Source organism: Streptomyces sp. NPDC017676 (genome assembly GCF_044329325.1).
Taxonomy (GTDB): Bacteria; Actinomycetota; Actinomycetes; order Streptomycetales; family Streptomycetaceae; genus Streptomyces.
Genome location: NZ_JBIRJA010000004.1, coordinates 1 through 56149 on the forward strand (window position 1 = coordinate 1; position 56149 = coordinate 56149).

The following is a 56149-nucleotide window of genomic DNA, read 5'->3' on the forward strand; positions in this document are numbered from 1 at the left end:
CGTGAGCTGGGTCGAGATCGACAACCACGACGACCTCGCCCGCGGACGGGTGATCGCGTGCCAGTACTGACCCGGCTCATCCCCTCGCCGGTCGTCGTCGACATCCGTCCGGGTGCCCTCGACGACCTGGCCTGTGTCCTGGCCGATCAGCGGATCTCGCACTCCGGGCGGCTCGCCGTCGCCGTCAGCGGCGGCTCCGGGGCCCGGCTGCGCGAGCGCCTCGCGCCCTCGCTGCCCGGGGCGGTCTGGTACGAGGTGGGCGGCGGCACCCTGGACGACGCGATCAGGCTGGCCGGCGAGATGAAGGCCGACCACTACGACGCGGTCGTCGGCCTCGGCGGCGGCAAGATCATCGACTGCGCCAAGTTCGCCGCGGCACGCGTCGGCCTCCCCCTGGTCGCCGTACCGACGAACCTCGCGCACGACGGCCTGTGCTCGCCGGTCGCCACCCTCGACAACGACGCGGGCCGCGGCTCCTACGGCGTCCCGAACCCGATCGCGGCCGTGATCGACCTGGACGTCATCCGCGAGGCCCCGGCCCGCTTCGTGCGCGCCGGCATCGGTGACGCGATCTCCAACATCAACGCGGTCGCGGACTGGGAGCTGGCGAACCGGATCAAGGGCGAGCAGATCGACGGCCTGGCCGCCGCCATGGCCCGGCAGGCCGGTGAGGCGGTGCTCCGGCACCCCGGCGGCATCGGGGACAACGACTTCCTCCAGGTGCTCGCCGAGGCGCTGGTCCTCACCGGTGTCGCCATGTCGATCTCCGGTGACTCCCGGCCCGCCTCCGGCTCCTGCCACGAGATCAACCACGCCTTCGACCTGCTCTACCCCCAGCGCGCCGCGGCCCACGGCGAGCAGTGCGGCCTCGGCGCCGCCTTCGCGATGTACCTGCGCGGCGCCCACGAGGAGTCGGCGTACATGGCCGAGGTGCTGCGCCGGCACGGGCTCCCGGTGCTGCCGGAGGAGATCGGTTTCACGCTGGACGAGTTCGTCCGCGCGGTGGAGTTCGCCCCCGAGACCCGGCCCGGCCGCTACACGATCCTCGAACACCTCGACCTCAAGACGAACCAGATCAAGGACATCTACGCCGACTATGTCAAGGCCATCGGTAGCTGAACTCCGTCCGGTCGTCCACCCCGCGGGGGTGAAGGACCGGCGCAGCGGTGAGCACTGGGCGGGACGCCTCTACATGCGCGAGGTGTCCCTGCGCGTCGACCGCTACCTGGTGAACACCAGGGTCACGCCCAACCAGCTCACGTACCTGATGACCGTCTGCGGTGTGCTCGCGGCCCCGGCCCTGCTGGTGCCCGGCATCCCGGGCGCCGTGCTCGGCGTGGTCGCCACCCAGCTCTACCTGCTGCTGGACTGCGTCGACGGCGAGATCGCCCGCTGGCGGAAGCAGTACTCGCTCGGCGGGGTCTACCTGGACCGCGTCGGGGCCTACCTCACCGACGCGGCCGTCCTGGTCGGCCTCGGTCTGCGCGCCGCCGACCTGTGGGGCAGCGGCCGGATCGACTGGCTGTGGGCCTTCCTCGGCACCCTCGCCGCGCTCGGCGCCATCCTGATCAAGGCCGAGACCGACCTGGTCGGCGTGGCCCGGCACCAGACCGGCCGGCCCCCGGTGCAGGAGGCCGCCTCGGAGCCGCGCTCCTCCGGCATGGCGCTGGCCCGCCGGGCCGCCTCGGCGCTGAAGTTCCACCGGCTGATCCTCGGCATCGAGGCCTCGCTGCTCATCGTCGTCCTCGCGATCGTGGACCAGGCCCGCGGCGACCTGTTCTTCACCCGCCTCGGTACGGCCGTCCTCGCCGGCATCGCCCTGCTGCAGACGCTGCTGCACCTGGTGTCCATCCTCGCCTCCAGCAGGCTGAAGTGAGCGCGCCCATGAAGGTCGGTGCCGTCATCATCACCATGGGCAACCGGCCCGAGGAGCTGCGGGCCCTGCTCGACTCCGTCGCCAAGCAGGACGGCGACCCGGTCCAGGTGGTCGTCGTCGGCAACGGCTCACCCGTCCCGGACGTGCCCGAGGGCGTGCGGACGGTCGAGCTGCCCGAGAACCTGGGCATTCCCGGCGGGCGCAACGTCGGCATAGAGGCCTTCGGACCCGGCGGTCGCGATGTCGACATATTGCTCTTCCTCGACGACGACGGCCTGCTCGCCCGTCACGACACCGCCGAGCTGTGCCGCGAGGCCTTCGCCGCCGACCCGGAGCTGGGCATCATCAGCTTCCGCATCGCGGATCCCGACACCGGCGAGACCCAGCGCCGGCACGTGCCCCGGCTGCGCGCCTCCGACCCGATGCGCTCCTCCCGGGTCACCACCTTCCTCGGCGGCGCCAACGCCGTCCGCACCCGCGTCTTCGCGGACGTCGGCGGGCTCCCGGACGCGTTCTTCTACGCGCACGAGGAAACCGACCTGGCGTGGCGGGCCCTCGACGCGGGCTGGATGATCGACTACCGGTCCGACATGGTGCTGTACCACCCCACGACCGCGCCCTCGCGGCACGCGGTCTACCACCGCATGGTCGCCCGCAACCGCGTCTGGCTCGCCCGCCGCAACCTCCCCGCCCTCCTGGTCCCGGTCTACCTGGGCGTCTGGCTGCTGCTCACGCTGCTCCGCCGCCCCTCGCGGCCGGCCCTGAAAGCATGGTTCGGCGGCTTCCGGGAAGGCTGGACGACGCCCTGCGGTCCCCGCCGCCCGATGCGCTGGCGTACGGTGTGGCGACTCACCCGACTGGGCCGTCCGCCGGTCATCTGACAAGCTCGTCCCTGGAGTGCCCGGGCGCACTGTGGACCGGCGCGCGGGACGACGAACTCGAACGCGAATCCGAAGACGAAAGTATCCACCTGTGAGTGAGACCACGCACGACGGCACGGTCGCCGTGACCGCGGCCGCGCCGCCCGACGAGGGGCTGACGGCGGCCCAGCTCGCCGCCAAGTACGGGCTTGCCGTGAGCGGTGCCCGGCCCTCGCTCGTGGAGTACGTCCGTCAGCTCTGGGGGCGCCGTCACTTCATCCTCGCCTTCTCCCAGGCGAAGCTGACCGCGCAGTACAGCCAGGCCAAGCTCGGCCAGCTCTGGCAGGTGGCCACGCCGCTGCTGAACGCGGCCGTGTACTTCTTCATCTTCGGCCTGATCCTGCACGCCAGCCGCGGCATGTCACAGGACGTGTACATCCCCTTCCTGGTCACCGGCGTGTTCGTGTTCACCTTCACGCAGAGTTCGGTGATGTCGGGCGTCCGCGCGATCTCCGGCAACCTCGGGCTGGTGCGCGCCCTGCACTTCCCGCGCGCCTCGCTGCCCGTCTCCTTCTCGCTCCAGCAGCTCCAGCAGCTGCTGTTCTCGATGATCGTGCTGTTCCTCGTGGCGATCGGCTTCGGCAGCTATCCGGACCTGTCCTGGCTGCTGATCGTGCCCGTCCTCGCCCTGCAGTTCCTCTTCAACACCGGGCTCGCGCTGATCATGGCCCGTGCGGGTGCCAAGACCCCGGACCTGGCCCAGCTCATGCCGTTCGTGATGCGGACGTGGATGTACGCCTCCGGCGTGATGTTCTCCATCCCGATCATGCTGGAGGACAAGCCGCACTGGATCGCGACGGTCCTGCAGTGGAACCCGGCCGCCGTCTACATGGACCTGATGCGCTTCGCCCTGATCGACGGCTACGGTTCCGAGAACCTGCCCGACCACGTGTGGGCGGTGGCCGGCGGCTGGGCCGTGCTCTTCGCCGTGGGCGGCTTCGTGTACTTCTGGAAGGCGGAGGAGCGGTACGGCCGTGGCTGAGCAGAACACCCAGGACCGCCGTCCGACGGTCATCGCGGACGACCTGCACATCGTCTACCGGGTCAACGGCGCCAAGACCGGCAAGGGCAGCGCCACGGCGGCCCTGAGCCGGATCCTCAGGCGCCGCTCCGACGACGCGGCGCGCGGGGTGCGCAAGGTGCACGCCGTGCGCGGCGTGTCCTTCGTCGCCTACCGCGGCGAGGCCATCGGCCTGATCGGCTCCAACGGCTCCGGCAAGTCGACGCTGCTGCGGGCCATCGCCGGCCTGCTGCCCGCGGAGAAGGGCAAGGTCTACACCGACGGCCAGCCGTCCCTGCTGGGTGTGAACGCGGCCCTGATGAACGACCTGACCGGCGAGCGGAACGTCATCCTCGGCGGGCTCGCCATGGGCATGTCCCGGGAGCAGATCAAGGAGCGCTACCAGGACATCGTGGACTTCTCGGGCATCAACGAGAAGGGTGACTTCATCACCCTGCCCATGCGCACCTACTCCTCCGGCATGGCGGCTCGCCTGCGCTTCTCCATCGCCGCCGCCAAGGACCACGACGTCCTGATGATCGACGAGGCGCTGGCCACCGGCGACCGCAAGTTCCAAAAGCGCTCGGAGGAGCGCATCCGGGAACTGCGCAAGGAGGCCGGCACGGTGTTTCTGGTCAGCCACAACAACAAGTCCATCCGTGACACCTGCAACCGGGTGCTGTGGCTGGAGCGCGGTGAGCTGCGCATGGACGGACCGACCGAAGAGGTCCTCAAGGAGTACGAGAAATTCACGGGCAAGTAACCCGTTTCGGTCAGGGCCCCGCCGGAATTCTCGCGGCGGGGCCCTTCCGTCTGCAAAGGAAACGTCAACTCCGTCCAGCGTTAGGAATCTTGAAGGCAATCGGTGTGTTGTTGTGATGTGCAGGACACCCTGCCGCGCCACGCCGCGTTGTACAACGTAAGCTGTACCGGCGTCGGAAACCGGCAAGTGGGGCGATAATGCGCGCCCGCCTGCGGTGGGCACGCCTGCGCGGAGCGGGGCGGCGTGTCCGAAATAGTGTGTATCGGATCGGCAGTGTAGAACGGGAGATGTGACGGCAATGGCTACGGAAACTCCCCTGCTCAGCGGAGCATGTGCCGTCCACGCCCCGGGCAGCGCACGATGACGGCCGCCGTCGAGGCGCCCGACCTGGAACGCGCCACCCTGGACAAGGCCGCCCGCGAGAACTTCCCGGTGGCCCCCTTCTTCCTCCCCCGTGCGTGGCGCGCCGACCTCATGGCCGTCTACGGGTTCGCCCGCCTGGTGGACGACATCGGCGACGGCGACCTCGCCCCCGGCGGGGCCGACGCCCGGCTGCTCGGCGTGTCGCCCGCCGACGCCGCCGACCGCCTGGTCCTCCTCGACGCCTTCGAGGCCGACCTGCGCCGCGTCTTCGACGGCACCCCGCGCCACCCGCTGCTGCGCCGCCTGCAGCCCACCGTCCGCCGTCACGCGCTCACCCCCGAGCCGTTCCTCGGGCTGATCGCCGCCAACCGCCAGGATCAGCTCGTCACCCGGTACGAGACCTACGACGACCTCCTCGCCTACTGCGAACTCTCCGCCAACCCGGTCGGCCGCCTCGTCCTCGCCGTCACCGGCACCTCCACCCCCGAGCGGATCCGGCTCTCCGACGCTATCTGCACGGCGCTGCAGATCGTCGAGCACCTCCAGGACGTCGCCGAGGACCTCGGCCGCGACCGGATCTATCTCCCCGCCGAGGACATGAAGCGCTTCCACGTCCAGGAAGCGGACCTCGCCGCGAAAACCACGGGCGCATCGGTGCGCGCCCTGGTTGCATACGAAGCACAACGCGCCCGCGATCTGCTGAATGAAGGCGCCCCCCTGGTGGGTAGCGTCCACGGCAGGCTCAAGCTGCTGCTCGCAGGGTTCGTGGCGGGGGGAAGGGCGGCGGTCCGCGCGATCGCCGCCGCCGAATACGACGTACTTCCCGGCCCGCCCCGACCCGGCAAGGTCCAGTTGCTGCGCGAGGCGGGCGTGATCCTGCGAGGAGAGGGGTGATCCGGACCGTGGATTCTCCGCCGCACGTGTCCGCACCGGTACTCGCCGCCTACAGCTACTGCGAGGCCGTCACCGGGCAGCAGGCCCGTAACTTCGCCTACGGCATCCGGCTGCTGCCGACGGCCAAGCGCCGCGCCATGTCGGCGCTGTACGCGTTCTCCCGGCGCGTGGACGACATCGGCGACGGCGAGCTGGCCGGCGAGGTCAAGCTGGTGCGGCTGGAGGAGACCCGGGCGCTGCTCGCCCGGATCCGCGAGGGCGGGGTCGAGGAGGACGACACCGACCCGGTGGCCGTCGCCCTCAGCCACGCCGCGCGCGCCTTCCCGATCCCGCTCGGCGGCCTGGACGAGCTGATCGACGGCGTCCAGATGGACGTACGCGGGGAGACCTACGAGACCTGGGACGACCTGAAGGTCTACTGCCGGTGCGTCGCCGGTGCCATCGGCCGTCTCTCGCTCGGCGTGTTCGGCACCGGACCGGGCGCGCGCGGCGCCGAGCGCGCGGCCGAGTACGCCGACACGCTGGGCCTCGCCCTCCAGCTCACCAACATCCTGCGCGACGTCCGCGAGGACGCGGCCGGCGGCCGTACCTATCTGCCCGCCGACGACCTCGCCAAGTTCGGCTGCTCGGCCGGGTTCAACGGGCCGACCCCGCCGGAGGGCTCCGACTTCGCGGGTCTCGTGCACTTCGAAGTGCGGCGCGCCCGGGCCCTGTTCGCCGAGGGCTACCGGCTGCTGCCCATGCTCGACCGTCGCAGCGGCGCCTGTGTGGCCGCGATGGCCGGCATCTACCGCCGGCTGCTGGACCGCATCGAGCGCGACCCGGAGGCCGTGCTGCGCGGCCGGGTCTCGCTGCCCGGACACGAGAAGGCCTACGTCGCCGTGCGCGGTCTCTCCGGACTCGACACCCGGCACGTGACCCGCCATGTCTCCCGGCGCTCCGTCCGGAGGCGCGCCTGATGCAGCGCACCGAACCAGAGCCGGCCGAACCGGACGGCATGCGACAGGCAACCCTCTCCCGCGGCGTGGCGTCCCTGACTGCGACGGCCGGGCGTGCACCGTTCAACCAGCACACTCGCGCCCCGCGGGGGCGCGGGGCTGTGTCTCAGATGCGGCTACCGCCGCGTGGGCACGACCAGCCACGACGAAGCCGCGGACGACGGGCGGCCCTCAACGGCCCGGCCTGCGGAGCGCTCGCACGGAAGGACGCACGATGAGTGACGGCGCACCCCCCGCACCGGCGCGGTCCGGCACTGCGCGCACGGCAGGCCGCAGCGCGGTCGTGGTCGGTGGCGGCCTCGCCGGGATCACCGCGGCGCTCGCCCTCGCCGACGCGGGCGTCCGGGTCACCCTGCTGGAAGGCAGGCCCCGGCTGGGCGGACTCGCCTTCTCCTTCCAGCGCGGCGAACTGACCGTCGACAACGGCCAGCACGTGTACCTGCGCTGCTGCACCGCCTACCGCTGGTTCCTCGACCGGATCGAGGGCGCGGCGCTGGCACCGCTGCAGGACCGCCTGGACGTGCCCGTCGTCGACGTCGCCAAGCCCGAGGGGCGGCGGCTGGGCAGGCTGCGGCGCGACCCGCTGCCCGTCCCCCTCCACCTGGGGCGCAGCCTGGCCGCCTATCCGCACCTCTCGCTCGCCGAGCGCGCGGCCGTCGGGCGGGCCGCGCTCGCGCTGAAGGGGCTCGACCTCGCCGATCCGACCCTGGACACCCAGGACTTCGGCAGCTGGCTGGCCGCGCACGGTCAGTCGGCGCGTGCCGTCGAGGCCCTGTGGGACCTGGTCGGGGTCGCCACCCTCAACGCGGTCGCGGGCGACGCCTCGCTGGGGCTCGCCGCGATGGTGTTCAAGACCGGTCTGCTGTCCGACCCGGGCGCGGCCGACATCGGCTGGGCCCACGTCCCGCTGGGCGAACTGCACGACCGGCTGGCCCGCAAGGCGCTCGACTCCGCGGGCGTGCGTACCGAGGTCCGTACACGCGTCACCTCCGTCTCCTTCAACGAGAACGGGACGTGGAGCGTTCAGGTTCCCGGCGAGAACCTCGAAACCGACGCGGTCGTCCTCGCCGTACCCCAGCGCGAGGCCCACGACCTGCTGCCGCCCGGCGCCCTCGACGCGCCCGAACGGCTGCTGGAGATCGGCACCGCGCCGATCCTGAACGTCCACGTGGTCTACGACCGCGAGGTGCTCGCCCGGCCCTTCTTCGCCGCCCTCGGCACGCCCGTGCAGTGGGTGTTCGACCGGACCCATGCCTCCGGACTGCGCACGGGACAGTACCTGGCGCTGTCCCAGTCGGCCGCGCAGGACGAGATCGACACCCCGGTCGCCGAACTCCGCGAGCGCTACCTGCCCGAGCTGCAACGGCTGATCCCGGGTACGCGCGCCGCCGAGGTGCTGGACTTCTTCGTGACCCGGGAGCGCACGGCGACGTTCGCCCCCACCCCCGGCGTCGGGCGGCTGCGGCCCGGCGCCCGCACCAAGGCCCCCGGCCTGTACCTGGCCGGAGCGTGGACCGCCACCGGGTGGCCCGCGACCATGGAGAGTGCGGTCCGCAGTGGAGTGAGCGCGGCCGACGCCGCGCTCAGCGCCCTGGGCCGGCCCCGCCCCCGCCACCTCTTCGAGTTCGAGGAGGCGGCCTGATGCCCGATCAGCAGGCGGCCGGTCCCCGCACCCCCGGTACCGCAACAAGAGGAGAGACTGTGCCCACTGTGCCCCCGGCCTCGACGCCCGCTCCACGGGCCGCGGTGGACGTGACCGCGCTGCTGGAGCGCGGCCGCAACCTGGCCACACCGGTGCTGCGCGCGGCCGTCGACCGCCTGGCGCCTCCCATGGACACCGTCGCCGCCTACCACTTCGGCTGGATCGACGCGGCCGGCAACCCCGCCGACGGCGACGGCGGCAAGGCCGTCCGCCCCGCGCTCGCCGTGCTCTCCGCCGAGGTCACCGGCTCCGCACCCGAGGCGGGCGTCCCGGGCGCGGTCGCCGTCGAACTCGTGCACAACTTCTCGCTGCTGCACGACGACCTCATGGACGGCGACGAGCAGCGCCGGCACCGGGACACCGTCTGGAAGGTGCACGGCCCCGCCCAGGCCATCCTGGTCGGCGACGCCCTGTTCGCCCTCGCCAACGAGGTCCTGCTGGAACTCGGCACGGTCGAGGCCGGCCGCGCCACCCGCCGGCTGACCACCGCCACCCGCGCCCTGATCGACGGTCAGGCCCAGGACATCTCCTACGAGCACCGCGACCGGGTCAGCGTCGAGGAGTGCCTGGAGATGGAGGGCAACAAGACCGGTGCCCTGCTCGCCTGCGCCTGCTCCATCGGCGCGGTCCTCGGCGGCGCGGACGACGCCACCGCCGACGCGCTCGAACGGTACGGCTACCACCTCGGCCTCGCCTTCCAGGCCGTGGACGACCTGCTCGGCATCTGGGGCGACCCGGAGGCCACCGGCAAGCAGACCTGGAGCGACCTGCGCCAGCGCAAGAAGTCCCTGCCCGTGGTGGCCGCGCTCGCGGCCGGCGGCCCCGCCTCCGAGCAGCTCGGCGAGATCCTCGCCGCCGACGCCAAGAGCAGCGACTTCGAGAACTTCTCCGAGGAGGAGTTCGCGGCCCGCGCCGCCCTCATCGAGGAGGCCGGCGGCCGCGAGTGGACGGCGGCGGAGGCACGCCGTCAGCACACCATCGCCATCGAGGCCCTCGACGCCGTCGACATGCCCGACCGGGTGCGGGACTCCTTCACGGCGCTCGCGGACTTCGTCGTCGTACGGAAGAGATGATCACCATTGGCCTGATGAGCCTCGCGTAGTCGCCGGCCGGTGTCTCCCCACGGATGAAGGACACCGGCCGACGGCGGACCCACAGCAGCACGACTCGCACGACTGCACGAAGGGGAAGCCATGACAGCGACGACCGACGGAAGCACCGGGGCGACCTTGCCGTCCCGGGCTGCCGCGGCCAGCGACACCACCCTCACCACCCCCGAGGCGGCCGGGGTACAAGAAGCCGCCACGCGCGCCGCACGACGCGCCACCGACTTCCTGCTCTCCCGGCAGGACTCCGAGGGCTGGTGGAAGGGCGACCTGGAGACCAACGTCACCATGGACGCCGAGGACCTGCTGCTCCGTCAGTTCCTGGGCATCCAGGACGAGCAGACCACGCAGGCCGCCGCGAAGTTCATCCGCGGCGAACAGCGTGAGGACGGCACCTGGGCCTCCTTCTACGGCGGCCCCGGCGAACTGTCCACCACCATCGAGGCGTACGTCGCCCTGCGTCTGGCCGGCGACGCGCCCGACGCCCCGCACATGGCGAAGGCGTCCGCCTGGATCCGCGAGCGCGGCGGCATCGCCGCCTCCCGCGTGTTCACCAGGATCTGGCTCGCCCTGTTCGGCTGGTGGAAGTGGGAGGACCTGCCCGAACTCCCCCCCGAGCTGATCTGGTTCCCCACCTGGATGCCGCTCAACATCTACGACTTCGGATGCTGGGCCCGGCAGACCATCGTCCCGCTCACCATCGTCTCGGCCAAGCGCCCGGTGCGCCCCGCGCCCTTCCCGCTGGACGAACTGCACACCGACCCGGCCCGGCCCAACCCGCCCAGGCCCCTGGCCCCGCTGGCCAGTTGGGACGGCGCCTTCCAGCGCATCGACAAGGCGCTGCACCAGTTCCGCAAGGTCGCCCCGCGCAGGCTGCGCAAGGCCGCGATGAACGCGGCGGCCCGCTGGATCATCGAGCGGCAGGAGAACGACGGCTGCTGGGGCGGCATCCAGCCGCCGGCCGTGTACTCGGTCATCGCCCTGCACCTGCTCGGCTACGACCTCCAGCACCCCGTGATGCGTGAGGGCCTCGCCTCCCTGGACCGTTTCGCCGTCTGGCGCGAGGACGGCGCCCGGATGATCGAGGCCTGCCAGTCCCCGGTCTGGGACACCTGCCTGGCCACCATCGCCCTCGTGGACGCCGGTCTGCCCGTCGACCACCCCCAACTGGTCAAGGCGGCCGACTGGATGCTCGGCGAGGAGATCGTCCGGCCCGGCGACTGGGCCGTGAAGCGTCCCGGACTGCCGCCGGGCGGCTGGGCGTTCGAGTTCCACAACGACAACTACCCGGACATCGACGACACCGCCGAGGTCGCTCTCGCGCTGCGCCGGGTCCGGCACCACGACCCCGAGCGCGTCGACAAGGCGATCGGCCGGGCCGTGCGCTGGAACCTCGGCATGCAGTCGAAGAACGGTGCCTGGGGCGCCTTCGACGTCGACAACACCAGCCCGTTCCCCAACCGGCTGCCGTTCTGCGACTTCGGCGAGGTCATCGACCCGCCGTCCGCGGACGTCACCGCGCACGTCGTGGAGATGCTCGCCGCCGAGGGACTCGCCCACGACCCGCGCACCCGCCGCGGCATCGACTGGCTGCTCGCCGAACAGGAACCGGACGGCTCGTGGTTCGGCCGCTGGGGCGTCAACTACATCTACGGCACCGGCTCGGTGGTGCCCGCGCTGACCGCGGCCGGACTGCCCGGCTCGCACCCGGCGATCCGGCGGGCCGTGACCTGGCTGGAGAGCGTCCAGAACGACGACGGCGGCTGGGGCGAGGACCTGCGCTCCTACAAGTACGCCAAGGAGTGGAGCGGCCGGGGCGCCTCCACCGCCTCGCAGACCGCGTGGGCGCTGATGGCACTGCTCGCGGCGGGGGAGAAGGACTCCGAGGCCGTCGAGCGCGGCATCCAGTGGCTGGCCCGGACCCAGCGCGAGGACGGCACCTGGGACGAGCCGTACTTCACCGGCACCGGCTTCCCCTGGGACTTCTCCATCAACTACCACCTGTACCGGCAGGTGTTCCCGCTCACCGCGCTCGGCCGCTACCTGCACGGCGACCCCTTCGAGCGCAAGCTCCTCGCCAAGGCCGGGACGGCCGCGTCACGGGCGACGGGGAGCTGACTTGAACGGCCAGCCCGCCCCGGCCCCGCTGCTGATCGCCTGCGCGCTCGGCATCGAGCACCTCGCCCTGCGCACCGGCGACAGGAGCGGGGCGGACGGGCCGTACACCGTCGTCCGCACGGGCATGGGCCCGAAGGCGGCGGAACGCTCCGTCGGCCGGCACCTCGCCGGTCCGGCGGCGGCCGGCACCGCCGTGCTGGCCACCGGTTTCTGCGCCGGGCTGGCCCCCGGCATGCACCCCGGCGACCTGGTCGTCGCCGAGGAGACCCGGGACCCGCGCGGGACCGTCCCGTGCGTGGGCACCGACCTGCTGGTCAAGGAACTCGTGCGCCTGCTGCCCGGACGCACGGTCCACACCGGCCCGCTCACCGGCTCCGACCACGTGGTGCGGGGGGCCGAGCGGTACGATCTGCTCGCCACCGGCGCGGTCGCGGTCGACATGGAGTCGGCGGCCACGCTGCGCACGGCCGTCCGCACGGGCGACCGCCCGGTCGCGGCCGTCCGGGTCGTCGTGGACGCTCCGGAACACGAACTCGTCCGGATCGGCACGCTGCGCGGTGGAATATCAGCCTTCCGCGTTCTTCGTTCCATCCTTCCCTCATTTTTTGAATGGCACCGTTCTTTGCTGCTCCCTCGGAGGTGAGCCAGATGGCCATGCCGTTGCGCCAGTCCATCAAGGTCGCGACATACCTGGCTGAACAGAAGCTCCGCAAGCGGGACAAGTTCCCGCTCATCGTGGAGCTGGAACCGCTGTTCGCCTGCAATCTGAAGTGCGAGGGCTGCGGCAAGATCCAGCACCCGGCCGGTGTGCTCAAGCAGCGCATGCCGGTCGCCCAGGCCGTGGGCGCGGTGCTGGAGTCCGGTGCGCCGATGGTGTCCATCGCCGGCGGCGAACCGTTGATGCACCCTCAGATCGACGAGATCGTGCGGCAGTTGGTGGCGAAGCGGAAGTACGTCTTCCTGTGCACCAACGCGATGCTGCTGCGCAAGAAGATGGACAAGTTCACGCCCTCGCCCTACTTCGCCTTCGCCGTGCACATCGACGGGCTGCGGGAGCGGCACGACGAGTCCGTCGCGAAGGAAGGCGTCTTCGACGAGGCGGTGGAGGCCATCAAGGAGGCCAAGCGGCGCGGCTTCCGGGTCACCACCAACTCCACCTTCTTCAACACCGACACCCCGCAGACCATCATCGAGGTGCTCAACTTCCTCAACGACGACCTCAAGGTCGACGAGATGATGATCTCGCCCGCCTACGCCTACGAGAAGGCTCCCGACCAGGACCACTTCCTCGGTGTCGAGCAGACCCGCGAGCTGTTCCGGAAGGCCTTCGCGGGCGGCAACCGCAAGAAGTGGCGGCTCAACCACTCCCCGCTCTTCCTGGACTTCCTGGAGGGCAAGGTCGACTTCCCGTGCACCGCGTGGGCGATCCCGAACTACTCGCTCTTCGGCTGGCAGCGCCCCTGCTACCTGATGAGCGACGGGTACGTGCCGACGTACCGCGAACTCATCGAGAAGACCGACTGGGACAAGTACGGCCGCGGCAAGGACCCGCGCTGCGACAACTGCATGGCGCACTGCGGCTACGAGCCGACGGCCGTCCTCGCCACCATGGGCTCCCTCAAGGAGTCCCTGCGGGCGATGCGCGAGACCGTCTCCGGGAACCGGGAGTGAGGCGATGACCGCCGTTCCCTTGGGCGTTCCCGGGGTACCGGCCCGTCCGGTCGCGCCGCGACGGCAGTCGCGGCAGATCCACGTCGGGCCGGTGGCGGTCGGGGGCGGAGCCCCGGTGTCGGTGCAGTCCATGACGACGACCCGCACGTCGGACATCGGCGCCACCCTGCAGCAGATAGCGGAACTCACCGCGTCCGGCTGCCAGATCGTCCGCGTCGCCTGCCCCACGCAGGACGACGCGGACGCCCTCGCCACCATCGCCCGCAAGTCGCAGATCCCGGTGGTCGCGGACATCCACTTCCAGCCGAAGTACGTGTTCGCCGCCATCGAGGCCGGCTGTGCGGCGGTGCGCGTGAACCCCGGCAACATCAAGAAGTTCGACGACCAGGTCAAGGAGATCGCCAGGGCCGCCAAGGACCACGGCACGCCGATCCGGATCGGCGTCAACGCCGGTTCGCTGGACCGGCGGCTGCTCCAGAAGTACGGCAAGGCGACCCCGGAGGCCCTGGTCGAGTCGGCCCTGTGGGAGGCGTCGCTCTTCGAGGAGCACGACTTCCGCGACATCAAGATCTCCGTCAAGCACAACGACCCGGTCGTGATGATCGAGGCGTACCGGCAGCTCGCCGAACAGTGCGACTACCCGCTGCACCTGGGCGTCACGGAGGCCGGTCCGGCCTTCCAGGGCACGATCAAGTCGGCCGTGGCCTTCGGGGCGTTGCTGTCCCGGGGCATCGGGGACACCATCCGGGTGTCGCTGAGCGCGCCGCCCGCCGAGGAGGTCAAGGTCGGCATCCAGATCCTCCAGTCGCTGGGGCTGCGGCAGCGGCGCCTGGAGATCGTCTCCTGTCCGTCCTGCGGCCGGGCCCAGGTGGACGTGTACAAGCTCGCCGAGGAGGTCACCGCCGGGCTGGACGGCATGGAAGTGCCGCTCCGGGTGGCGGTGATGGGGTGTGTGGTCAACGGTCCGGGCGAGGCTCGCGAGGCCGACCTCGGAGTTGCCTCGGGCAACGGAAAGGGCCAGATCTTCGTCAAGGGCGAGGTCGTCAAGACCGTCCCCGAGTCGAAGATCGTGGAGACCCTCATCGAGGAGGCCATGAAGCTCGCCGAGCGGACGAGCCCCGCAGACAGTTGAGTTGAGGCAAGGCACGGACCGAGAGGGGGCCCTAGCGTGACGATTCTGGAGAAGATCCGGGGACCACGCGACCTGAAGGCGCTGTCCGAGGCGGAACTCGGTGAACTGTCCGAGGAGATACGTGACTTCCTGGTGCACGCGGTGTCGAGGACCGGCGGTCACCTCGGCCCCAACCTGGGGGTCGTGGAACTGACCGTCGCGCTCCACCGGGTCTTCGAGTCACCGGTCGACCGCATCCTGTGGGACACCGGCCACCAGAGCTATGTGCACAAGATGCTGACCGGGCGTCAGGACTTCTCCAAGCTGCGCGGCAAGGGCGGACTGTCCGGCTACCCCTCGCGCGAGGAGTCCGAGCACGACGTCATCGAGAACAGCCACGCCTCCACCGCGCTCGGCTGGGCCGACGGGCTCGCCAAGGCCAACCAGGTGCTGGGGGAGAAGGGCCATGTGGTCGCGGTCATCGGCGACGGCGCGCTGACCGGCGGCATGGCCTGGGAAGCGCTCAACAACATCGCGGCGGCCAAGGAACGGCCGCTGATCATCGTCGTCAACGACAACGAGCGGTCGTACGCCCCCACCATCGGCGGCCTCGCCAACCACCTGGCCACCCTGCGCACCACCGACGGCTACGAGAAGGTCCTCGCCTGGGGCAAGGAGGTGCTCCAGCGCACCCCGGTCGTCGGCAGCACCCTCTACGAGTCCCTGCACGGCGCGAAGAAGGGCTTCAAGGACGCCTTCGCCCCGCAGGGCATGTTCGAGGACCTGGGCCTGAAGTACCTCGGCCCGATCGACGGCCATGACATCGGCGCCGTCGAGTCCGCGCTGCGCCGCGCGAAACGCTTCCACGGCCCCGTCCTGGTCCACTGCCTCACCGAGAAGGGCCGCGGCTACGAGCCCGCCCTCGCGCACGAGGAGGACCACTTCCACACCGTCGGCGTGATGGACCCGCTCACCTGCGCACCGCTCGCCCCGGCGGGCGGCCCCTCCTGGACCTCGGTGTTCGGCGAGGAGATCGTGAAGATCGGCGAGGAGCGCGAGGACGTCGTGGCGATCACGGCGGCCATGCTGCACCCGGTCGGCCTCGGGAAGTTCGCCGAGCGCTTCCCGGACCGGGTGTGGGACGTGGGCATCGCCGAGCAGCACGCGGCCGTCTCCGCGGCCGGCCTCGCGACCGGCGGGCTGCACCCGGTCGTCGCCGTCTACGCCACCTTCCTCAACCGGGCCTTCGACCAGCTCCTGATGGACGTCGCCCTGCACCGCTGCGGGGTCACCTTCGTCCTGGACCGGGCCGGCGTCACCGGCGTCGACGGGCCCTCCCACAACGGCATGTGGGACATGTCCGTCCTCCAGGTCGTCCCGGGGCTCAGGATCGCCGCCCCGCGCGACGCCGACCAGCTGCGCGCCCAGTTGCGCGAGGCGGTCGCCGTGGACGACGCGCCCACCCTGGTCCGCTTCCCGAAGGAATCCGTCGGCCCGTCCCTGCCGGCGCTCGACCAAGTCGGCGGCATGGACGTCCTGCACCGCGCCGACCGCCCCGAGGTGCTGCTGGTGGCGGTCGGCGTGATGGCCTCCGTGTGCCTCCAGGCCGCCGAGCTGCTCCAGGCCCGCGGCATCGGCTGCACGGTGGTGGACCCGCGCTGGGTCAAGCCGGTCGACCCCGCGCTGCCGGGCCTGGCGGCCGAGCACCGTCTGGTGGCCGTGGTCGAGGACAACAGCCGGGCCGCGGGCGTCGGTTCGGCGGTGGCGCTGGCCCTCGGCGACGCCGACGTGGACGTGCCGGTGCGGCGGTTCGGCATCCCGGAGCAGTTCCTTCCGCACGCCAAACGCAGCGAGGTGCTGGCCGACATCGGTCTCACGCCCGTCGAGATCGCCGGGCGGATCAGCGCGAGCCTGGCCGTCAAGGACGTCGGCGGCGCAGTCAAGGAGAGTGAATGACCACCGAGTTCGACCTCGGCGCCCTGCTCGCCGAGCGCGGAGCCGAGCGCTACGAGCTGCACGCGAGGCACCTCAACCCGCAGCTCCCGCGCATGCTGCACACCATCGGCTTCGACAAGGTCTACGAGCGTGCCGAGGGAGCGCACTTCTTCGACGCGGAGGGCAACGACTACCTGGACATGCTCGCCGGGTTCGGTGTGATGGGCCTCGGCCGCCACCACCCGGTCGTCCGCAAGGCGCTGCACGACGTCCTGGACCTGGACCTCGCCGACCTCACCCGCTTCGACTGCCAGCCGCTGCCCGGCCTGCTCGCCGAGCGGCTGCTGGCCCACAGCCCGCACCTGGACCGGGTCTTCTTCGGCAACAGCGGCACCGAGGCGGTGGAGACGGCCCTGAAGTTCGCCCGGTACGCCACCGGTAAACCGCGCGTCCTCTACTGCGACCACGCCTTCCACGGCCTGACCACCGGCTCCCTCTCGGTCAACGGCGAGAGCGGCTTCCGCGACGGCTTCGCCCCGCTGCTGCCCGACACCGCCGTACCGCTCGGGGATCTCGACGCCCTGGCGCGGGAGTTGATGAAGGGCGACGTCGCCGCGCTGATCGTGGAGCCGATCCAGGGCAAGGGCGTGCACGAGGCGCCGCCCGGCTATCTGCGGGCCGCTCAGGAGCTGCTGCACCGGCACAAGGCGCTGCTCATCGCCGACGAGGTGCAGACCGGCCTCGGCCGCACCGGCGACTTCTACGCCTACCAGCACGAGGACGGCGTCGAACCCGACCTGGTGTGCGTCGCCAAGGCACTGTCCGGCGGCTATGTGCCCGTCGGCGCCACTCTCGGCAAGGAGTGGATCTTCAAGAAGGTCTACTCGTCCATGGACCGGGTGCTGGTGCACTCGGCGAGCTTCGGCTCCAACGCCCAGGCCATGGCGTGCGGGCTCGCCGTGCTGTCGGTCATGGAGAACGAGCAGATCGTCGCCGGCGTGCGCCGGACGGGCGAACTGCTGAAGTCCCGGCTCACCGCGCTGATCGACACGTACGAACTGCTCGCCGACGTCCGGGGCCGGGGCCTGATGATCGGCATCGAGTTCGGCAAGCCGTCCTCGCTGAAGCTGCGCAGCCGCTGGACCATGCTCCAGGCGGCCCGCAAGGGGCTGTTCGCCCAGATGGTCGTCGTACCGCTGCTCCAGAAGCACCGCATCCTCACACAGGTCTCCGGTGACCATCTGGAGGTGATCAAGCTCATTCCGCCGCTGGTCATCGACGAGGCCGACGTGGACCGGTTCGTGGATGCCTTCGCCGCGGTCATGGACGACGCGCACAGCGGCGGCGGCCTGATGTGGGACTTCGGCAAGACCCTGATCAAGCAGGCGGTGGCCAACCGCTGACGGGTGCCGGCCGGCGCGGCTGCCCCCGCTCTTTGCCTCAGAGGCAAGAAAATTGCCTGCGGGGCAAGACTGGGGCTGAATGGAGGCATGAACGCCTCAGACGCCGCGCCGGCGGGGGGCCCGGCTCCGGACGACGGCCTGCCCGCCGTCGCGCCGCAGCTGCGCGCCCTGCGCCGGCGCGCCGGCCTCACGCTGGAGGCCGCGGCCCGCGCGGCCGGGCTCTCCCCGGCCCACCTCTCCCGGCTGGAGACCGGGCAGCGTCAGCCGTCGCTGCCGATGCTGCTCGCGCTCGCCCGTATCTACGGTACGACCGTCTCCGAGCTCCTCGGTGAGACGGTCACCGACCGGGACGCGATCGTGCGGGCCGCCGACATGGAGCCGACCCGCGCGGGCGGGTGGACGTACGTCCAGGCCGGCGCGCCCGGCCGCGGCATGCAGGCCCTGCGGGTCCGGGTGCCGTACGGCTCGCAGGGCGACATCGTGCGCGTCCACCCCGGTGAGGAATGGCTCTACGTCCTCACCGGGCGACTGCGCCTGTGCCTCGGCGACACCGTGCACCTGCTGGGGCCCGGTGACAGCGCGCACTTCGACTCGCTCACCCCGCACCGCCTCGCCGCTGAGGACCACGACGGCGTGGAGCTGCTGTTCGTCCACACCCTGCTGCAGAGCCCCACGGCCACGCTGTGCCTGGGCCCGCTGACCGGAGAGCTGCCATGAGCAACTTCGAGGAGAAGTTCCCCCGATCCCTGTGGATCCGGCTGATCATCTACATCGCCCTCGGGCACGTCCTGGCCGCGTTCCTCTACCTGCTGTTCGCGTTGGGCGGCAAGGGATAGGGGCATAGGGGCGGAACCAGCCGGCCGGCGTCCTCCCGTCAGTCCAGCAGGCGGGCGCGCAGCCGCTCGCGGGAGTCGGGGGAGAGGCCGAGGCCCCGCGCCAGGTAGGTGTCGATGTCGCCCCAGGTCTCCTCGATGCTCCCGAAGGCCGCCTCCAGGTACTCGGCGCGGGCGTCGAAGAGGGGGTTGAGCAGTTCCATCACCTCGGGCGTGTACGCGGTGTCCGCGCTGCCGCTGCGGCGGACCTTGTAGCGGCGGTGGGCGGCGCCCGACTCCAGGTAGTCGGCGACGATCGCGTCCCGCTCCACTCCCAGAGCGAGGAGCGTGACGGCCATGGAGATGCCCGCGCGGTCCTTGCCCGCCGCGCAGTGCATCAGCGCGGGCACGCTGTCGTCGGCCAGCGCGTGCAGCACGCGCGCGTGCTCGGCGGTGCGCTCCGTGACGATCTTCCGGTAGGAGGCGATCATCCGGGCCGCGCCCTTGCCGTCGTCCAGGATCGCGCGCAGCTGGTCGAGGTCGCCGTCGCGGACCATCTTCCAGAACTCGGCGCCGTCCGCCGGGTCGCTCAGCGGCAGGTTCACGTTCCGCACGCCGGGCAGCTCGACGTCCGGCCCTTCCAGCTTCTGGTCGGCCGCGTTGCGGAAGTCGAAGATCGTGTGCAGGCCCAGGGAGGAGAGGAAGGCCGCGTCCTCCTCCGTCGCGTGCGCCAGGTGCCCGCTGCGGAACAGCACGCCGTACCGCACCCGCCGCCCGTCCGTGGTCGGCAGCCCGCCCACGTCACGGAAATTGCGCACTCCGGCCAGCTCCGGCTCGGTCGACGGGACCTGCTGCGTCACGGGGGCTCCTCCCGGTCGGTCCCCGCCGTCGCGGCTCGTCGGCGGGCGCTGAGTCGACCATACGGCATCGATTTCCTCGGGCAATGAGTTGTCCACAGGCATTGTCAGAGGGGTCCGCGGCCCTTGATGATGTTGGCACTTGAGCGGATCTGTTGGCACCTGTGAGGTCTCGATGGTGGACATCGCCGAAAACGGTCGTACGTGGCTCCTGTCGGGCCCCAGCAGCAGCTATGCACTGCATCTCACCGACGCGGGCGAGCTGCTCCATCTGCACTGGGGGCCACGGATCGCCCTCGCCGACGCCGAGGCGCTCGCGGTGAGCCCGCTGCCCGGCTACTGGCCCTTCGAATCCCCCCTCGACGGCCGGGAGGAGTACCCCGTCGAGGGCGGCCCCCGCTTCGTCCGCCCCGCCCTGTCCGTGCGCACCGAGGAGCGGCGCGGCACCGAGTGGCGCTTCGTGGCGTACGACACCGCGCAGGACGACGAGCTGCGGCTGCGCTTCGACGACGACGGCGTGGCGATCACCCTGCACTACCGGATGCGCGGAGACGTCGTGGAGCGCTGGGTGACCGTCGAGAACGGCGGCCATGCGCGCGTGGAGCTGCTGCGGGCCGACGCGGCCACCTGGACCCTGCCCGACCGCGAGGGCTGGCGGCTGTCCCAGCTGCACGGCCGCTGGGCCGCCGAGTCCCGGCTCACCACCGCCCCCCTCACCTACGGGGAGAAGGTCATCGGCAGCCGCCGCGGCCACACCGGTCACCAGCACCTGCCCTGGGTCGCCCTGGACACCGACGCCACCGAGGAGCGCGGCGAGGTCTACGGCTGCGCGCTCGGCTGGTCCGGCTCCTGGCGCATCGCGGTCGCCCAGCTCCCGGACGCGCGCGTGCAGATCACCGGCGGCGCCGGTTACGACGACTCGGGCCTGCTGCTCCTCGCGCCCGGGGAGTCGTACACCACCCCGGTCTTCGCGGGGCTGTGGAGCGACGGCGGCTTCGGCGGCGCGAGCCGGGCCTGGCACGCCTACCAGCGGGCGCACGTCATCCCGGACGCCGAGCGGGACCGGCCCGTGCTGTTCAACTCCTGGGAGGCCACCTTCTTCGACATCTCCGAGGAGCAGCAGCTCGCGCTCGCCCGCCGGGCCGCCGAGATCGGGATCGAGCTGTTCGTCGTCGACGACGGCTGGTTCGGCACCCGCACCAGCGACCGCGCCGGCCTCGGCGACTGGACGCCCAACCCCGACCGCTTCCCGCACGGACTCAAGCCGCTCGCCGACCAGGTGCACGGGCTCGGCATGCAGTTCGGCATCTGGGTCGAGCCCGAGATGGTCAACCCGGACAGCGACCTGTACCGGGCCCACCCGGACTGGGTGCAGTACCAGCCGGGACGCAAGCGGACGGAGCTGCGCAACCAGCTCGTTCTCAACCTCGCGCGCGAGGACGTCCAGGAGTACCTGTGGGAGCAGTTGGACACCCTGCTGTCCAGCGCCCCCATCGACTATGTGAAGTGGGACTTCAACCGCTGCTTCACCGACGCCGGCTGGCCCGGGGAGCCGTACCCGCAGCGCCTGTGGGTGGACCACGTCCGCGCCCTGTACGCCCTGCTGGACCGGCTGCGGGCCGCGCACCCCGGGGTCGCCTTCGAGTCCTGCTCGGGCGGCGGCGGCCGGATCGACCTGGGCGTGCTCGGCCGCACCGACCAGGTGTGGACCTCCGACAACACCGACCCGCTGGACCGGCTCGCCATCCAGCACGGCTTCACGCACATCCATCCCGCGCGCGTGATGGCGGCCTGGGTCACCGACAGCCCGAACACCCAGCTCAACGGGCGGGTCAGCTCGCTGCGCTTCCGGTTCGTCAGCGCCATGGCGGGCGTGCTCGGGGTCGGCGGCGACCTGACGGAGTGGAGCGCACAGGAGCTGGCGGAGGCCCGGCGGTGGGTGGAGCTGTACAAGGAGATCCGCCCGGTCGTGCAGCACGGAGAGCTGTACCGGCTGCGGCCTCCGGCAGGAGGTCTGAGCGCCGTGCAGTACGTCCGGGGGGAGGAGACCGTCGTCCTCGCCTGGCTGCAGGCCCAGAGCTACGGCGAGCCGGTGCCGGCGGTGCGGCTGCGCGGGCTCGACCCGACGGCATCGTACGAATGCCGCGAAACGGGCGAAGTGCACCGAGGTGCCGTACTGCTGCACCACGGGCTGCGCACCGGACTCAAGGGCGACCTGGATGCGACGGTCATCCGACTGCGCCGCATCTGACTTTTCTGTCCGCATTGGTGCCTTCATTCCAACTCGCCGCGGAATGAGGGCCCCTGCGGAAGTGGCGCGTGAGGAGGGTCATATCCGTGACCGTCCGTCGCGCGTCATGTCCACGTAATTCCGTTTCTGTAAAACCGAATTGGAAGAGAGAAGGGGGCGGGAATTCACGGTCGGTGACCGTGGATTCCCGTATCCGATCATCCGGAACCGGAACAACGGGAACCGACTGCTTGTTTCCGCGCGTCCTGCTCGCTTACGTTCGCCACCGACCCGGGCGGAACGCCGAATCCTGCCGCCGTCCGGACTCCCCACACATGACCCGCGTCGGCAGGAGCGGGGGACCCACCAGGTACGACGGCCTGTCCGGTCTCCGCGACAGGCCAGGGGTGCAGCCGTGCCGCGCACGGCCGGGCAGCTCCAGCCCGAACCCGACAGCTCACCTCGCAGGCGCCGGAGAGGAATTGCGCCATGCCTGCCAAGGGTAAGCACCGACGTCCCAAGACCCCGCGTTTTTCCCGCTCCCTCGCCGTCGCCGGAACCGGTGGCGCCGCCCTGGCCCTGCCCCTCCTCGGGGCCACCGGAGCCCATGCCGCGACCCCCGCGCGGTCCGCCCCCGGAACGGCCGTACACCACCTTCACGACGCGGTGGAGAAGACCGCCGCGCAGCAGGACGCGGGCGTGCGCACCTACACCGTGCGCAGCGGCGACTGCCTCGCGACGATCGCCCGGGACCAGCACGTCAGCGGCGGCTGGCAGCGGCTCTACGACGACAACCGGCAGGCCGTCGGCGCCGACCCCGGCCTCATCCACCCGGGCCTGAAGCTCAGCATCGGCGGGAAGGCCGCGCCGGCCACCGCGCAGCCGGCGACCCCCGAGTCCACCGGGCCGGCGGCCCCGAAGCGCACGGACTCCGCCGCGCCGGAGGCCGCCCGGCAGGCCGCGCCGAAGCCCGCCGCCCAGCCGGCCTCCGCCGGTTACACCCTCCCGGTGGCCGGGGCCACCGTCGGCACCGGCTACCACGTCGCCGGCAGCATGTGGTCCAGCGGCTACCACACCGGCGTCGACTTCGTCGTCCCGGCCGGCACCCCCCTCAAGGCCGTCGCCGCGGGCACCGTCGTCTCCGCGGGCTGGGGCGGCGCGTACGGCAACCAGGTCGTCATCAAGCTGAGCGACGGCTACTACGCCCAGTACGGCCACCTCTCCCAGCTGTCCGTCTCCGCCGGCCAGACCGTGACCGCCGGTCAGCAGATCGGCCTGTCCGGCGCCACCGGCAACGTCACCGGCCCGCACCTGCACTTCGAGATCCGCACCACGCCGGACTACGGCTCGGACGTCGACCCGGTCGCCTACCTCCGCTCGCACGGTGTCGCCGTCGGCTGACGCCGCCCCCCTCGCACCACCTGCCCGCCACGCTGCCGAAGGCCGGACCCACGATCCCCGGGTCCGGCCTTCGGTGTACCGTGCAGCTTCTATTCCTGGCTTTGCGAACTATTTAAGAGTGGCTCATCTCACCATTCGTCAAGCCCTGCTTACGGTCGCGTAGGTCACATCCGAAGGTGAATCATGGTCCGACGTGGCAGACGATTCGAAGAGTGACAGCAGATCAGTGATCGGGTCGTACGTGGCGGTGGGGGACAGCTTCACCGAGGGCGTCGGCGACCCCGGCCCCGACGGGGCGTTCGTGGGCTGGGCCGACCGGTTCGCGGTGCTCCTCGCCGACCGGCGTCCCGAGGGCGACTTCCAGTACACCAACCTCGCCGTGCGCGGAAAGCTGCTGGACCAGATCGTGGCCGACCAGGTGCCCCAGGCCCTCGCCCTGGCCCCGGACCTGGTCTCCTTCTGCGCGGGCGGCAACGACATCATCCGCCCCGGCACCGACCCCGACGAGGTGGCCGAGCGCTTCGAACGCGCCGTGGCCCGGCTGACGGAGGCCGCCGGCACCGTGATGGTGACGACCGGTTTCGACACCCGGGGCGTCCCCGTCCTCAAGCATCTCCGCGGCAAGATCGCCACCTACAACGGGCATGTCCGTGCCATCGCCGACCGGTACGGCTGCCCCGTCCTCGACCTGTGGTCCCTCAAGTCCGTGCAGGACCGCAGGGCCTGGGACAACGACCGGCTGCACCTCTCGCCCGAGGGGCACACGCGCGTGGCGCTGCGCGCGGGACAGGCCCTGGGCCTGGACGTCCCGGCCGACCCGGAGCAGCCGTGGCCGCCGCTGCCGCCCCGGGGCACGCTGGAGGTCCGCCGCGACGACGTCCAGTGGGCCCGGGAGTACCTCGTCCCCTGGATCGGCCGACGGCTGCGCGGTGAGTCCTCGGGCGACCACGTGACCGCCAAGGGCACCCTGTCGCCGGACGACATCAAGATGCGGATCGCTTCGGTGGCCTGACCCCGCCGACCCGCCACCCGCCACGGCCCGTGCCGGCACCACCGGCGCGGGCCCCGCCGTTCCGGGGCGGAACGCCCCCCCGTGGTCCGGCCGCTCAGGGCAGCACGCCCACGGGGGTGCGTACGACGGTCCGCAGGCGGGCCGCGTCCTGGCTGGGGGGCGTGCCGAACTGGCGGCGGTACTCCCGGCTGAACTGCGACGGGCTGTCGTAGCCGACGCGCCGGCCGACCCCCGTGACGTCACCCGGGTGGGTGGCGAGGAGCAGCCGGGCCTCCTGGAGCCGGATCTGCTTCTGGAACCGGATGGGGCTCATCGCGGTCACGGCCTGGAAGTTGCGGTAGAACGCGGAGACGCTCATGCCGGACATGCGTGCCAGGTCCTCCACCCGGAACGGCTCCGCGTAGTGCTCGCGGATCCAGCGCACGGCCCGGGAGATGTGGCTGAGGCCGCTGTCGGCCAGGCCGAGCTGGCGCACCGTCGCCCCCTGGTCGCCGGTGATCAGGCGCCACAGGATCTCGCGCTTGACCAGCGGAGCCAGTACGGCCCGGTCGCGGGGCTCGTCGAGCAGGCGCAGCAACCGGACGACCGCGTCCAGCAGCGCGGGCGGAGCGTCGCTGACGGCGATCCCCGAAGGCGTCCCTCCGCCGGCGCGCGGGGCGTCTCCGGCGCCGGCCAACAGCAGCAGTTCGGCGATGGCGGACGGTTCCAGGACCAGACCGAAGCCGAGGGCCGGCCGCTCGGGCCCGGCCTGGAGGAACTGCCCGGTGACGGGCAGGTCCACGGACGCGACCAGGTACTGCCCGGGGCCGTACTCGTAGACCCGGTCGCCCAGCGCGAGGCGTTTGGCGCCCTGGGCGATGACCGCGAGCACGGTGCCGGACATGGAGAGCGCCGGCGGCTCCGACCGGTCGGCCTTCGAGACGAGGACACCGTCGATGGCGGTGGTCCAGTCGGGTCGGGCGTGCCGGGCCAGCAGGGTGCGGAGCTCTTCGTGGTGCATACGTCCATTGCAGCACCGTTCCCGCGGAGCCCGGCAGCGCTGTCGCCGCGTCCGCGGTGCGGGGCCCCGGCCGCGCCGGCGGTTCCGGGAGGGCCCGATCGTCAGCGTTGCCTGTCGGCCAACGCCTCCCGCCCCAGGCCCAGTTCGCGAGCGAGAGCGTCGTCCACCCACTCCTGCGCCCGGGACCGGGGCACCGCGCCCGGGTACGACGTGAGCTGTACCGCCAGCCCGTCCAGCAGCGCGGTCAGCCGCAGTGCCGTGCCGGCCGGGTCCGCGCAGGCGAACTCACGGGCCGCCACGCCCTCGGCGATGACGTCCGCGATCGCCGCCTTCCACTGCTCGTCCAGCTCCCGGGTGACGTCCCGCAGGGCGGGCTCGCGCAGCGACACGGCCCAGCCCTCGATCCACAGCCGCCAGCCCTTGGCCTGCCCGGTCGGCGCGTACCAGCGCACCGCCGACCGCAGCCGGCGCAGCGCGGTGGTCCGCCGGCCCAGCAGCTTGCGCAGGCGCGCGAGGTCGTCCTCGGCCGCGTAGGTGAACGCGGCGGCCACCAGCTTCTCCTTCGTGGAGAAGTGGTACAGCACCAGCGCGTTGCTCACACCGAGGGTCGCGGCCACGTCGGCGATCCTGACCGCCGCCACGCCCCGCGCCTCGATCTGCTCGATGGCCGCCCGCAGCAGCTCCTCCCGCCGCTCGGCCACGCTCAACCGCACTCTCGCCACGCGGTCACCCTAGTCGTTGACCCCGTCGCCACCGAAGCCGTCGCGTGGCAGGCCCGTCACCGGTACCACCCGAACCGTTCCGCGATCACCGGCAACCGCTCGGCCGCCAGGGCGTGCGCGGCCGCGCGCGGGGTCGTACCGTCGGCCTCCGCGCGGTCCAGCATCCGGCCGGTCAGGGCGCGCATCGAGCGCCGGATGTGCCCGAACGCCTCGTCGGCGTCCGCGCCGATGTCACCGAACAGGGTCCACCACCACCAGGCGTTCGTCGCGGAGTTGACCACCACGTCCGGCAGCACCGTCACCCCGCGCGCGGTCAGCAGCGCCTCCGCATCGGGCACGACGGGCATGTTGGCGGCCTCGACGATCCAACGCGCCCGGACCCGCTCCTGGTTCGCAGGGTCGACGGCGTACGACACGGCGGCCGGCACCAGCACCTCCGCCTCCACGGACAGCCAGGCGTCGCCGGGCAGTTCGCGGTCGCCGGGGCGCAGCGCGCCGCGGTCCACGGTGCCGTAGCCGTCCCGCGCCGCCAGCAGCGCCTCGACGTCGAGCCCCGCCGGGTTGGCGATCGTGCCCTTGATGTCGGCGACGGCCGCCACCGTCAGGCCCGCGCGCGCGAGGAAGCGCGCGGTGGCCCCGCCCATCGTGCCGAGACCCTGCACGGCGACCCGGGTGCCCGGATACGGCACCGCCGCCCGGTCCAGGGCCGTCAGCACCGACTCGGCGACCCCGCAGCCGCCCGCCAGCTCGTCCAGACCGATGCCGTCCACCTCCACCGCGAAGGCGTCCGCGAGCCGTTTGCGGGCCGTCGCCTCGTCGTCCAGCAGCGGATAGACCGCCTGGACCGAGGAGACCAGGCCCGCCTCGGCCGCCGCGCGGTCCACCAGCTCCTGGCTGAGACCCAGGTCCTCGCCGGTGGTCCAGCAGCTCTCGACGTACGGCCGCATCGCGCGCAGATACCGGACGAGGAGCCCGTACGCCCCCGGGTCCCGGGGGTCGCAGTCGATGCCGCCCTTGGCACCGCCGAGCGGGACGTAGCGGCCCTCGGGGACGTAGTGCAGGGCCTCCTTCATCGTCATGCCGCGGGCGAGCCCCGCCACCTCCTCCAGCGTGCAGCCGGGCCGCATCCGCAGCCCGCCGCTCGCCACGCCCCGCACCAGCCGGTCCACGACCAGGAAGCCCTGGCGGCCGGTGACGTGGTCGGTCCAGACGAGCGACAGCAGGGGGGTGGTCATGGGGGTGGTCATGGGGCTTCCTCGGGGGAGCGATGCGGTGATCAACTGAACGGCGAGTCAGTATCCGGAGCCGGTCCGGGCCCTGTCAACGCGCTGAACGGACATTCAGTAGCGGGCGGGCGCACCCCTCCGTGGCCCCGCCGCCGGCCAGGCCGACCATAATGGGGGACCTCACCCACTCCACCGGGAGGTACCGTGACCGGTCTGCGTTCCGCGAGCTCCGGGCTCCGCGCGCTGCGGCCCGCTGCGTTCGGAGCGGACCCGGGGGGTGAGCGCATGGCACGCATCCGCCGCTCGCCACACTTCGAGGACGGCGTCTTCCAGAACCCCGGCGGCCCCGCCCGCACCCGGCCCTCCGGGTCCTCGCTGGACCTCGCCAAGGTGTTCCTGGACAAGGACACCCGGCCGCTGCGCGCCCCCAAGGGCACCGTCCCGGTGCACCCCACGACCTTCGCCGACCTGGCCAAGCCGCCCGCCACCGGACTGCGGCTGACCTGGATGGGCCACTCCAGCGTGCTCGCCGAGATCGACGGCCACCGGGTCCTGTTCGACCCGGTCTGGGGCGAGCGCTGCTCCCCGTTCCCCTTCGCCGGGCCCAAGCGGCTCCACCCGGTGCCGCTGCCGCTGGCCGCACTCGGCCCGGTCGACGTCGTCGTCATCTCGCACGACCACTACGACCACCTGGACCTGCCCAGCATCAAGGCGCTGGCCGGCACGGACACCCTGTTCGCCGTGCCGCTCGGCGTCGGTGCCCACCTCGAACACTGGGGCGTCTCCCCGGACCGGCTGCGCGAACTGGACTGGCACGAGTCCACCCGGGTCGGCGGCCTCACCCTCACCGCCACCCCGGCCCGCCACTTCTGCGGCCGGGGCCTGCGCAACACCCAGCACACCCTCTGGGCGTCCTGGGCCGTCGCCGGCGAGGAGCACCGGATCTACCACAGCGGCGACACCGGCTACTTCGACGGCTTCAAGGACATCGGCGCCGCGCACGGCCCGTTCGACGCCACGATGGTCCAGATCGGGGCGTACAGCGAGTTCTGGCCCGACATCCACATGACCCCCGAGGAGGGCCTGCGCGCCCACCTCGACCTCCAGGGCGGCGCGCCGCACGGCGTCCTGCTGCCCATCCACTGGGGCACCTTCAACCTCGCCCCGCACCCGTGGGCCGAGCCGGGGGAGTGGACGAAGGAGGCCGCCGAGGAGGCCGGCCAGGCGGTGGCCCTGCCCCGGCCGGGCGAGCCCTTCGAACCCGCCGGCAAGCTGCCGGCCGAGGCGTGGTGGCGGAGCGCGTCTGGGGACGTGCGGCGCACCTGGCGCTCGGTCGGGGCGTTCGTCGCGGAGCCGCCCGCGCGCGGCACCGGCGGCTGAGCCGACTGGGCCGACCGGCCCTACCGCGCCGAACGCCCCCGTTTCCGCGGATAAAACGTACGATTATGAATGAAATGTACGGTGTACGCGGCCTTCGCGGAGTGCGGCCATGGCAGAGCGCGGCAAACGGGAGAGGCGGCGGCGCCTGAGTCGCCCCGTGGTGCTCGCCGCGGCCGTCGCCCTCGTGGACCGAGAAGGGCTGGCGGCCCTGACCATGCGCCGCCTGGCGGCGGACCTGGGTGTGGAGCCGATGGCCCTCTACCGGTACACGGACGGCAAGGAAGGGCTGCTCGACGGCCTGGTGGAGGCGTTCTTCGCCGAGGTCAACGAACGGCTGCGGACCTCGGTCGAGCAGGCCCGCGCAGACGCGGCCACCGAACCCCACTGGCGGACCGAACTGCGCCGTATCGCACAGGCGTTCGCCAGCGTGGTGCACACCCATCCCGAGGTGCTGCCGGTGGTGGCCGTCCGCCCGCTCGCGGTGCCCGTGGCCCGGCGCCCGGAGCCCTGGCTCCAGCTCACCGAGCACATGTTCGCCGTCCTCGCCCGCGCCGGCTTCGACGACCCCACCGCGCTGACCATCTACCGCACCTTCGTCTCCTGGACCCTCGGCTGCCTCCTCGTGGACAAGCGCCAGGCCGTGGACAACCCCGAGGAACCGGACCCCGTGCTGCGCCTCGGCCTGCACCGGCTGTCCGCCGGCGACTATCCGCGGCTGCGCGCCCTGGTCCCGCACTTCGCCGACCACGACGACGAACGTGAACTGACGAACGGCCTCGACAGCCTGCTCAGCCGCATGCCCGAGGCGCCCCTTGACGCGTTCTACGGTCCCGGAGGACCCTGAGAGTACGACGTACACATCGGGCATACAGCAGTGAAAATCAGTAAATCGCCCAGAGTCTTCGTCGCTCGCGGCGTGTGCTGTCGACCGGACGCCGTCACCGCGTCCGTCCCGTGCGGAAGAAGCCGTCATGTCCACCACCCACCAGCCCATCCTGCGCGTGCGTGTCACCGCCCGGGATGTCGAGACCCTGCGCGCACTCCTGCGCGACACCCACCCGGACGTCGGCGGGCTCGCTCGCCGCGCCGACGACGGAAGCTGCTCCATCGAGGCCTACGTGACCCCCGACCAGGCCGGGACGCTCCAGCGCGAGGGCGTGTCGGTCACCCCGATCGAGGACGTCACCGCCAAAGGCCGGGACCGCCAGGCCGAGGTCGGCCGCGGCGACCGCTTCGCCCCCGCCGACGCCGTGCCCCACGGGCTGGCCGACAAGGTCTAGGGCGCGGGGAGGAACACCATGCCGTACCTGAACATCACCGAGGTCGAGTCCGCCGTGACCAGCCTGGCCACCGCCTTCCCGGGCGCGAGCGAACTGATCGATCTGCCCGAGCCCTCGGTCGAGGGCCGCGCCTGCCACGCCCTGCGGATCGGCACCGCGCCCGCCGGGAGCAGCGACTGCGCCGTACTCATCGGCGGCGTGCACGCCCGTGAGTGGGGCAGCTGCGAGATCCTGGTGAACCTCGCCGCCGACCTGCTGGAGGCGCACGCCGCCGGCACCGGTCTCGCCTACGGCGGCACCGCCTTCACCGCCGACGACGTGCGCACGATCCTGAGCGAACTGGACCTCGTCGTCTTCCCGCTGGTCAACCCGGACGGCCGGCGCTACAGCCAGAGCGTCGAACCGATGTGGCGCAAGAACCGCAACCCGGCCCGGTCGGGCGGGGACCCCGACCGCATCGGCGTCGACATCAACCGCAACTACGACTTCCTGTTCGACTTCGAGACCGCCTTCGACCCCGCCGCGGCCCCGCGCGTCTCCTCCGACCCCGGCGACCTCGTGTACCAGGGCCCCCGGCCCTTCTCCGAGCCCGAGACCCGCAATGTCCGCCGGCTGTTCGACACCTACCCGCGCACCCGATGGTTCGTCGACGTGCACAGCTACTCCGAGGACATGCTGACCGTCTGGGGCGACGACGAGAACCAGTCCCACGACCCGTCCCAGAACTTCCTCAACGCCCTCTACGACCATCAGCGCGGCCTCGGCGCGGACACCTACGCGGAATACCTCCCGAAGTCCGACGCCGACGACGCCGTCGTGCTCGCCGAACAGTTCTGCGCGGCCCTGCACGGCGTACGCGGCCGTACCTACCGTCCGATGTCCGGCTACCACCTGTACCCGACCTGCGGAACCAGCGACGACTACGCCTACTCCCGGCACATCGTCGACGAGCGGAAGGGCAAGATCCTCGGCTTCACCATCGAGTGGGGCGACGCGGCCGGCGGCTTCCACCCGCCGTGGGCCGAGATGGAGCGGATCGTCCTGGACGTCGACGCCGGACTCGTCCGGTTCTGTCTCACGGCACTCACCTGAGAGCGGTCGTCGGCACGGGCGCCTCCGGAGAACACGTACCGCATTCACCGGTCCGCTCGGTCCCCCGCCCGGTCAAGGCCAAAGCGAACACGTTGAGTGATGTTCGGGGATGGGTCCGGCCGAGCGGGGGAACCCGGAGATCGCCGCGGAGGATGCTCCGGGAGCGTTCTTCACGCGCGCATGCGCTGCACGGAGGAAGGGACTGGTGGTGTGGGGATCGGCCGGTCGTTCCGTCCCTGACCACTGGTGAACAGGTCAGATCGTTCCTGACTTGATCCGGCCCGATGTCGAGCAACGGTCATCGGACCTTCGTGCGACTCCTCATACCAGAGCGGGACGCGGCTCGGGTGACTTTGTCAACTGCCCACCGCACATGATGCTCAGGCAACTACTGTGAGTGTCCGCCGGGCGACGCGCGGCCGGGTGCACCGGTCCGCCGGCCGGCAGCGATGACGCATGCCCGCATCGACCCATGCCCGCACCGCGCACCGCACGAGGACACAGGCCCGACGGACCAGTACGAGGACGCAGATGTCTCACCTCCGAGCACCGGCCGCCCGCGCCGATCGCCGCGAGGGCGGCCGGCACGGGCGACCGGTCGCCCGACCCGCTCCCGCACTGCCCGAAACACACATACGGCCCCAGCTGATGCGGCTCGCCGTCCTGCCGCCCCTCGCGGTCGCCCTCAGCGCCACCGCGGCGGTGCTGTTCAGCATCCGCTCCGCCGGCGCACGCACCGGCCCCCTCCTGTGGGCCGTGCTCGCCGGATCGGTCACCGTGGCGGTCGCCGGCATCCTGATCGCCGCCGTGGCCGCCGACCGCACCGCCCGCTCGGTCGCCGACCGCGTCGACGCGCTGCGCCGCACCGCCGCGCGCGGCGAGGCCGACCTGCACGCCCTGGTCGACGCGCTGCGGCAGGGCGAGGCCCCGCCGCAGCACGGCCCGCGCCGCCGGCCGCCCGCCGACGCCGACGACTTCGAACTGCTCGCCGCCGACCTGGCGCGCGCGTACGACGGCGCCGTCACCGCCGTCGTACGGGCCGCCCAGCTCTCCAGCCAGACCGGCAGCCAGCAGAAGCTGGAGGTGTTCGTCAACCTCGCGCGGCGACTCCAGTCCCTGGTGCACCGGGAGATCTCGATCCTCGACGACCTGGAGAACGAGATCGAGGACCCCGATCTGCTCAAGGGGCTCTTCCACGTCGACCATCTGGCCACCCGCATCCGCCGGCACGCCGAGAACCTCGCCGTGCTCGGCGGCGCGGTCTCCCGGCGGCAGTGGAGCAACCCCGTCAGCATGACCGAGGTGCTGCGCTCCGCCATCGCCGAGGTCGAGCAGTACTCCCGGGTCAGACTGGTCCCGCCCATCGACGGCGAACTGCGCGGCCACGCCGTCGCCGACGTCATCCACCTGCTCGCCGAACTCATCGAGAACGCCACGGTGTTCTCCGCTCCGCACACCCAGGTGCTGCTCCGCGCCAACCTCGTCACCTCCGGGCTCGCCGTGGAAGTCGAGGACCGCGGGCTGGGCATGCCCGTCGCCGAGCAGGAGCGGATGAACGCCGTGCTCGCCGACCCCGACCAGGTCAACGTCGCCAGCCTGCTGGCCGACGGCCGTATCGGGCTCTACGTCGTCTCCCAGCTCGCCCGCCGGCACAGCATCCACGTGCGGCTGCAGACCAACATCTACGGCGGAGTGCAGGCCGTCCTCGTCGTGCCACAGGCCCTGCTGGGCAACGCGCCGGGCGTGCCGGGCGCGGGCGCCGCGACCCCCGTACCGCAGCCGCACCCGTCGGGGGAGGCCGGGGCGTCGCAGGACGTGCGGGCGGCGACACCCGTGCCACCGCCCGGACTCGCGCCAGGTGCCGGCAACGGTGCCGGAGCGGCCAGTGCCGCCGACGGCGGGCGCGGCTCCGCTTCGGGCGGCGGGCGTGACTCCGCTTCGGGCGGCGGGGGCCGGGCCGGCGAGGCGGCCGAGGCCGGGACGGACGGCGGGCAGTCCGCGGCCACCGGGCGGCGGAGGCACGCCCAGCGGGGACCCGGGCGGCGCGGGACCGAGAGCGGCGCGCGCGGGCGGCACGGAGGTGCCCCGGCCCCGCTCCCGGTGCGCGGTGCCCAAGAGGCACGGCCCACACCCGCCGAGGCCGTGCCCGGCATCAGCGCCGAGGACCGGGCGGCGGTGGAGGCGCACACGGGCGTCCTGCCCACCCCGCGCGTCGGCCCGGTCCGCGGCACCATGGACAAGCCCCGACTGCCCCGCCGGCGCGCCCAGGAGCACATCGTGCCCCAGCTGCGCGGCGGCCCGTTGCCCCGCCAGGAGAGCGACACCGTCGTCGGCCACGACCCCGGCCTGATGGCCGCCTTCCAGCGCGGCATCGGACTCGCCGAGGCCCAGCAGAGCCTGGAGTCCGAGCAGCAGGAGCCGGAGTCCCGGGCGCCGGGGCCCCGGGAACCCGAGGTCGGTGGGCCGGGGTTCGGTGGGCCGGGGTTCGGTGGGCCGGGGTTCGATGAGCCGGGGTTCGATCAGCCGACGTACGAGAAGACCGGGTTCGAGAAGACGGCGTACGGGCACATGGGTTCGGGCCACATGGATGCCGAGCACAGGGCAGGCCCGCACCTGCCGGCGTCCACGCCGGGACCGGCCGAGCCGACGCGCGCGCGTCCCGAGCACGGCGATCCGGACCACATGGGGTCACTGCACACGGGCCAGGAGCACATTGGCCACGAGCACATGGGACACCAGCACGTGGGCCACGAGCCCTTGGGCCCGGAGCCCGTGGGGCCGGGCTACACGAGTGCGGATCACATGGGGTCGGGCCATACATCCGCAGACGACACATCCCAGCCCTCCACGACCCTGGGCCCCCTCTCCCCGGCCCCCATACCCCAGGCGCACGCCCACGCGCCCGCAGTCGACGGTGTTCGTGGCACCGGTCGGACCGAGGGGAGCGCCCCGGCCGGATGACCGCCTCCGCCCCCGCAGCCGCACCCACGCCCGTACGTCGTACCCCCACCCCCACCCCCAGCGCTCGCGCTGGTCTTCGTACCCCAAGGAGTCGATCCACCATGGCGAGCGATGCGCCGACCGTCCACGCATCCGACCTCGACTGGCTGCTGAGCGGCCTCGTGCAGCGCGTACCGCACACCAGCAGCGCGGTGCTCCTGTCCTGCGACGGACTGGTGAAGTCCGTGCACGGCCTGGACGCCGACAGCGCCGACCACATGGCGGCCCTGGCCTCCGGGCTGTACTCCCTCGGCCGCAGCGCGGGTGTCCGGTTCGGCGACGGCGGGGACGTCCGCCAGGTCGTCGTCGAACTCGACGCGACCCTGCTGTTCGTCACCACCGCCGGCTCCGGCACCTGCCTCGCCGTGCTGGCGGGCCGCGAGGCCGACGCGGCGGTGCTCGGCTACGAGATGGCGATGCTGGTCAAGAGCGTCCGCCCCTACCTGGTCACCGCGCCCCGGCAGCACGCCGTCGAATCCACGGCGACGAGGCCCTGAGCGTGGCCGCAGCCGGCGACGGGCCCTGGCTGGACGACGCGGCCGGACGGCTCGTGCGGCCGTTCACGGTCAGCAACGGCCGCACCGAACCCAGCATCGCCCTCGACCTGATGTCGCAGGTGATGGCCACCGGCGTCACCCCGCTCGGCTACCTCGGCCCCGAGCACGCGCAGGCGCTCGACCTGTGTCGCGCGCCCGTCTCGGTCGCCGAGGTCGCCGCCCAGCTCACACTGCCCGCCGTGGTCACCAAGGTGCTGCTCTCGGACCTGGTCGACTGCGGCGCGCTGACCACCAAGCCGCCCGTCTACCACCACACTCCCACTGACCGGTCTCTGCTGGAGGCAGTGCTCGATGGACTACGACGACAGCTCTGACCCGTTCCCGACCGCGCTCAAGATCCTGGTGGCGGGCGGGTTCGGCGTCGGCAAGACCACCTTCGTGGGCGCGGTCAGCGAGATCGCGCCGCTCAGCACGGAGGAGCTGCTCACCACGGTCAGCGTCGGCACGGACAGCCTCGACGGCGTCGAGAACAAGATGGAGACCACGGTCGCCATGGACTTCGGCCGGATCACCCTCGATCCGCACCATGTGCTGTACCTGTTCGGCACGCCGGGGCAGGAGCGGTTCTGGTTCATGTGGGACGAGCTGTCCGAGGGGGCCCTCGGCGCGGTCATCCTCGCCGACACCCGGCGCCTTCAGGACTGCTTCGCCGCCGTGGACTTCTTCGAGGAACGCGGGCTCGCCTTCATCGTCGCCCTCAACGAGTTCGACGGTGCCCACCGCTACGACCCCGAGGAGGTGCGGTCCGCCATCGACCTCGACCCGGAGGTCCCGGTGGTCCGCTGCGACGCCCGGATCTCCAGCTCCGGCGTCCAGACCCTGCTCGTCCTCGTCCGCCATCTGCTCGCCCACGCCCCGGCGACCGCGCCCAGCCACGGCGCCCACATGTGATCCCGCCCTACCGCCCACGGAGCCCCTGTATGAGGTACGCCCACAGCGACGGAGCCCGGCCATGAGCTACGAGCCGCCCCGGCCGATCCGGGGTCTGCTGCTCACCCCCGAGGACAAGGAGGCCCCCGCCCGCGTCCACCGACTGCGCCTGCTCGGCCTGGCGGACCGGCCCGACCCCGCGCTCGACGCCTTCGCCGGCCACCTCGCGCAGCTCACCGGCGCTCTCTACGCCATGGTCAACTTCATCGGCGAGGAGCACCAGTTCTTCGCGGGCCTGAGCGCCCCGGCCACCTCCCCGGTCGTGCGGGAGGACGGAACCAGGGCCGAGATCGGCCGGGTGCTACCGCGCGACCATGGTTTCTGCCCCCATGTGGTGGTCCGCCGCAAGGCCCTCGTGCTGGACGACGTCGGCGACTATCCACGGTTCGCGTGCAATCCGGTCGTCGACGGGTACGACATCCGCTCCTACCTCGGCGCCCCGCTCATCGACAGCTCCGGCATGGCGCTCGGCACCGTGTGCGCGGCCGACACAGTGCCCCGCGCGTGGGGCAGGCCCGGCCTGGAGACCATCAAGGCACTCGCCGCCGATCTCGTCGTGCGCCTCGAACGGAGTACCGGGGACGGTCTGCCTCTCTGACGCGCGGAACACCGTGCGGGGGCGGCGTGGCGGGGGTTTTCGGGGGGTGTGTAGGAAAGCTGAGGCGCCGGTTAAGAAAAGCTCGATGGACCCCGGCTCCCGCGTACGGCAGATTGCAGGGTGATTCCACCCCTCTGACCCGGTGCGGGCTCCTTCCGCGTGCCCGCGGGCCGGGCCTCACCCACAGGAGCCGTAGCGTTGAAGGCGCTGGTCAAGGAGAAGGCGGAGCCGGGACTCTGGCTGACGGACGTCCCGGAGCCCGCCATCGGCCCCGGTGACGTACTGATCAAGGTCATGCGGACCGGTATCTGCGGCACCGACCTGCACATCAGGTCCTGGGACGGCTGGGCCCAGCAGGCGATCCGCACCCCGCTCGTGCTCGGGCACGAGTTCGTCGGGCAGGTCGTCGAGACCGGGCGGGACGTGACCGACATCCGCATCGGCGACCGGGTGAGCGGCGAGGGCCACCTGGTGTGCGGCAAGTGCCGCAACTGCCTGGCCGGCCGGCGCCATCTGTGCCGGGCCACCGTCGGCCTCGGTGTCGGCCGCGACGGCGCGTTCGCCGAGTACGTCGCCCTGCCCGCGTCCAACGTCTGGGTGCACCGCGTGCCCGTCGACCTCGACGTCGCCGCGATCTTCGACCCGTTCGGCAACGCCGTGCACACCGCGCTCTCCTTCCCGCTGGTCGGCGAGGACGTGCTGATCACCGGCGCGGGCCCGATCGGCCTGATGGCCGCCGCCGTGGCACGTCACGCCGGCGCCCGCAACGTCGTCGTCACCGACGTCAGCGAGGAGCGCCTGGAGATCGCCCGCAAGATAGGGGTGAGCCTGGCCCTGAACGTCGCCGAGTCCACCATCGCCGACGGACAGCGCGAACTGGGGCTGCGCGAGGGCTTCGACATCGGCCTGGAGATGTCCGGCCGGCCCGAGGCCATGCGCGACATGATCGCGAACATGACGCACGGCGGCCGGATCGCCATGCTCGGTCTGCCCGCCCAGGAGTTCCCGGTGGACTGGGCGCGCATCGTCACCTCGATGATCACCATCAAGGGCATCTACGGCCGCGAGATGTTCGAGACCTGGTACGCGATGTCGGTGCTGCTGGAGGGCGGCCTGGACCTCGCGCCCGTGATCACCGGCCGGTACGACTACCGCGACTTCGAGGCGGCCTTCGCCGACGCCGCGAGCGGCAAGGGCGGCAAGGTCATCCTGGACTGGACCGCGTAACCCCCTTCCCCCGCAAGCACCTTCAGGTATTTCAGGAGCACCCTCATGTTCGACACCGTCCGCGACGACCTGCGCGCCACCCTCGACGAGATCCGCGCCGCCGGCCTGCACAAGCCCGAGCGGGTCATCGGCACCCCGCAGTCCGCGACCGTGAACGTCACCGCCGGCGGCCGCCCCGGCGAGGTCCTCAACTTCTGCGCCAACAACTACCTGGGCCTCGCCGACCACCCCGACGTGATCGCCGCCGCCCACGCCGCCCTGGACCGCTGGGGCTACGGCATGGCCTCCGTCCGCTTCATCTGCGGCACCCAGGAGGTGCACAAGGAACTGGAGGCCCGGCTGTCGGCGTTCCTCGGCCAGGAGGACACGATCCTGTACTCCTCCTGCTTCGACGCCAACGGCGGTGTCTTCGAGACCCTGCTCGGCGAGGAGGACGCGGTGATCTCCGACGCCCTCAACCACGCCTCCATCATCGACGGCATCCGGCTGTCCAAGGCGCGCCGCTTCCGCTACGCCAACCGCGACCTCGCGGACCTGGAGGCCAAGCTGAAGGAGGCGTCCGACGCCCGGCGCCGCCTGATCGTCACCGACGGCGTCTTCTCCATGGACGGCTACGTGGCGCCCCTCGCGGAGATCTGCGACCTCGCCGACCGCTATGACGCGATGGTCATGGTCGACGACTCGCACGCCGTCGGCTTCGTCGGCCCGACCGGCCGCGGCACCCCCGAGCTGCACGGCGTCATGGACCGCGTCGACATCATCACCGGCACCCTCGGCAAGGCCCTCGGCGGTGCCTCCGGCGGTTACGTCGCCGCCCGCGCCGAGATCGTCGCCCTGCTGCGCCAGCGCTCCCGGCCCTACCTGTTCTCCAACACGCTCGCCCCGGTGATCGCCGCCGCCTCCCTGAAGGTCCTCGACCTGCTGGAGTCCGCCGACGACCTGCGCGTCCGGCTCGCCGAGAACACCGCGCTGTTCCGCCGCCGGATGACCGAGGAGGGCTTCGACATCCTCCCCGGCGACCACGCCATCGCCCCCGTCATGATCGGTGACGCGGCCGAGGCGGCCCGGATGGCCGAACTGCTGCTGGAGCGCGGGGTCTACGTGATCGGCTTCTCCTACCCGGTCGTGCCGCAGGGCCAGGCCCGCATCCGCGTCCAGCTGTCCGCCGCGCACTCCACGGACGACGTCAACCGCGCGGTCGACGCGTTCGTCGCGGCGCGCGCTGAGCTGGCGGGCTGACCAGGGCGGACGCCCTGGGATAATGGGGGCATGATCGAGGCACGGCGGCTCCACATCCTCCGTGCGGTGGCCGACCACCGCACGGTCACGGCGGCGGCCGCCGCGCTGTACCTCACCCCGTCCGCCGTCTCCCAGCAGCTCACGGCCCTGGAGCAGGAGACCGGCCACCGCCTGGTCGAGCGCGGCGCCAAGGGCGTACGGCTCACACCGGCGGGCGAGATCCTGCTCGGACACACCAACGCGGTCCTCGCCCAGCTGGAGCGGGCCGAGGCCGAGCTGGCCGCCTACGGCTCGGGCGAGGCGGGCACGGTCACCGTGGCCGCCTTCGCGACCGGCATCGCCCAGGTCGTGGCCCCGGCCGTGGCCCGCCTCGCCCACCACGCGCCCGGCATAAGGATCCGCGTGCAGGACGCGGAGGGCGACGCCAGCCTGCCCATGGTCCTGGACCGGCAGGTCGACGTCGCGGTCGCCGTCGAGTACCGGGGCGCGCCGTCCGCCGACGATCCCCGCCTGACCCACGTCCCGCTGTACGCCGAGCCGTTCGACGCCGTCGTACCCCTCGGGCACCGCCTGGCAGACGCTCCCGAGGTCCCCCTCGCCGAACTGGCCAAGGACGCCTGGATCGGGCCGTACCCCGGCAATCCCTGCCACGACGTGGTCGTCCTCGCCTGCGAGAGCGCCGGCTTCCAGCCCCGCCTGGAACACTCCTCCGACGATTTCCGGGCCGTCGTGGCCCTCGCCTCGGCCGACGCGGGCGTGGCACTCGTCCCGCGCTCCGCCCTGCGCGGCATGGACCTCACCGGCGTGGTCGTCCGCCCCGTCGACGGTGTCGCCCCGACCCGCCGGGTGTTCGCCGCCGTCCGCCGGGGCGCCGAGGGACACCCGCTGATCCGCCCGGTGCTGGAGGCGCTCGGCGAGGCGGCGCAGGCGTGAGGCATCCGTAACAACGCCGTCTCATATCAGGGATAGCGTCCCGGATATGAGAAACGAGGACGCTGTCGATCTCCTCATCGGCGCCCGGCTCGCCGAACTGCGCGCCCAGCACGGCTGGTCCCTGGGCGAGCTGGCGGAACGCAGCGGGGTCAGCCGGTCCACCCTGTCGCGCGCCGAACGCGCGGAGACCAGCCCCACCGCCGCCCTGCTGAACCGGCTCTGCCACGTCTACGGCCGCACCATGTCCCAGCTGCTCAGCGAGGTCGAGGCGGCACCGGCCCCGCTGGTCCGGGCCGCCGACCAGCAGGTGTGGGAGGACCGCGCCTCCGGCTTCGTCCGCCGGTCCGTGTCCCCGCCGCACACCGGACTGCGCGGCGAACTGGTCGAGGGCCGGCTCACCCCGGGCGCGGACATCGCCTACGACCGCCCGCCCGTGCCGGGCCTGGAACAGCACCTGTGGCTGCTGGAAGGAGCCCTGGAGGTGACCGTGGGGGACCGGGTGCACCGGCTCGGCGCGGGGGACTGCCTGCGGATGCGGGTGACCGGCGCGACCCGCTTCCGCTGCGCCGGTCCGGGCGAGGCGCGGTACGCGCTGGCGGTGGTACGGCCATGAGGCAGCGCGGTGACGAGCCCGTGGGCCTCGGCGGGGACACGGCGACGAGGGTGGAACGCTGGGACGGCACCCGAGTGCGCGACCGCGCCGGCGACTTGGCGGCGCTGCTGACCGACACCGTGGCCTCGGGCGCCTCCGTCGGCTTCCTCGCGCCGCTCGGCCACGCGGAGGCGGTCGCGTGGTGGCGGGAGCGGGCCGAGGCCACGGCGGCGGGACGGCTCGCTGTCTGGGCCGCCCTGGATCCCCTGGACCGGGTGACCGGCACGGTCGGCCTGGCCTACCCCGACAAGCCGAACAGCGGGCACCGCGCCGAGCTGGTCAAGCTGATGGTGCACCGCTCGGCGCGCGGACAGGGCCTCGGCCGCCGGCTCCTCACCACCGCCGAACAGGCCGCCGCGGCCGACGGCCGCACCCTGCTCCATCTCGACACCGAGACGGGCAGCCCCGCCGAGGCCCTGTACCGCTCGGCCGGCTGGACCAGGGCCGGGACCATCCCCGACTACGCGGCCAGCCCCGCGGGTGTGTTGCGGCCGACGACGCTGTACTACAAGCGGCTCGGAGGATGACGGCCGACGGGTGACGGCTCGAACGATGACGGAGGGGAGGGGTGACGGCCGGGAGGGGTGACGGCCGGGAGGGGTGACTGTCAGTGGCAGGGGCTACCGTGCGTGGCATGCCGGATGCACACGACGTACGCCGAATCGCCCTGTCCCTGCCGGACACCACGGAGAAGATCGCCTGGAGCATGCCCACCTTCAGGGTCGCCGGGAAGATGTTCGCGACCCTCCCCGAGGACGAGACGTCCATCGCCGTGCGCTGCCCCAAGGAGGAGCGCGACGAACTGGTGCTGGCCGAGCCGGAGAAGTTCTGGATCGCCGACCACGAGGCGCAGTTCGCCTGGGTGAGAGCGAGACTCGCCGCCCTGGAGGACGTCGACGAGCTGCGGGACATCCTGGCCGACTCCTGGCGCCAGGCCGCACCGCCCCGGCTCCTCGACGCACATCCGGAGTTGGGGCTCCCGGCCGGGAACTGAAAAGCCCGGCGGGCGCGGCCCGGGGGTGGCATGATCCCGCCTCGGCTGGAGGGGAGCGACCGTGGCGGGGCGGGAAGCGTTACGGACGGGAACGGCACGGGCGGGGGAAGGGCCTGGTCGGGGAGGGGAGCGCTCGGGATGACCGGTACGGACGCGCGGCGGGATGTCGCCGCCCGGGGGGTGCGGAAGGCGGCGGCCGGTGCCCCGGCGGTCTGGTCGCGGGACTTCGGACTCTTCTTCGTGGCCCGGGCCGTCGCCCGCCTCGGCGACACCATGCTGCCCGTCGCCCTCGCCGCCGGCCTGCTGGAACACGGGTACGGCGCGGGCGCGGTCGGCCTCGCCATGGCCTCCACGGCCGCCGCGTTCGCGGGACTGGTCGTCTTCGGCGGGGTCATCGCGGACCGGTTCAGCACCCGCAGGCTGATGATCGGCGCCGACCTCGTCCGGCTCGGCACCCAGTCCCTCGCCGCGGGCCTGTTCTTCACCGGGCACGTGGTGCTGTGGCAGATCTGCGCCATCGGCGTCGTCAACGGCGTGGCCGGCGCGGTCTTCCAGCCCGGCGTGGCCAGCACCGTTCCCCGCCTCGCCACCGACATCCAGGGTGCCAACGGCGCGATCCGCATCGCCGAGTCCGCCGCGCAGCTCGCCGGCCCGGCCGTCGCCGGCGTCCTGGTGGGCCTCGCCTCGCCCGGCGGGGTCTTCGCCGCGCACGCCGCCACCTATGCGCTCAGCGCGCTGTGCCTGCTGCTCCTGCGGCTGCGCCCGCTCCCCGTCGCCGCCCGAGCCGCCACCGGCTCCGCCCTGCGCGCCTTCCGCGCCGATCTCGTCGACGGCTGGCGGGAGTTCCGCTCCCGCGCCTGGCTGTGGGGGGTCATCGCCGTCTGGTGCCTCTACATGATCGCCGTATGGGGCCCGACCGTGCCGCTGGTGGCCACCGAGATCGTCCGGCACCACGGCCCGGGCGCCTACGGCCTGGTCAACTCGGCCCTCGGCGCCGGCACGGTGGTCGGCGGCCTGCTCGCCCTGCGGCTGCGCCCCCGCCGCATGCTCCGCGCGGGCGCGCTCTCCCTCTTCGCCTTCTTCGGCTTCCCCGCGACCGTCGGGGCGGGCCTCGGCGTACCGGCCATGGCGGCCGGGGCCGCGGTCGCCGGCGCCGGGATGTCGTTCTGGGGCGTGATGTGGGCGACCACCGTGCAGACCCAGGTCCCGGCCGACGTCCTCAACCGCATCCACGCCTACGACGTCGCCGGCTCCCTCGCCATGATGCCGGTCGGCCAGGCCCTCGCCGGCCCGGCGGCCGAATCCCTGGGCGCCGACCACGTCCTGCTGGCCGCGGCGGCGGTGAGCCTCGCGGTGGCGGCCATCCTGCTGGCGATCCCCCCGATACGCGACCTGCCCCGGGCCGACGCGACGGCACCCGCCGCACCCTGAGAACGAGAACCGGCCACGCCCTGGTCCGCGCGACGCGACCGTCATCCGCGCTGACTCGTGTGCTCCGCGGCGAGGGGGGTGCCTTCACCGGAGCCCGAGCGTGAGACCTCGCCTGCGGTCTGGTCCGTGGTGAGGGGACCGCTTGCCCGCAGAAGCTTCGGTGTGAGGCTCGCCGGCGCCCTGGTCCGGGGGGCCGACGTGACCTCGCCCTTCCCCCCGCGTGTCCGCGTTCAGCCGCGTCGCGCCTCGGCCGGCCGCCCCGCGGTCATGAAGTGGGCGATCCGTTCCCGCAGGGTCGCCGCGTCCAGGCCGTGCGCGGCCACGTGTTCCTCGATCGTGCCGTAGCGGCGCAGTTCGCGGCGGGCGACGCCGAGGCCGAGCACCCGGTGCGGGACATCGGTCAGTGCCTCGCTCACCGCGGACGTCGACGTCCCGGCGAGGTACGGCTCGACCAGCACGACGTCCGTGCCCGCCGCCTCCGTGGCCCGGCGCAGCCCGGCCGCGTCGAACGGTCGTACGGTCGTCGCGTACAGCACCGTCACGTCCAGGCCCTCCGTCGCTGCGAGGACCTCGTCCAGCATCGGACCCACGGCGACGACCACTCCGGAGCGGCCCTCGCGGACGGTGACGAAGTGCCGGCCGTCGATGACCCGTCCCTGCCGGTTGGACTGCAGGGACAGGCGGACGTACACCCGGTCGTCGCCCGCCGCGACCGCGTGGTGCAGCAGCGTCTCGGCCTCGTCCGGGTGCCCGGGCACATGGACGGTCCAGCCGTCCAGCGTGTCGAGGAGGGCCACGTCGCCCGGGGCCATGTGCGTGAAGCCGCCGGCCGGCCAGTCGAAGGAGGCGGCGGCACTCACCAGCACCGCGCCCGTGTCCTGATGTCCCAGATCCAGCTTGACCTGCTCGAACGGCCGCTCCACGAGGAAGCTGGCGAAGGTGTGCACGATCGGCCGCAGCCCGGTCAGCGCCAGCCCCGCCGCCGCGCCGACCAGCAGCTGTTCACGGATGCCGACGTTGATCACCCGGTCGGGATGTCGGCGCTCGGCCTCGCGGAACCCGTCCCGGCCGATCTCGGCGAGGACGACCGCGACCCGGGGGTCCTCGTCCAGCATCCGGGAGACGACGGGGGCGAAACGGTCACGCATGGTGTCCATCGAGATGACCCTTTCCGGGAAGTCAGGCGTTCTTCGGTTCGACGCGGGCCACGACGACGTGCGGCCGGCCGGGATGGGGCGCGGTGAACGCGGCGTACAGCGCCTCGTGGTCGCGCCCGTCGACGGTCACCGCGGACCAGCCCGCGGCCTCGAACCGGGCGGCGATCCCGCCGGGCAGCGCGTGGCTGGCGGAGGAGTTGTCGATCACGACGGTGTGCAGCCGGTCCAGCCCGGCGGGCCCCGCGAAGGCGATCGCCTCGTGGTTGCTGCCCTCGTCCAGCTCGGCGTCCCCGATCAGCACCCAGACCGCCGGATCGGGCCGGTCCTGCGCCCGCAGGCCCAGCGCGGTGCCCACGGCGATCGGCAGTCCGTGTCCGAGGGAGCCGCTGCCGATCTCGGCCCCCGGCACCAGCACCCGGTCCGGGTGGTGCCCGAGCGGGGAGTCGTAGGACCCGAAGCCCGGCAGCCATGCGACGGGCACGAACCCCTTCGCGGCCAGCACGGCGTAGTACGCCATGGGCCCGTGCCCCTTGCTCAGCAGGAAGCGGTCCCGGGCCGGGTCGTCCCGTCGCTCCGGAGCGACGCGGAGCACCCGGTCGTAGAGCACCCACAGCACGTCGAGCGTGGACGTGGCGGCCGGTCCGTGCTTCTCGTCCCCGGTCATCAGCCCCATCAGCCGGGGCAGGTCGTCGTAGCCGTACGTACGGCTCTGGTCCGTTGCGGTCGTCATGCCGACGATCGTGCAACCTCAACCAAACTTGAGGTCAACCGGGAAAAGGGGCGCGCGACCACCGAGTCGAGTGCGGTATTGTTTCCCTGCGCGTTCGGCCGGGGGAAACCCCAGGTCAGACCGCACCGGGACGTGGCGCAGCTTGGTAGCGCACTTGACTGGGGGTCAAGGGGTCGCAGGTTCAAATCCTGTCGTCCCGACTTGCGAGAGTCGCCGGTGAGGGCCGGTTCCGGAGACATCCGGAACCGGCCCTCGAACGTTCGACGGCGGACGTGAACGGTACTCCCGACGGGTCAGGAAGCCGCCTTGTCGCCCTTGGTGGCGTCGATCACCTGTCCCGCCGGCGGGGGTGCGGCCTTGACCGGCTTCTCGTAGTCCGAGAAGACGACCGTACCGGGATTCTCGCCGCCGGACTGGTCCAGCTTGAGAATGTACGGCTTTCCCTCCGTGGCGACGTACATGGTGATGCTTTCGCCGCCGCCCTTCTTTTTCTTCAAGGCGATGGCCTTCCGGCCGTTGACCGTGGTGACATCGCCCTTCGTCATTCCCTTGCGCTCGGACTTGTCGCTGTCCATGTCGGCCAGGAATCCCTGCTTGTCGCACAGCCCCGTCGTGCGCGCGTCGCCGACCGGTACCTTCACCCAGCGGCCGCTCAGTGCCCGGACCTCCTTCTGCCGGCCGGCCGAGCCCTTGGCGGCGTTGCCCCAGAACTCCTCGTCGCCCTTGATGTATGTGGCCTGACCTGCGTGGATGACGTCGGCCGAGCCTCGGTCCATGGACATTCGGCCCTTGCAGTTCTTCTGGGTGTCGACGTGGAAGTCGACCGTCAGGGGCTGCCCTTCCGCGGAGACCTTGCCGGCCATGCGCAGCGATGCGGCGTTCCGGGTGGCGGTCACCGCCTTGGCGGCCACCTGGTCCGCGCTCTGCCCTTTGAACGGCTGGTCCGACGATCCCTCGTCCGAGCATCCCGCGGCGCCCACGGCGGCGGTCGCACAGATCACGGACGCGGCTAAGGTGCGGCTCACAGACATGCAAAACCCTTCCCGGGAAATCTGCTGCATTTCCTGGGCGGCCGCTCTTCCATCTTCACGGCCGCCGTGGAAGTCCGGTTTCCCGGGAATTGTGGAATAGTCACTTCCTCTTCCTGAGCGGACCGTGGCGCTGGTGACGATCGGTCAGAAGGCCAGCCCCACGTGCGCCAGCGCCTGCTTCAGCAGCACCCCGTGACCGCCCGGCATCTCGTTCTGCACCGCCGGTGAGGCGGCCTCCTGGGGGCTGAACCAGACGAGGTCCAGCGCGTCCTGGCGGGGTCGGCAGTCGCCGGTCACCGGCACGATGTAGGCCAGGGACACCGCGTGCTGGCGCGGGTCGTGGTACGGCGTGATGCCCGCCGTCGGGAAGTACTCCGCGACCGTGAACGGCTGGAGCGAGGCGGGGACGCGCGGCAGGGCGACCGGGCCGAGGTCCTTCTCCAGGTGGCGCAGCAGCGCGTCACGGACCCGCTCGTGGTGCAGCACCCGGCCGGAGACCAGGGTCCGGCTGACCGTCCCGTCCGGGCCGATGCGCAGCAGCAGCCCGATACTGGTGACTTCACCGCTGTCGTCCACGCGCACGGGCACGGCCTCGACGTACAGGATCGGCATCCGGGCCCTGGCCATCTCCAGTTCGTCCGTGGTCAGCCAGCCGGGCGTGGTCTCGGTCATGTCAGACATTGCTTGATCATACTTTCCGGGTGGGGCGCCCGCTGGAATCGCGGGCCGGTTCGGATACGGGCGGTCCGTACAGTCGGCGGGCGTTGTCGCGGCCCGTCCAGGCCGCGATCCGCAGGGCGTCGGCGAGGCTCAACTCGTCGGCGTCCACGCGCTCTTGCAGCAGATCGGCGAGGCCCTGCCGGAAGCACAGGGCACCCAGGTGGTGGAACTCGGACACACCATAGGCGTCGGAGCTGTACAGCAGTTTGCGGAACGGGGTGATCTCCAGTGCCTCCTCCAGGACCGCCCGGCACCGGGCCGGCCCGGTGTAGTGCAGGGCGAGCCCGACGTCCAGGTGGACATGCTCGAACACCGCGGCCAGATAGGCGGCCTGGCGGTGGTACGGCCAGCAGTGCAGCAGCAGCACCGGGATCGTGCCGGCGGTCCGGTGCAGCCAGTCGGTGAGCAGGGCGGGGTCCGCGCGGTGGAGCCGTACGTCCGCGTCGCCGAAGCCGGTGTGCAGTTGCAGCGGCAGCCCCAGGTCGACGGCGGTCCACAGCAGGTGCCGGACCAGGACCGGGTCAGTGAGGCGTCCGCCCCGCGCCAGCCAGTGCCGGGCGGCCTGTGTCACCTCGGCCCCGGCCGGGCGTTCCGGGTCCAGGGCGAAACCCGTGCGGTAGGCCGCGACGGACTTCACCGCGACCACGCCCGGCCGCCGTACGGCCTCCTCGGCGGCCGCGCGGAACACGGCCGCGTACTCGCCCGCCTCCACACCCCGCGCCGCCACCGACTCCGCGATACCCTCCAGCCGTACGACCTCGCAGGCCGCGGCACCGGCGGCCGCCGCCAGCTCGGCGGGGGTGGTGAGAGGGTGCGGGGCGTAGCCGGTGTCCACGCAGAACACCCCGGCTCCGGCCGCCGTCAGGAAGCGGCGGTTGACCTCCCGCCAGCCCAGCTCGGCGCGCCGGGCCACGTAGTCGGCGGGCGGCGCGTGGCGGGGGAGGTCCAGCAGGGGCGCGCAGTGGCGGCGGACGGCCAGGCCGACCGGGCTGTCGAAGGGCGAGACGTCCGGCCAGGCCTCGCCCTCGGTGATCAGGGACGCGAACTCCGTGCCGCTCAGGTCGGCCGTGACCGCTCCGTGGCAGTGGTGGTCGACGAGCGGCAGCGCGGCGAGGGCCTCGTGGACCGGTCCGGGTGCGGCCATGGTCAGTACGTCCAGCGGTAGGCCGCCGCCACCTGGTCGGGGCCGAGCCCGTCGACGGCCGCCGCCTCGCCGAGCCGTACGGCGATCACCGCGTCCGCGAGGACCGGGCCCAGCGCGGCCCGCGGCACCGGGTCCGCGCGGAACTCCTCCACCGCCTCCGGCAGCGACCGTGGCAGCCGCCGCACGCCCAGGGCCGCCGCCTCCTCGGGGCCGTAGCGGGCCGGATCGCCGGTGATCTCGTCGGGCAGGGCCCGGGCGGTCGTGACGCCGTCGAGTCCGGCGGCGATCACGCAGCCGAGGGCCAGATACGGGTTCGCGGCCAGGTCGACCGGTTTGACCTCCATGTTGGCGTCCTGGTCGTGGCGGCCCGCCGTGCCCGTGATCATCCGCAGGGCGGCCTCGCGGGTCTCGCGGCCCCAGGCGGTGAAGACACCGGCCCACTGGGAGGGCTTCAGCCGCAGATAGCTGGCCGGGCTGGGTGCGGTGACCGCCGTCAGGGCCGGGAGGTGGGCGAGGACCCCGGCCGCGAAGGACTCCGCCTCGGCCGTCATGCCGTACCGGCGCTCGCCGCCGGCGTGCAGGTTCACGCCGTCGCCCCAGCAGGACAGGTGCAGATGGCCGCCGTTGCCGACGCCCTCGGCGGTCACCGCGGGCGCGAACGAGACCCGCAGACCGTGCCGCTGGGCCACCGCCCGGATCGTCTGCCGGACCAGCACGCTCAGGTCGGCCGCCGCCACCGGATCCCGGGCGCCCACCGAGATCTCGAACTGCCCGGGCGCGTACTCGGGGTGCAGTTGGTCGACGTCCACGCCCTGCGCGGCGCACGCGGCCAGCAGATCGGCGGTGTAGTCGCTCAGTGCGACCTGGCGGATCGCGCCGTACGCCGGGCCGGAGACCGCCGGTACGAACTCCCCGGCGGGCGCCGAGCCCAGCCCGACGGACCACTCGATCTCGATCGCCGCCTTGAAGGCGAGGCCGTGCCGCTCGGCGGCGTCCGTGACGGTCCGGCGCAGGAAGGTCCGGCCACAGCCGGGGTGCCGGGCGCCCTCCTGGGTGATGCGGTCCACCGGCGCCCACGCCCAGCCGGGCTGTCCGGCCAGCGGCACCAGCCGGTCCAGGTCCGGGTAGAGCCTCAGGTCGCCGTCGGGGGAGCCGAGCACGTCGGTGCCGACGATCGAGTCGTGGGCGAGGAAGGTGTCGAACACCGGGGACATGCCGACACCCCACGACACGGCCGCCTCCAGCCGGCCGGTGGGGATCGTCTTCACCCGGCCGACGCCCGCGGTGTCCACGTACGCCAGTACGATGCCGCGCACGCCCTGTGCGGCCAGGTCGGCGGTGAGGCCGGCGACCCGGCGCAGGTCCTCGGGACGGCCGCCGGGCACGGGGTCGGCGAAAGTCGTCATGCGTCCTCCTCGGCGGGCCCGGCCCGCGCGCGGCCGGGGTCAGGGTTTCACGGCCACCGCGCCGAACTGCGGCACCGGGGCGGCGGACGCCGACTCGGCGCGCCACTGCGAACACGGCACCAGTCCCGGCTCCACCAGGTCCAGACCCTCCAGGAACCCGGCGATCTCGGCACGGCCGCGGGCGGTGATCGGCGGGGTGGCGTGGGCGTTCCAGAACTCCATGGCGGCCACGTTGCCCTCGCCGCCCACGTCACGGTCGTACGTCGGATGGGTGAGGACCAGATGGCTGCCGGCGGGCACCGCCGCCATCAGCCGGCGCACGATGTCCCGGGCCTCGCCGGTGTCCAGCACGAAGTTGAGGATGCCCAGCATCAGCACTGCCACCGGCCGGGTCAGGTCCAGGGTCTCGGCGGCCCGCCGCATGATGCCGTCCGGGTCGTGCGCATCGGCGTCGACGTAGTCCGTGACGCCCTCCGGGGAGCTGGTGAGCAGCGAGCGGGCGTGCACGAGCACGATGGGGTCGTTGTCGACGTACACGATCCGGGACTCGGGGGCGATCCGCTGCGCTGTCTCGTGCGTGTTGTCGGCCGTCGGCAGACCGGTGCCGATGTCGAGGAACTGCCGGATGCCCCGCTCGGCGGCCAGGAAGCGCACCGCCCGCCCCAGGAACTCCCGGTCCGCGCGCGCCACCGCCCGGATCACCGGGAACATCCCGGCGATCTGTTCGCCCACGCGCTGGTCGACCTCGTAGTGGTCCTTGCCGCCGATCCAGTAGTTCCAGACCCGGGCGTTGTGCGCCACGGTGGTGTCCAGCCGTGCCGATCCGGCCCCCGGGGAGTCGACCTCGCTCACCTGTCCGCCCTTCTCACGTGCGGTTCTCCGCCGTCATTGTGCCTCCCGGTGATCGCGCTGTCCCAGGAAACGGTCACGGCGGGCGGTTCCGGACGGCCTTGCGCCCCGCCCTCGGCGGTCCGGGGCAGCACTGAGCTTCGCCCCCGGCGGTCCGGGCAGGCTTGCGCCCCCGTCCCCGGCGGCTCCGGGCAGGCTTGCGCCCCGTCCTCGGCGGTCCGGGCAGGCTCGCGCCCCGGCCCCCGGGCGGTTCGGGCCAGGGTCGCGCCCCGTCCTCGGCGGTCCGGGCAGGCTCGCGCCCCGGCCCCCGGGCGGTTCGGGCCAGGGTCGCGCCCCGGCCCCCGGGCGGTCCCGGCCAGGGTCGCGCCCCCGCCCTCGGCGGTCCGGGCAGGCTTACGCCCCGCCCTCGGCGGTCCGGGGCAGGCTTGCGCCCCGCCCCCGGCGGTCCGGGCAGGCTCGCGCCCCGGCCCCCGGCGGCTCCGGGCAGCCGCGCGACCCGTCCTCCCGGGCGGTTCCGGGTCCCCGGGGCGCATGAGGAACACTGGACCGGTATCCCCGCCCCCGACCGGAAGCAGGACATGCCCGCCACGCCCACGCCCCTCCTCGACGCCTCCGGCCTGCCCGCCGGCCCCGCCGACATCCGGCTGATCGTCACCGACATGGACGGCACGCTGCTGGACGACGCCAAGCGGATTCCCGACGGGCTGTGGCCGATGCTCGCCGAACTGCGCCGCCGGGGAGTGCTGTTCAGCCCGGCGAGCGGACGCCAGTACGCCACCCTCTTCCGGCAGTTCGAGGAGGTCGCCGAGGGCATGGTGTTCATCGCGGAGAACGGCACGTACGTGGTCCGCGACGGCGTGGAGCTGAGCTCCGACCCGCTGGACCGATCCGTCGCCGCCGGGGTGGCCCGGACGGCGCGGCGGCTGGTCGCGGACGGCACGGACGTCGGCGCGGTCGTCTGCGGCAAGCGGGCGGCGTACGTCGAGCGGACCGACGAGGCGTTCCTGGCGGAGGTGCGCAAGTACTACGTCGAGCACCGGATCGTCGAGGACGTCACCGCCGTGGACGACGAGATGATCAAGGTCGCGCTGTTCGACTTCGGGTCCGCCGAGCACACCACCGCCCCGGCACTCGCGGAGTTCGCCGCGACCCACCAGGTCGTCGTCTCCGGCGAGCACTGGGTGGACGTGATGAACCGCACGGCCGACAAGGGCACCGCTCTGCGCGGCCTCCAACGGGCGCTCGGCATCACGCCCGCCCAGACCATGGTGTTCGGCGACTACCTGAACGATCTGGAGATGCTCGACGCCGCCGAGTGGTCCTTCGCCATGGCGGGCGCCCACCCGGAGGTGATCCGGCGGGCCCGCCACCTGGCCCCGTCCAACAACGACGACGGCGTACTGCGGACCGTCGCCCGTGTGCTGGACCTGCCGTACGACGGCGTCAGGGCTTGACCGCGACCCCGCCGTACAGCGAGACCGGCCCGTCGGGCGCTTCCTCGGGCCGCCACTCGGCCACCGACACGATCCCGGGCTCCAGCAGCCGCAGTCCCTCGAAGAAGGTGCCCACCTCGGCCTGCGAACGTGCCACCAGGGTGACCCCGCCGGCCGCGTAGGCCGCGATGCCCCGCTGGACGTTCTCCGGCTCGAAGTCGGCGGTCATGGTCGACAGCACCAGACAGCTGCCCGGCGCCAGCGCGCCGACCAGGGTGTCCACCAGGTCGTGGGCGCCGTCCTCGTCGGCGATGAAGTGGAGCAGCGCGACGAGGGAGAGGGCCACCGGGCGGTCGAGGTCCAGGACGCGGGCGGCCTGCCCGAGGATCGCGCGCGGATCGCGGGCGTCGGCCTGCACGTACTCGGTCACGCCCTGCGGGGTACCGCGCAGCAGCGCGTTCGCGTGGGCCAGCACGATGGGGTCGTTGTCGACGTACACCACGCGGGCGTCGGGTGCCACGGACTGGGCGATCTGGTGCAGGTTCGGCTCGGTCGGTATGCCGGTGCCGATGTCCAGGAACTGGCGGATCCCCCGCTCCGCGGCCAGCATCCGCGTGCTGCGGCGCATGAACGCCCGGTTGGCGCGGGCGGCCTTGGGGGCGCCCCCGTCGATCGCCGCGATCCGCCGGCCCAGTTCCTCGTCGACCGGGTAGTTGTCCTTGCCGCCGAGGAACCAGTCGTACACCCGGGCCGGATGCGGTCTGGTCGTGTCGATGCCGTCCTGGATCCGCGGCCCTGTCCCCGTCACGTGCAGCTCCTCCACCCGTCCGGCCCCGGTGGTCACTCCGGGACGTGCGGGGAGCAGTCTGACACGATCAAGTGGCCCGGCGCAGACAGTCTTCGGCCACCTGTTCGTCGAGCGCCGCCCGGACCAACGCGGCTGCCAGGACGGCCGGTTGGGTGTCGCCGGCCAGCTCGGTCAGCTTCGATGGGTCCTTCGGCAGGCCGAGCCGCCCGGCCCCGGACAGCGCCTTGCCGTCCAGGTAGGGCGCGACGTCCGGCCACACCCGCTGCGCCTCGCGCAGGAAGATGTCGGCGCCGGCCGGCCCGATGCCCGGCTCCTCCTGGAGCAGCCGCTTCAGCTCGCCGGCGTCGCCCTCCGCCTCCCGGTGCAGCCGGCGCAGGTCGCCGCCCCAGCGTTCGGTCAGCAGCTCGGCGCCGTCGCCGAGCTGGGTCGCGGTGCGCTCGTCGTACCGGCGGTAGCCGCCCCGGCCGAGCGCGTCCACCCGCCGCTGCCAGTCGGCCTCGGCCATCCGGCGGGGGCTGTCCAGGTGCTCCTCGTGCAGGGCCCGGGCGGCGGCGACCGCGACGGAGGCCCGGATCCGTGCGCTGAGCAGCAGGGAGAGCACGAGCAGCCGGTACAGCGGCTGCGGGGTGTCCTTCAGGCGGATGCCCGCCTCCTCGGCGTACGTCCGCCCGTACTCGGACACCAGCTCGCGCACGACCCGTTCGTCCCGGTCCATGGTGGGGTCCCGGCTAGGGCTTGAGCGGGTCGTGGCCCAGCGTCATCAGCCGGTGCCGGCGCCGGGTGTCCTCCGGCGTGTTCTCCGGCTCGGGCTCGTTCTCCATGTCGACCAGGTCACCGACCGTGTCGACGACCTTGTGCATGACCCGGACGTCGTCGTCGGTGAGGTCGGTACGGCGCTTCTGCAGGATGGCGAGGACGTGTCGGCCGGTGGGCGGGCCCGCCTCCTCCGGCAGTGGTTCCGTCTCCTCGTCGGCGTCCCGGACCTTGAGCCAGGCCGCGAGTTCCGCGGAGGTCATGTTCACCACGCGGTGGAAGTCCTCCCACAGCGCCTCGATCTCCAGTGCGTCGGCCATGGATCTCCCCCTTCCGTGCGGGAGTGGGTGTATCAGCTGGCGGCGTCGTCGCGCGGGTGGTTCTCGGCCTCGAACATCCAGCGCTGCTTCTCCAGGTCGGCGGTGACGGAGATCAGCAGGTCCTGGGTGACCGGGTCGGCCTTCTCGGTCGCCTCGATCCGCTCGCGCAGCCGGCCGATGGCGGCCTCCAGCGCCGACACCATCAGCTCCACGGCCTCGGTGTCGCGCAGCCAGCCGTCCTTGGCGCCGGGCAGCGCGAAGGTCGCGGCGATGGTCTCCGGCCGGCCGTCCGGCGGCACGCCCAGCGCGGCGGCACGCTCGGCCACCGTGTCCGAGTGGCTCCGGGCCGTGGCGACCACCTCGTCGAGCTGGAGGTGGATCGACCGGAACCGCGGGCCCACGACGTTCCAGTGCGCCTGCTTGCCGATCAGCGACAGCCCGAGCAGGTCCACCAGGGTCTCCTGCAGGGCGGTTCCGGTGACGCCGAGCGCCTCCTCGGGCAGCGTGCTCTTGACCACGGTCATGGTCCGTCTATCCCCTTTCGGCAGCTTCCACGGTCATGTCCGACAGGGCGGGTGCCCGCTGCGTGGGGGAGCAAACCGGCTGATCAGCGGGGTACTACCCGGTCCAGGAAGGCCAGCAGCTCCGCGAAGACCTCCTCCTTGCAGGTCTCGTGGAACACCTCGTGCCGCGCCTCCGGGAAGATCCGCGCGGTCAGCCGGCCGCCGCTCAGCCGCTCCACGCCGGTCCGGCTCCCGGCCGGCGGCACCAGCCGGTCGTCGTCGCCGTGCAGCCACAGCAGCGGCAGCCCGCCGACGTCACCGTCCCGGGCGACGGTCTCCAGCGTCCGGGCGAACGCCTCCAGCGTCGGCCGCTTCATGGGCCCGTGCCAGACCAGCGGGTCGGCCGCGTACGCGGCACCCACGGCCGGGTCCCGGGAGAGCGCGGACGGGCTGATCGGGACGTCCGGGATCTCCTCCAGGGCCAGCAGTCGCCCCGGCAGGTCCCAGGCGCCGATCACCGGGCCGGACAGGACCAGGGCGCTCAGTTCGCCGCCGTACCGCTGGGCGTAGCGGGCCGCGATCAGTCCGCCCATGGAGTGGCCCACCAGGACCAGCGGCAGGCCGGGACGCGCGGCGCGGGCCCGGTCCGCCACCGTGTGCACGTCCGTGACCACGTCCTCGAAGTCCTCGATCACCACTCGCTCCCCGGCCGACCGGCCGTGGCCGGCGTGGTCCGGCGCGTACACGGCGGCGCCGTGCCCCGTGAGCCGGGCGGCGAGTTCCGCGTACCGGCCGGCGTGCTCGCCGTACCCGTGCACCAGGAGCGCCAGGCAGCGGGGGGCCGGATGCGGCCACTCCCGTACGGCGAGGGCTCCGTGCGTGCCGTCGAGGACGTGCTCGCGGACGTGGGGCATCTCTCCTCCAGCTGCCTCGGGGAAGGTCCTGGGGATCTTCCCAGGGGAGCGGTCCGCGGTCTATAGTCCAAAACTAGCAGTGCTAATTAACTGCTGCCGGACAGCGGAAGAGCTGTCGTGAGGTCCGTGCTGATCCACAGCGTCGTAGGTCAGGAGTCCCAGCCGTGCGTCCCGTCCACTTCGCGGCCGCCCGCCGCACCCCCATCGGCAAGCTGCGCGGAGCCCTCTCGCCGGTCCGCCCCGACGATCTCGCCGCGACCGTCATCCGCCATCTGGTGGCCGACGTGCCCGCGCTCGACCCCGCCCGCATCGACGACGTCTACTGGGGCGCCGCCAACCAGGCCGGTGAGGACAACCGCAACGTCGCCCGCATGGCCGCCCTGCTCGCCGGACTGCCCGACTCCGTGCCCGGCGCCACCGTCAACCGGCTGTGCGCCTCCGGACTCGAAGCGGTCACCACCGCCGCCCGGACCATCGCCGCCGGCGAGGCCGACATCGTGATCGCCGGTGGCTCCGAGTCCATGAGCCGTGCCCCCTTCGTCCTGCCCCGCCCCGACGAGGCCCTGCCGCAGCGCATCGAGACCTACGACACCCGGCTCGGCTGGCGGCTGGTCAACCCCGCCATGAAGGAGCTGCACGGCCTGCTCTCCATGGGCGAGACCGCCGAGGAGGTCGCCGAGCGGTACGGCATCGCGCGCGAGCGCCAGGACGAGTTCGCCCTGCGCAGCCACCGACTCGCCGCCACCGCGCGCAAGAACGGCCACTTCGACGACGAACTCCTGCCCGTGGAGCGCCCCGACGGCATCGTGGTCGAGCAGGACGAGTGCGTCCGCGAGGACACCTCACTGGAGAAGCTCTCCCGGCTGAGGCCGGTCTTCCGCGCGGACGGCACCGTCACCGCCGGCAACGCCTCGCCGATGAACGACGGCGCGGCCGGGCTGCTGCTGGTCAGCGAGGAGGCCCTGAACGAGCTGGGCCTGGAGTCCCTGGGACGCTACATCGCGGGCGCCTCCGCCGGCGTCCACCCGGACGTGATGGGCCTCGGTCCGGTCCCCGCCACCCGCAAGGCGCTGGCCCGGGCCGGCTGGGAGACCGGCGACGTCCAGGAGGCCGAGTTCAACGAGGCGTTCGCCGCGCAGGCACTCGCGTGCGTCGACCAGCTCGGCATCGACCCCGACCTGGTCAACCCCTCCGGCGGCGCCATCGCCCTCGGCCACCCCCTCGGCTGCTCCGGCGCCCGCATCCTCACCACCCTGCTGCACCGCATGCGCCGCACGGGCGCGCGGCGGGGGCTCGCGACGATGTGCGTGGGGGTGGGACAGGGGAGCGCGGTGCTGGTCGAGAGGCACTAGAGCTTCCCCGAAGGGGGCTCCCCGCGAGGGGAATCCGGAACACGAGCCGCAGCAAGGAAACGGAGCAGCACTCCATGGCCACCCTGTCCGTCGCCGCCATCCTCGCCGAGAACGCCCGGCGCCGCCCCGGCAAGACCGCCCTGGTCGAAGGCGACCTGCGGCTCACCTTCGCCGACGCGTGGCAGCGCGCGCTGGCCCAGGCGGGCGCGCTCACCGCTCTCGGCGTACGGCCCGGCGACCGGGTCGCCCTCATGGCCCCCAACACCGCGGAGTTCCCGGTGGCGTACTACGCGATCGCCGCGGCGGGCGGGGTCGTCGTCCCCGTGCACCTGCTGCTCTCCGCCGGGGAGGTCGAACACGTGCTGCGCGACAGCGGGGCCACCCTGCTGCTGGTCCACCCGGCCCAGGCTCAGACCGGGACGGCCGCCGCACGCGCCACGGGCGTCCGGGCGGTCACCCTCGGCACGGAGTTCGAGAAGCTCGCGGCCGACGCCGAGCCCCTCGCGTCGTACGTCACCCGGGCTGCCGACGACCCGGCGGTGATCTTCTACACCAGCGGCACGACCGGTGTCCCCAAGGGCGCCGTCCTCAGCCAC

At 72.5% G+C, this 56149-nt stretch carries 55 protein-coding genes, 1 tRNA gene, 1 pseudogene and 1 riboswitch (1 of these 58 cut by a window edge); of the genes and pseudogenes, 41 read left to right on the plus strand and 16 right to left on the minus strand.

What is annotated here, in order from left to right; all coding sequences use genetic code 11:
- Nucleotides 1-57: 57 nt before the first annotated feature.
- From ACH4LD_RS10050 to ACH4LD_RS10135, 18 genes are all read left to right on the plus strand, one after another.
- Nucleotides 58-1119 carry an iron-containing alcohol dehydrogenase family protein gene (locus ACH4LD_RS10050; RefSeq protein ID WP_398053783.1) on the plus strand — a complete coding sequence of 354 codons (1062 nt, stop codon included), beginning with the start codon at nucleotides 58-60 and terminating at the stop codon, nucleotides 1117-1119.
- Nucleotides 1097-1876 (plus strand): CDP-alcohol phosphatidyltransferase family protein, encoded by a 780-nt coding sequence (locus ACH4LD_RS10055; protein ID WP_398053784.1) that lies wholly within the window; start codon nucleotides 1097-1099, stop codon nucleotides 1874-1876. The genes ACH4LD_RS10050 and ACH4LD_RS10055 overlap by 23 nt, the downstream gene beginning before the upstream one ends.
- Before the next feature lie 8 nt (nucleotides 1877-1884).
- Nucleotides 1885-2757: a glycosyltransferase gene (locus tag ACH4LD_RS10060; protein WP_132789123.1), complete on the plus strand. Its 873-nt coding sequence runs from the start codon at nucleotides 1885-1887 to the stop codon at nucleotides 2755-2757.
- A 91-nt stretch (nucleotides 2758-2848) separates the two neighbouring features.
- A complete protein-coding gene (locus ACH4LD_RS10065; RefSeq protein WP_103814012.1) occupies nucleotides 2849-3778 on the plus strand; it encodes an ABC transporter permease in 930 nt (309 codons plus the stop codon).
- Entirely contained in the window at nucleotides 3771-4559 is a 789-nt protein-coding gene (locus ACH4LD_RS10070; protein ID WP_014676201.1) for an ABC transporter ATP-binding protein, read from the plus strand. The genes ACH4LD_RS10065 and ACH4LD_RS10070 overlap by 8 nt, the downstream gene beginning before the upstream one ends.
- A gap of 360 nt (nucleotides 4560-4919) precedes the next feature.
- On the plus strand, nucleotides 4920-5816 hold the full coding sequence (gene hpnC / locus ACH4LD_RS10075) for a squalene synthase HpnC (protein ID WP_398053785.1): 897 nt from the start codon (nucleotides 4920-4922) through the stop codon (nucleotides 5814-5816).
- A complete protein-coding gene (hpnD, locus tag ACH4LD_RS10080) occupies nucleotides 5813-6775 on the plus strand; it encodes a presqualene diphosphate synthase HpnD (protein WP_398053786.1) in 963 nt (320 codons plus the stop codon). The genes hpnC and hpnD overlap by 4 nt, the downstream gene beginning before the upstream one ends.
- A 38-nt stretch (nucleotides 6776-6813) precedes the next feature.
- A complete protein-coding gene (locus ACH4LD_RS10085) occupies nucleotides 6814-7032 on the plus strand; it encodes a DUF6380 family protein (RefSeq protein WP_398054121.1) in 219 nt (72 codons plus the stop codon).
- Nucleotides 7029-8456, plus strand: coding sequence for a hydroxysqualene dehydroxylase HpnE (gene hpnE / locus ACH4LD_RS10090; RefSeq protein ID WP_398053787.1), 1428 nt, complete (start codon nucleotides 7029-7031; stop codon nucleotides 8454-8456). Before ACH4LD_RS10085 ends, hpnE begins: the two co-directional genes overlap by 4 nt.
- The gene (locus tag ACH4LD_RS10095) at nucleotides 8456-9589 is read left to right on the plus strand and encodes a polyprenyl synthetase family protein (protein WP_132789096.1); all 1134 of its coding nucleotides are present in this window, start codon (nucleotides 8456-8458) and stop codon (nucleotides 9587-9589) included. Before hpnE ends, ACH4LD_RS10095 begins: the two co-directional genes overlap by 1 nt.
- Before the next feature lie 120 nt (nucleotides 9590-9709).
- The gene (shc, locus tag ACH4LD_RS10100; protein WP_398053788.1) at nucleotides 9710-11740 is read left to right on the plus strand and encodes a squalene--hopene cyclase; all 2031 of its coding nucleotides are present in this window, start codon (nucleotides 9710-9712) and stop codon (nucleotides 11738-11740) included.
- A 1-nt stretch (nucleotide 11741) separates the two neighbouring features.
- A complete protein-coding gene (locus ACH4LD_RS10105; protein WP_132789094.1) occupies nucleotides 11742-12383 on the plus strand; it encodes a 1-hydroxy-2-methyl-2-butenyl 4-diphosphate reductase in 642 nt (213 codons plus the stop codon).
- Between the two features lie 5 nt (nucleotides 12384-12388).
- Nucleotides 12389-13411, plus strand: coding sequence for an adenosyl-hopene transferase HpnH (gene hpnH, locus ACH4LD_RS10110; protein ID WP_014676208.1), 1023 nt, complete (start codon nucleotides 12389-12391; stop codon nucleotides 13409-13411).
- A gap of 4 nt (nucleotides 13412-13415) precedes the next feature.
- Complete coding sequence (ispG, locus tag ACH4LD_RS10115; protein WP_132789092.1) at nucleotides 13416-14543, plus strand: flavodoxin-dependent (E)-4-hydroxy-3-methylbut-2-enyl-diphosphate synthase; 1128 nt, start codon at nucleotides 13416-13418, stop codon at nucleotides 14541-14543.
- A 36-nt stretch (nucleotides 14544-14579) separates the two neighbouring features.
- Nucleotides 14580-16478, plus strand: coding sequence for a 1-deoxy-D-xylulose-5-phosphate synthase (gene dxs, locus ACH4LD_RS10120; RefSeq protein ID WP_398053789.1), 1899 nt, complete (start codon nucleotides 14580-14582; stop codon nucleotides 16476-16478).
- Complete coding sequence (locus ACH4LD_RS10125) at nucleotides 16475-17860, plus strand: aspartate aminotransferase family protein (RefSeq protein ID WP_398053790.1); 1386 nt, start codon at nucleotides 16475-16477, stop codon at nucleotides 17858-17860. The genes dxs and ACH4LD_RS10125 overlap by 4 nt, the downstream gene beginning before the upstream one ends.
- A gap of 87 nt (nucleotides 17861-17947) precedes the next feature.
- Nucleotides 17948-18577, plus strand: a complete 630-nt coding sequence (locus tag ACH4LD_RS10130; RefSeq protein WP_398053791.1) for a helix-turn-helix domain-containing protein — start codon at nucleotides 17948-17950, stop codon at nucleotides 18575-18577.
- Nucleotides 18574-18696, plus strand: coding sequence for a DUF6126 family protein (locus tag ACH4LD_RS10135; RefSeq protein WP_037824369.1), 123 nt, complete (start codon nucleotides 18574-18576; stop codon nucleotides 18694-18696). Before ACH4LD_RS10130 ends, ACH4LD_RS10135 begins: the two co-directional genes overlap by 4 nt.
- A 38-nt stretch (nucleotides 18697-18734) precedes the next feature.
- On the opposite strand, the gene ACH4LD_RS10140 is transcribed toward ACH4LD_RS10135, so the two are convergent.
- A complete protein-coding gene (locus ACH4LD_RS10140; protein WP_398053792.1) occupies nucleotides 18735-19532 on the minus strand; it encodes a tyrosine-protein phosphatase in 798 nt (265 codons plus the stop codon).
- Nucleotides 19533-19704: 172 nt separating this feature from the next.
- On the opposite strand from ACH4LD_RS10140, the gene ACH4LD_RS10145 reads away from it, so the two are divergent.
- The 3 genes from ACH4LD_RS10145 (at nucleotide 19705) to ACH4LD_RS10155 (ending at nucleotide 24172) form a co-directional block, all read left to right on the plus strand.
- Nucleotides 19705-21780 (plus strand): alpha-galactosidase, encoded by a 2076-nt coding sequence (locus ACH4LD_RS10145; RefSeq protein ID WP_398054122.1) that lies wholly within the window; start codon nucleotides 19705-19707, stop codon nucleotides 21778-21780.
- A gap of 270 nt (nucleotides 21781-22050) precedes the next feature.
- A riboswitch (cyclic di-AMP (ydaO/yuaA leader) is annotated at nucleotides 22051-22243 on the plus strand.
- Between the two features lie 5 nt (nucleotides 22244-22248).
- Complete coding sequence (locus tag ACH4LD_RS10150) at nucleotides 22249-23160, plus strand: peptidoglycan DD-metalloendopeptidase family protein (RefSeq protein WP_398053793.1); 912 nt, start codon at nucleotides 22249-22251, stop codon at nucleotides 23158-23160.
- A gap of 226 nt (nucleotides 23161-23386) precedes the next feature.
- On the plus strand, nucleotides 23387-24172 hold the full coding sequence (locus tag ACH4LD_RS10155; protein WP_132789121.1) for an SGNH/GDSL hydrolase family protein: 786 nt from the start codon (nucleotides 23387-23389) through the stop codon (nucleotides 24170-24172).
- A 94-nt stretch (nucleotides 24173-24266) separates the two neighbouring features.
- On the opposite strand, the gene ACH4LD_RS10160 is transcribed toward ACH4LD_RS10155, so the two are convergent.
- From ACH4LD_RS10160 to ACH4LD_RS10170, 3 genes are all read right to left on the minus strand, one after another.
- Nucleotides 24267-25172: an AraC family transcriptional regulator N-terminal domain-containing protein gene (locus ACH4LD_RS10160; RefSeq protein ID WP_398053794.1), complete on the minus strand. Its 906-nt coding sequence runs from the start codon at nucleotides 25170-25172 to the stop codon at nucleotides 24267-24269.
- A gap of 101 nt (nucleotides 25173-25273) precedes the next feature.
- Nucleotides 25274-25894, minus strand: coding sequence for a TetR/AcrR family transcriptional regulator (locus ACH4LD_RS10165; RefSeq protein ID WP_398053795.1), 621 nt, complete (start codon nucleotides 25892-25894; stop codon nucleotides 25274-25276).
- A 56-nt stretch (nucleotides 25895-25950) separates the two neighbouring features.
- Nucleotides 25951-27129: a Glu/Leu/Phe/Val dehydrogenase dimerization domain-containing protein gene (locus ACH4LD_RS10170; protein WP_398054123.1), complete on the minus strand. Its 1179-nt coding sequence runs from the start codon at nucleotides 27127-27129 to the stop codon at nucleotides 25951-25953.
- A gap of 195 nt (nucleotides 27130-27324) precedes the next feature.
- Between ACH4LD_RS10170 and ACH4LD_RS10175 the strand changes: the two genes are divergently transcribed.
- From ACH4LD_RS10175 to ACH4LD_RS10250, 16 genes and pseudogenes are all read left to right on the plus strand, one after another.
- Nucleotides 27325-28500 (plus strand): MBL fold metallo-hydrolase, encoded by a 1176-nt coding sequence (locus tag ACH4LD_RS10175; protein WP_165951779.1) that lies wholly within the window; start codon nucleotides 27325-27327, stop codon nucleotides 28498-28500.
- A 109-nt stretch (nucleotides 28501-28609) separates the two neighbouring features.
- Entirely contained in the window at nucleotides 28610-29344 is a 735-nt protein-coding gene (locus tag ACH4LD_RS10180; RefSeq protein WP_398053796.1) for a TetR/AcrR family transcriptional regulator, read from the plus strand.
- A gap of 127 nt (nucleotides 29345-29471) precedes the next feature.
- Nucleotides 29472-29780, plus strand: a complete 309-nt coding sequence (locus tag ACH4LD_RS10185; RefSeq protein WP_132789083.1) for a hypothetical protein — start codon at nucleotides 29472-29474, stop codon at nucleotides 29778-29780.
- A gap of 18 nt (nucleotides 29781-29798) precedes the next feature.
- Entirely contained in the window at nucleotides 29799-30872 is a 1074-nt protein-coding gene (locus ACH4LD_RS10190) for a M14 family metallopeptidase (RefSeq protein ID WP_398053797.1), read from the plus strand.
- Between the two features lie 531 nt (nucleotides 30873-31403).
- Nucleotides 31404-33314: pseudogene (locus ACH4LD_RS10195) on the plus strand (sensor histidine kinase); the annotation flags it as partial.
- Between the two features lie 620 nt (nucleotides 33315-33934).
- Nucleotides 33935-34369: a roadblock/LC7 domain-containing protein gene (locus ACH4LD_RS10200; protein WP_398053798.1), complete on the plus strand. Its 435-nt coding sequence runs from the start codon at nucleotides 33935-33937 to the stop codon at nucleotides 34367-34369.
- 2 nt (nucleotides 34370-34371) lie between these two features.
- Nucleotides 34372-34743 (plus strand): DUF742 domain-containing protein, encoded by a 372-nt coding sequence (locus ACH4LD_RS10205; protein ID WP_014676223.1) that lies wholly within the window; start codon nucleotides 34372-34374, stop codon nucleotides 34741-34743.
- The gene (locus ACH4LD_RS10210) at nucleotides 34721-35320 is read left to right on the plus strand and encodes an ATP/GTP-binding protein (RefSeq protein ID WP_132789079.1); all 600 of its coding nucleotides are present in this window, start codon (nucleotides 34721-34723) and stop codon (nucleotides 35318-35320) included. The genes ACH4LD_RS10205 and ACH4LD_RS10210 overlap by 23 nt, the downstream gene beginning before the upstream one ends.
- A gap of 61 nt (nucleotides 35321-35381) precedes the next feature.
- A complete protein-coding gene (locus tag ACH4LD_RS10215) occupies nucleotides 35382-35957 on the plus strand; it encodes a GAF domain-containing protein (protein WP_398053799.1) in 576 nt (191 codons plus the stop codon).
- Nucleotides 35958-36155: 198 nt separating this feature from the next.
- Nucleotides 36156-37184, plus strand: a complete 1029-nt coding sequence (gene tdh, locus ACH4LD_RS10220; protein ID WP_132789077.1) for an L-threonine 3-dehydrogenase — start codon at nucleotides 36156-36158, stop codon at nucleotides 37182-37184.
- A 45-nt stretch (nucleotides 37185-37229) separates the two neighbouring features.
- Nucleotides 37230-38423, plus strand: coding sequence for a glycine C-acetyltransferase (locus ACH4LD_RS10225; RefSeq protein ID WP_398053800.1), 1194 nt, complete (start codon nucleotides 37230-37232; stop codon nucleotides 38421-38423).
- 30 nt (nucleotides 38424-38453) lie between these two features.
- On the plus strand, nucleotides 38454-39356 hold the full coding sequence (locus ACH4LD_RS10230; protein ID WP_398053801.1) for a LysR family transcriptional regulator: 903 nt from the start codon (nucleotides 38454-38456) through the stop codon (nucleotides 39354-39356).
- A gap of 46 nt (nucleotides 39357-39402) precedes the next feature.
- Nucleotides 39403-39969, plus strand: a complete 567-nt coding sequence (locus ACH4LD_RS10235) for a helix-turn-helix domain-containing protein (RefSeq protein WP_398053802.1) — start codon at nucleotides 39403-39405, stop codon at nucleotides 39967-39969.
- Nucleotides 39966-40535 (plus strand): GNAT family N-acetyltransferase, encoded by a 570-nt coding sequence (locus ACH4LD_RS10240; protein ID WP_398053803.1) that lies wholly within the window; start codon nucleotides 39966-39968, stop codon nucleotides 40533-40535. The genes ACH4LD_RS10235 and ACH4LD_RS10240 overlap by 4 nt, the downstream gene beginning before the upstream one ends.
- 107 nt (nucleotides 40536-40642) lie before the next feature.
- Nucleotides 40643-41002, plus strand: coding sequence for an MmcQ/YjbR family DNA-binding protein (locus ACH4LD_RS10245; protein WP_398053804.1), 360 nt, complete (start codon nucleotides 40643-40645; stop codon nucleotides 41000-41002).
- Between the two features lie 138 nt (nucleotides 41003-41140).
- Nucleotides 41141-42433, plus strand: coding sequence for an MFS transporter (locus ACH4LD_RS10250; RefSeq protein ID WP_165951777.1), 1293 nt, complete (start codon nucleotides 41141-41143; stop codon nucleotides 42431-42433).
- A gap of 230 nt (nucleotides 42434-42663) precedes the next feature.
- Here the strand turns inward: ACH4LD_RS10250 and ACH4LD_RS10255 are convergent, their stop codons facing one another.
- Both ACH4LD_RS10255 and ACH4LD_RS10260 read right to left on the minus strand, forming a co-directional pair.
- Nucleotides 42664-43590 (minus strand): transketolase family protein, encoded by a 927-nt coding sequence (locus ACH4LD_RS10255; protein ID WP_398053805.1) that lies wholly within the window; start codon nucleotides 43588-43590, stop codon nucleotides 42664-42666.
- 22 nt (nucleotides 43591-43612) lie between these two features.
- A complete protein-coding gene (locus ACH4LD_RS10260; RefSeq protein ID WP_398053806.1) occupies nucleotides 43613-44320 on the minus strand; it encodes a transketolase in 708 nt (235 codons plus the stop codon).
- A 126-nt stretch (nucleotides 44321-44446) separates the two neighbouring features.
- On the opposite strand from ACH4LD_RS10260, the gene ACH4LD_RS10265 reads away from it, so the two are divergent.
- A tRNA-Pro gene (locus tag ACH4LD_RS10265) sits at nucleotides 44447-44520 on the plus strand.
- 93 nt (nucleotides 44521-44613) lie between these two features.
- Here the strand turns inward: ACH4LD_RS10265 and ACH4LD_RS10270 are convergent.
- The 5 genes from ACH4LD_RS10270 to ACH4LD_RS10290 all read right to left on the minus strand — a co-directional run bounded on the left by ACH4LD_RS10270 (nucleotide 44614) and on the right by ACH4LD_RS10290 (nucleotide 49473).
- Nucleotides 44614-45381, minus strand: coding sequence for a hypothetical protein (locus ACH4LD_RS10270; protein WP_398053807.1), 768 nt, complete (start codon nucleotides 45379-45381; stop codon nucleotides 44614-44616).
- A 114-nt stretch (nucleotides 45382-45495) separates the two neighbouring features.
- Nucleotides 45496-46032, minus strand: a complete 537-nt coding sequence (locus tag ACH4LD_RS10275; protein WP_086011601.1) for an NUDIX hydrolase family protein — start codon at nucleotides 46030-46032, stop codon at nucleotides 45496-45498.
- 7 nt (nucleotides 46033-46039) lie between these two features.
- Nucleotides 46040-47215: an amidohydrolase family protein gene (locus ACH4LD_RS10280; RefSeq protein WP_398053808.1), complete on the minus strand. Its 1176-nt coding sequence runs from the start codon at nucleotides 47213-47215 to the stop codon at nucleotides 46040-46042.
- Between the two features lie 2 nt (nucleotides 47216-47217).
- On the minus strand, nucleotides 47218-48621 hold the full coding sequence (locus ACH4LD_RS10285; RefSeq protein ID WP_398053809.1) for a glutamine synthetase: 1404 nt from the start codon (nucleotides 48619-48621) through the stop codon (nucleotides 47218-47220).
- Nucleotides 48622-48660: 39 nt separating this feature from the next.
- A complete protein-coding gene (locus ACH4LD_RS10290) occupies nucleotides 48661-49473 on the minus strand; it encodes an SAM-dependent methyltransferase (RefSeq protein WP_398053810.1) in 813 nt (270 codons plus the stop codon).
- 575 nt (nucleotides 49474-50048) lie between these two features.
- Between ACH4LD_RS10290 and ACH4LD_RS10295 the strand changes: the two genes are divergently transcribed.
- Nucleotides 50049-50924 carry a Cof-type HAD-IIB family hydrolase gene (locus ACH4LD_RS10295; RefSeq protein ID WP_398053811.1) on the plus strand — a complete coding sequence of 292 codons (876 nt, stop codon included), beginning with the start codon at nucleotides 50049-50051 and terminating at the stop codon, nucleotides 50922-50924.
- Here the strand turns inward: ACH4LD_RS10295 and ACH4LD_RS10300 are convergent.
- From ACH4LD_RS10300 to ACH4LD_RS10320, 5 genes are all read right to left on the minus strand, one after another.
- Nucleotides 50914-51711 carry an SAM-dependent methyltransferase gene (locus ACH4LD_RS10300; protein WP_398053812.1) on the minus strand — a complete coding sequence of 266 codons (798 nt, stop codon included), beginning with the start codon at nucleotides 51709-51711 and terminating at the stop codon, nucleotides 50914-50916. The two genes, ACH4LD_RS10295 and ACH4LD_RS10300, sit on opposite strands and share 11 nt — an antisense overlap.
- Nucleotides 51712-51778: 67 nt before the next feature.
- Nucleotides 51779-52426 (minus strand): endonuclease, encoded by a 648-nt coding sequence (locus ACH4LD_RS10305; protein WP_132789065.1) that lies wholly within the window; start codon nucleotides 52424-52426, stop codon nucleotides 51779-51781.
- A 13-nt stretch (nucleotides 52427-52439) separates the two neighbouring features.
- The gene (locus tag ACH4LD_RS10310; protein ID WP_398053813.1) at nucleotides 52440-52784 is read right to left on the minus strand and encodes a DUF3140 domain-containing protein; all 345 of its coding nucleotides are present in this window, start codon (nucleotides 52782-52784) and stop codon (nucleotides 52440-52442) included.
- Between the two features lie 32 nt (nucleotides 52785-52816).
- On the minus strand, nucleotides 52817-53308 hold the full coding sequence (locus tag ACH4LD_RS10315) for a DNA starvation/stationary phase protection protein (protein WP_132789063.1): 492 nt from the start codon (nucleotides 53306-53308) through the stop codon (nucleotides 52817-52819).
- An 83-nt stretch (nucleotides 53309-53391) separates the two neighbouring features.
- On the minus strand, nucleotides 53392-54201 hold the full coding sequence (locus tag ACH4LD_RS10320) for a lysophospholipase (protein ID WP_398053814.1): 810 nt from the start codon (nucleotides 54199-54201) through the stop codon (nucleotides 53392-53394).
- Nucleotides 54202-54365: 164 nt separating this feature from the next.
- On the opposite strand from ACH4LD_RS10320, the gene ACH4LD_RS10325 reads away from it, so the two are divergent.
- Together ACH4LD_RS10325 and ACH4LD_RS10330 are read left to right on the plus strand one after the other, a co-directional pair.
- Nucleotides 54366-55553, plus strand: coding sequence for a thiolase family protein (locus ACH4LD_RS10325; protein ID WP_398053815.1), 1188 nt, complete (start codon nucleotides 54366-54368; stop codon nucleotides 55551-55553).
- A 74-nt stretch (nucleotides 55554-55627) separates the two neighbouring features.
- Nucleotides 55628-56149, plus strand: partial view of a long-chain fatty acid--CoA ligase gene (locus ACH4LD_RS10330; protein WP_398053816.1) — the start only. The gene runs 990 nt beyond the window's last position; 522 of the gene's 1512 nt are visible here — the first part of the coding sequence; it begins with the start codon at nucleotides 55628-55630; the stop codon falls past the right edge of the window.

Coding starts and splice junctions, on each gene's coding strand:
- ACH4LD_RS10055 (WP_398053784.1), top strand. CDS start 1,097: ATGTCAAGGCCATCGGTAGCTGAACTCCGTCCGGTCGTCCACCCCGCG.
- ACH4LD_RS10060 (WP_132789123.1), top strand. CDS start 1,885: ATGAAGGTCGGTGCCGTCATCATCACCATGGGCAACCGGCCCGAGGAG.
- hpnC (WP_398053785.1), top strand. CDS start 4,920: ATGACGGCCGCCGTCGAGGCGCCCGACCTGGAACGCGCCACCCTGGAC.
- ACH4LD_RS10085 (WP_398054121.1), top strand. CDS start 6,814: ATGCGACAGGCAACCCTCTCCCGCGGCGTGGCGTCCCTGACTGCGACG.
- hpnE (WP_398053787.1), top strand. CDS start 7,029: ATGAGTGACGGCGCACCCCCCGCACCGGCGCGGTCCGGCACTGCGCGC.
- ACH4LD_RS10095 (WP_132789096.1), top strand. CDS start 8,456: ATGCCCGATCAGCAGGCGGCCGGTCCCCGCACCCCCGGTACCGCAACA.
- shc (WP_398053788.1), top strand. CDS start 9,710: ATGACAGCGACGACCGACGGAAGCACCGGGGCGACCTTGCCGTCCCGG.
- hpnH (WP_014676208.1), top strand. CDS start 12,389: ATGGCCATGCCGTTGCGCCAGTCCATCAAGGTCGCGACATACCTGGCT.
- ispG (WP_132789092.1), top strand. CDS start 13,416: ATGACCGCCGTTCCCTTGGGCGTTCCCGGGGTACCGGCCCGTCCGGTC.
- ACH4LD_RS10125 (WP_398053790.1), top strand. CDS start 16,475: ATGACCACCGAGTTCGACCTCGGCGCCCTGCTCGCCGAGCGCGGAGCC.
- ACH4LD_RS10130 (WP_398053791.1), top strand. CDS start 17,948: ATGAACGCCTCAGACGCCGCGCCGGCGGGGGGCCCGGCTCCGGACGAC.
- ACH4LD_RS10135 (WP_037824369.1), top strand. CDS start 18,574: ATGAGCAACTTCGAGGAGAAGTTCCCCCGATCCCTGTGGATCCGGCTG.
- ACH4LD_RS10145 (WP_398054122.1), top strand. CDS start 19,705: ATGGTGGACATCGCCGAAAACGGTCGTACGTGGCTCCTGTCGGGCCCC.
- ACH4LD_RS10150 (WP_398053793.1), top strand. CDS start 22,249: ATGCCTGCCAAGGGTAAGCACCGACGTCCCAAGACCCCGCGTTTTTCC.
- ACH4LD_RS10160 (WP_398053794.1), bottom strand. CDS start 25,172: ATGCACCACGAAGAGCTCCGCACCCTGCTGGCCCGGCACGCCCGACCC.
- ACH4LD_RS10170 (WP_398054123.1), bottom strand. CDS start 27,129: ATGACCACCCCCCTGCTGTCGCTCGTCTGGACCGACCACGTCACCGGC.
- ACH4LD_RS10180 (WP_398053796.1), top strand. CDS start 28,610: ATGGCAGAGCGCGGCAAACGGGAGAGGCGGCGGCGCCTGAGTCGCCCC.
- ACH4LD_RS10185 (WP_132789083.1), top strand. CDS start 29,472: ATGTCCACCACCCACCAGCCCATCCTGCGCGTGCGTGTCACCGCCCGG.
- ACH4LD_RS10190 (WP_398053797.1), top strand. CDS start 29,799: ATGCCGTACCTGAACATCACCGAGGTCGAGTCCGCCGTGACCAGCCTG.
- ACH4LD_RS10200 (WP_398053798.1), top strand. CDS start 33,935: ATGGCGAGCGATGCGCCGACCGTCCACGCATCCGACCTCGACTGGCTG.
- ACH4LD_RS10210 (WP_132789079.1), top strand. CDS start 34,721: ATGGACTACGACGACAGCTCTGACCCGTTCCCGACCGCGCTCAAGATC.
- ACH4LD_RS10215 (WP_398053799.1), top strand. CDS start 35,382: ATGAGCTACGAGCCGCCCCGGCCGATCCGGGGTCTGCTGCTCACCCCC.
- ACH4LD_RS10225 (WP_398053800.1), top strand. CDS start 37,230: ATGTTCGACACCGTCCGCGACGACCTGCGCGCCACCCTCGACGAGATC.
- ACH4LD_RS10230 (WP_398053801.1), top strand. CDS start 38,454: ATGATCGAGGCACGGCGGCTCCACATCCTCCGTGCGGTGGCCGACCAC.
- ACH4LD_RS10235 (WP_398053802.1), top strand. CDS start 39,403: ATGAGAAACGAGGACGCTGTCGATCTCCTCATCGGCGCCCGGCTCGCC.
- ACH4LD_RS10240 (WP_398053803.1), top strand. CDS start 39,966: ATGAGGCAGCGCGGTGACGAGCCCGTGGGCCTCGGCGGGGACACGGCG.
- ACH4LD_RS10245 (WP_398053804.1), top strand. CDS start 40,643: ATGCCGGATGCACACGACGTACGCCGAATCGCCCTGTCCCTGCCGGAC.
- ACH4LD_RS10250 (WP_165951777.1), top strand. CDS start 41,141: ATGACCGGTACGGACGCGCGGCGGGATGTCGCCGCCCGGGGGGTGCGG.
- ACH4LD_RS10255 (WP_398053805.1), bottom strand. CDS start 43,590: ATGGACACCATGCGTGACCGTTTCGCCCCCGTCGTCTCCCGGATGCTG.
- ACH4LD_RS10260 (WP_398053806.1), bottom strand. CDS start 44,320: ATGACGACCGCAACGGACCAGAGCCGTACGTACGGCTACGACGACCTG.
- ACH4LD_RS10270 (WP_398053807.1), bottom strand. CDS start 45,381: ATGCAGCAGATTTCCCGGGAAGGGTTTTGCATGTCTGTGAGCCGCACC.
- ACH4LD_RS10275 (WP_086011601.1), bottom strand. CDS start 46,032: ATGTCTGACATGACCGAGACCACGCCCGGCTGGCTGACCACGGACGAA.
- ACH4LD_RS10280 (WP_398053808.1), bottom strand. CDS start 47,215: ATGGCCGCACCCGGACCGGTCCACGAGGCCCTCGCCGCGCTGCCGCTC.
- ACH4LD_RS10285 (WP_398053809.1), bottom strand. CDS start 48,621: ATGACGACTTTCGCCGACCCCGTGCCCGGCGGCCGTCCCGAGGACCTG.
- ACH4LD_RS10295 (WP_398053811.1), top strand. CDS start 50,049: ATGCCCGCCACGCCCACGCCCCTCCTCGACGCCTCCGGCCTGCCCGCC.
- ACH4LD_RS10305 (WP_132789065.1), bottom strand. CDS start 52,426: ATGGACCGGGACGAACGGGTCGTGCGCGAGCTGGTGTCCGAGTACGGG.
- ACH4LD_RS10310 (WP_398053813.1), bottom strand. CDS start 52,784: ATGGCCGACGCACTGGAGATCGAGGCGCTGTGGGAGGACTTCCACCGC.
- ACH4LD_RS10315 (WP_132789063.1), bottom strand. CDS start 53,308: ATGACCGTGGTCAAGAGCACGCTGCCCGAGGAGGCGCTCGGCGTCACC.
- ACH4LD_RS10320 (WP_398053814.1), bottom strand. CDS start 54,201: ATGCCCCACGTCCGCGAGCACGTCCTCGACGGCACGCACGGAGCCCTC.